The following is a 56,667-nucleotide window of genomic DNA, read 5'->3' as shown; positions in this document are numbered from 1 at the left end:
AAACTATTGGCTGTGGATGGTTCAGTCCATTTTGAAAGATCAACTGACCATGCGATTCAATTAGGAAAATTAACTACAGATGCAGAAGTAGAACTCATCTATGTTTTGGATTATTCAAAATCTAAAAGCGAAGTGTTGCATAGTGGAAGTGCAGAGGCACTAGAGCAAGCTAGGAGACTGAAGCTGAAAAAAATAGAAGAAAAATTTCAAACTGAAGAATTTCCCTATAAACTAACAATGAGACATGGTGAACCCGGGCCTACAATTGTTTCTTACACCAATGACAATCATTTTGATCTAGTCATTATAGGCAGCAGAGGATTAAATTCATTTCAAGAGATGGTTCTAGGAAGTGTCAGTCATAAAGTAGCCAAAAGAGTGGACTGCCCAGTTTTAATTGTGAAATAAGTGTGGGGCTGAAAGCAGGATTCAATTGCTAAAAAAAGAAATAAGCAGATATATCACTTCAAATGATAGACTTCTACTCATTTATTAAATTTAAGTGAGTAGAGTCTATTTTTTCAGCTTATTGTCGAACGTGTCCATTAGGGCTTTGATGATCCAACAATATAAAAAGGGGATTCAGAATGGATTCTTATTCATGTCCCTGCACAAATAATTCACTTTAATTTAAAAACTTTTATGACTGATTTAATTTGTTGGATATAGCAGTTGGAGTTGGATAAGAGGGACTGTACAACAATGGATCCACATTTACCTTCCGAATGGATCTACATTACAATCAAAAATTGTACTTGAACTATACTGTTAGATTTGGCTAAAGCTTTAGCCAAAAAATCCCCGCGACTATTTAAGATAAACACAAATTATTATCCTTAAAAAAACAAGCACTTGAATCATTATTCAAGCGAATGAAGTAAATGTAGATCAATTAGAAGTGTTTGTTTACGTGGGTTTATTGTAAGAATAGATCCACTTTTAGTTCCGTTTATCGGAAGGTAAATCAAGATCCACTGTAGGCAAACATCACGAATATGGATTCATAATATGCAGTTGAAAACTTACAGAGTTGGCTTATATATATAAAGTCAATTTTTCCCCGCGAATCATAAAAATTTAAAAGATGGACCTAGATATTTCATTAATAAGTTCTACCTCGTGAGGTCTTTTATCTACTAATAAAAGTTGTTTTTTCCTTTAACAACTTTCTTTTTTTGGTGCTAATTATACAACTTAAAAGAGCAGCAATACTACAAGCATATGGAAGAGTAGAATATCCCCAATTCGATATAACGTAACCCCCAAGCATTGATCCAAGGGTAATACCAACATAGAGTGCGGTATTGTTCCATGCCATTACAATTCCTCGTTCCAAAGGATACTCAATAGCTAATCGAGCTTGATAAGATGTGAATCCTGCATATCCAACTAAAGCCCATATAAACATAAAGAAATACAACCAATCACCGGATGAGAAAAATACGCCTAGGCAAAGGAGTATCAGGGTCAATACAATCAATGTATTTATAGAAATTTTTCTTTCCCCAAACTTATCAGTTAATTGTCCACTTGAAAGGCTCCCTAAAACCGCCCCAATACCGTAAAAGGTAACGGCTAATGCAATTTCTGCCGATGAAAACCCATTATTAAAATGTAGGGCTGTACCTAAATAAACATACAAGGTGTACATTGAAATGGCCCACATGGCAGTAACGCTTACGGAACCAAGTATTCTTATTAAATTTCCTTTTAATAAATTTGTTGTTGATTCATTACTAGGAACAAACTTCCATGCTTTAAAATTTACAAACATCAATATTACTCCTAGTATGGCCATTACAATAAATACGGAACGCCAACCGAGAAAATGTTCCAATAATGTACCGAGTGGTGTTCCAGCCCAAAGGGCTGTTAAGTGACCAGAAACAACGATTGAAAGCCATGTTCCCCTTCGACCTGGTGGTGCGATATCTCCGATGATAGCGTATATTAAAGGGGTAATTGAAGCTACTGAGAATCCAGCTAAAATACGGCTAACAATTAGCCACAAGAAGGATGGGGCACAGGCAGTTAGGATATTAGAAGCAGCAAACAGTAATAAACCCAATGTAATCAAAGATCTTCTGCCCTTTTTATCCGAGAGCCACCCAAAGAATGGAGCTGAAAAAGCATACGTAATCGCAAAGACCGTTACCATCCAGCCAGCCGTGGCTGAACTAATTTTATATGCTTGTGAAATAAATGGTAATAAAGGAGATACAACAAATAAGTCAGTCCCCATTAAGAATAAAGTAATCCATCCGACACTTAAACTTAATCTTCCTTGTCCCTTCATCACATTCCCCCTATAATGTCATATTTCATGTATATTCTCTAAGTGTATCCTCTATACAAATTTAGTTAACATAACCATGAGAATCACCAAAAGAGAAGAATCCATATATACAAAGGGTTCTAGATATATCAAAATTTATCGTTTATGCACGATATCAAGAATAACATTAAGAAATGTGGATTTTAGCAACTTCAAACTAAAAAAAGGCGAATTCCCTATACATTTTCAAAGGGAATTCACCTTTTTTCTTTGACTGCTACAAGTAAAGACATCCATAAGTGATCCTCTCTTTTTGCATACCAAACGTCCAAATGATGGCCTTAGACTATCGTACGCAGTAAACTGCCAATTCCCTCCCGCATTAATATTAATTAAAATAGGTGTGAAAAGAACATTTTCTCCTGTAGATAAATATTCAACAAAGTCCTTACATCTTTTGGAACTGACAGGTCGTTGATATCCTTTGCCGGATGGATCATTAAATGGTTTTACAAAAACCATAGTTATCTGTTAAGAGGGTAGCCACCTCTCTAGACTTAAAGAGAGGTGATTACATGTTAACTTACTCTCTACTCGTTCCCTATCGGAGGTAGAACTTATAAATGAAATATCTAGGCCCATCTTTAATTTTTATGATTCGCAGGGAAAAATTGACTTTATATATATAAGCCAACTCTGTAAGTTGTCAACTGCATATTATGAATCCATATTCGTGATGTTTGCCTACAATGGATCTTGATTTACCTTCCGATAAACGGAACTAAAAGTAGATCTATTCTTACAATAAACCCACGTAAACAAATACTTCTAATTGATCTACATTTACTTCATTGAACAAAACACTTGTCTATTAATTGCTTCAAAATCTTAGCTTTTGAAGCAATTAATAAGAGGCCTAGCCTAGAAGTGAATTTTGTTTGAAACACCTCAAAAGTCCATATTTTAAGATTAATAAGAAGAATCCATTTTGAAGAAAAGACTAATCAAAATGGACTCTTTTTCAGCAACTTTAAAATTAGTTTTTATAAAAAAGGATAATTAAAACATTACATATTTGATGTTTTTACCTCATTTAAATGAAGGTTAGATATTTTTTTTGTTCTGACTTTTAACGTTAATAACATAAGTGTAGCTAAAATAAATAGTAATGCAAAAAATGCAATGTTATATGTGTTTGTTATATCTTTTACAGCTCCCACAAACATAGGAGTGACTCCACTTATAATGTAACCACCAAATTGAATCATTGCAGTCCATTGACTTGCATCTCTTGGCGTAGAGGTAGCGTCTAAAGGCAGAATCATGGCTAATGGAAATAATCCTCCAGCACCAATTCCTATTAGAATCGCACTAGTAATAGGCGAGATATTTCCGGTTATTAACATGATGATACCAACAAAGGAAAATAAAGCACATAGGATAATCCAAGGTTTTCTATTCAAACTATTATTAATTAAAATAGGGATAATAAAGCTGAAAATCATCTGTGTGATTGAAAAAACAGTAGCTACTGTTGCTGCATATGTGGCACTAAAACCCATTTCTTGTACTTTTGGAGCTAACCATGTTGCAAGAGAGTAATACACACCAGATTGAAGTCCAAAAATGATCATAAGAAGCCAAACATACCGATTGCTCCAAGGCAACTGATTTTTTGTATTGATTGATTTTCCTTCTTTTTTCCCTTTTACACTAGACTTTTTGATAATTGGAATCCATACCCCTATACCTATTACAGCAAATAAGGCCCAAATAGATAAAGCAGCGTTCCAAGAATTATGAAAAAAGTACATAGCTGGTACAACCAATCCAGCGCTTAAAGAAGCTCCAATCCCCATTCCAGCTGAATATACGCCAATCATAGAAGATGAATATTTAGGAAAATGTTCTTTAATAAATCCAGAAATAAGTGGTCCTGCAATCGCAATACCAATTCCAGCTAATACTGCAGTCATTAACAAAAAGAAAGAAAAGGTCGAAAAGAAGCGCAATGCTGTTGACACACCTATTAACAATACCGATAATGCAATCGTCAATTCTATCCCCCATCGATTACTAAGCTTTCCAGCGACAGGAGCAAAAATACCCATACAAAAAACAGGAATAGCAGTCAGAAGACTAACCACGATACTAGACATCTGTAAGTCTATCTGAATATTTTTTAAAACCGGGGAAATTGATGTGATAGAAGCACGTAAGTTCATGGAGATAATAAACAAAGCAAAAATACTCCATATCATATAAATTTTTTTTGACTCTTTCATAAAAAAACACCTCTCATTGTAAATACTGAAAAACCTATGGTATACTATAATAAATTTTTTGCGCAAAAAGTTAACTATAATTAACACCTTTTTATACTATAGTATACTATCTTGGCGAAATCAATATGAAAGGAGTGAAAAAATGAAAGAGGAAAATATTAATTTATCTAGTCAGGTAGGAATTAATCTAAGAGAAATTCGCAGAGATAAAAACATTAGTCTTGAAGAGTTAGCGAATATAAGTGATGTTAGTAAATTAACGTTGGGGAAAATTGAAAGAGGGGAAGCCAATCCCACACTTAATATCCTTTGGAAAATATGTAGAGGATTAAACATCCCTCTAACATATTTATTAACTTTTGATGAAAACATAGAAGTTTACCGTTTTAAAGACAGTCACTATTTGATTGAGCAAAATAATAATTGGGTTGTTAATCCATTATTTAAAGCACATGGAACGACTGAATGGTACCGAGCACGCATCGCACCTTACAGCCGATACAGCGAGTTTCATTTAGCAGGTTCTGAAGAAATGGTCATGGTATTAAACGGTCAATTGGAGATGCAAGTAGGAGATAAGATACATCAGTTAAATCAGGGGGATGTTATTAAATTTAATGGAGAAGAGCTTCATACATATATAAACTATTCTCATGAGTCAGTATATTTAATGATTTCCTTAACCTATAAAAATCCATGAATAAAGGGGTCAGTCTCGCTGAGCATCTCTCATTGGAGATAAAAAAGCTAAGGACTCTTATACTTCCTTAGCTTTTTTATTATATAGAATTCAATGATAGCTATACCTAACAAAACGCCAGCGGTATGTCGCCACACCCAATAAAAGATTTAAACTGCTTGTAGATGGGATTGGCTAATAAGTCAAGCAAAGGAAAATAATTTCATTTAGATTCTGGTGTTCATAGGCATGATGCACATAGATTCTACCTTAAAGTTGGATTAGATATTACTTGTCACCATTTTCAAATGTCTCTTTAACAAATGGATGGTCAGCATCGATTAGGTGGAATTAAGTTATATTTAGAAAAAACAAATGCATTTATTAATGTGCCATTTTTAGCTTTTCATTATTTGGAAGATGAAGAAGAGATCAGTTTATTTGATACTATCAACACTAAAGCTAAAGGTATAGGGTCTTCTTTAAGCCGATATCTAAAAAAGGAGAGAAGAAGAATTATGGAGATAACGCCTGTAGTATTAATAGGAGATAGAGTAAAGATAGAACCTATGGAAGATTATCACGTACAGGAATTATTTGATGCGGGAAACAATTCAGATATATGGGCACACATGCCAATGAGGGTTCAATCGATTGAAGATATGAAGTCCCTTGTGAATGGAGCACTTCAAGCGAGAGAGCAAGGAAGCGAATTTCCTTTTGTTATCTTCGATAAGAATTCGGGGAAAATTGTGGGAAGCACTCGTTTTCTTAATATATCCATACCAAATCGTAACTTGGAAATTGGTTGGACATGGCTGTCTCCAACTGTTTGGCGAACTAGAATAAATACAGAATGTAAGTATCTTCTTTTGAAACACTGCTTTGAAACACTTGGGACAATTCGTGTTCAGTTGAAAACAGATAGCAGAAATGTGCGGTCTCAGCAGGCAATTGAACGGTTGGGTTTGGTAAAAGAAGGGGTGCTTCGGAATCATATGGTTATGCCTAACGGTTATTTAAGAGACTCTGTGTATTATAGTGTAATCGACCAAGAATGGGTGCTAGTGAAGGACAAATTGGAGAGTATGCTACAATAATCTCGTATTTTCGAAGTGTTGCTTATAAAACTAAAGGGTGCTTTGACTTAACAAAGGAGGTAGCTGCGGCACCTCCTTTTCTTATTGAACAAACGGAGCAACTAACTTTACTTGAACAATTATGACCCTAAAAAATATACATATAATAATAAAGGGTAATAACACAATTCTGTGGGGAATGAACATGTTATCGAAACGTGAAGAAGAAAGACGAAACCAATTAGAAGTAGTGGCTTTAGATGAATTAGTGCCTGAAGATCATCTTGTACGGAAAATAGATCAAGCGATCGATTTTGACTTCGTTTATAATCTTGTTAAAGATCATTATAGTTTCAAAAATGGTAGACCAAGTGTGGACCCCGTTGTTCTCATTAAAATGGTTTTGATCCAATATCTATTTGGCATTCGCTCCATGCGTCAAACCATTAAAGAAATTGAAACCAATGTTGCTTATCGTTGGTTTATTGGGTATGGGTTTTCCGAGAAAATTCCGCACTTTTCTACCTTCGGTAAAAACTACGGTCTGAAAGGCGCTTTATAAAGCACCTTCTATACTTATTCCCAAGTTTTTGCATGTTTCTGAACTAGTTCAATCATGCTAGTAATAGAGGGTGATAGCCATTTATCTTTGTGATATGTCAAGTAAGTCGATAGGGAATTTTGTTGGTTTGAAACTTTCTCTCCCTTAAATAGGCCATTTTTTAGTTCTTCTTTTACAGAAAAGAAGGGAACAAGAGATACCCCTAGTCCATTTTTAACACATTGTTTTATTGCTTCAATGCTTTGAAACTCTATACTATCTTTTATATAAAGTTCATTTGATATAATGTAATCATCGAAAACTGATTTATAACTACATCTTAAATCAGAATATAATGCAGTATTTAATGTGTCCCCTTTGCTGTGTGGACTAATGAAGACCATTATCTCCCGTACTAATTCTTCGATATACAACTCCTCCTGTGTCCAGTTCTTGTTTTCCAAAACCAAAGCTAAATCAATGTCACCACTTTGAAGGCTCTTGGTGACATCGTAATTTTCTAATGACTTAACGTAAAGACTCACTTTCGGATATTTCTGCTTAAATTCGAGGAGAATAAGAGGAATCCGGCAAATAGTTAAGGATTCTGATATTCCTATAGTTAGATCTCCTTGAGGTTCCTTATCAATAGTTAGTGATTGTTCGTATAGTTCAATTATTTGATTTGCATAAGGAAGATATTGCTCTCCGAAGTGAGTCAATATTATTCTCTTTCCTAATCGGTCGAAAAGGGGCCTGCCTAATTCTTTTTCTAATTCTTTAACATGTGTAGTTATAGAAGATTGCGCATAACCCAAATGTTCAGCCGCTTTATTAAAACCATTTTTGTTAACAATTGTCTTGAAAGTAATTAAATGTCGAAGTTCCAACTTAATAGCAAGCCTTTTAATACTTTTTGAGTAGCTCGAGTAATAGCAATTATGAATACAATCAAAACTTAAACTCGGGCTCTTTTAGTTTACATAATATATATTCTAGGAAGTTACAGCGCAAATGAATTTCTCTTGTCTCAAATCTAAGTATACTTATCTTATTGAGACAAAAAAGAAAAAATCAAAATCCCACGTTTATTCGCCAGATTTTGATTTATCAAGATATTTATGGTGACATCTGGATTAATAATGGCGCCACCGCCAATCCATACATAGTTCCAATGGTGACTGGTTTGCCGAATTCAATGCCTTTTGCACGTTCTATTAGGTCAAGCGGGTGTCCAGCCGATGCATCAAAATTTGCAAAAAAATGCTCGCCAACCTCTAATTCCTTTAAAATGGATGTTCTTTTTTCTGGCTGATTGGTTTGCTGGTATGCAAATGTCAATTTCTCGATCTGCGATCAGGGTTTGGTCACTAGAAACATAATGTTCTCCTTGGATCATTTTTTCCTTTTCACTTCTATTTATCCTGATTCATCATTTGAATGAATGCATCTGTGAATTGTGTCGTGGTTTCCCTTCCTCCTAAATCCTTCGTTTTTATGTTCATTTTCATCATCTCATCCAGAGTGCGTCTTATAAGAACAGCCGTCTTTTTCAGCCTGTCATCATGATATTTCACATATAACCAGTCAAAAAGCATGACTGTAGAAAGAATTAACCCCATGGGATTGGCGATATTTTGCCCAGCAATATCCGGTGCTGATCCATGTGCTGCCTGTGCCATCGCTTGGTTTTCGTTACAATTTAATGAAGGGGCGATCCCTAAACTTCCGACTAGTTCCCCTGTTAAATCCGATAAAATATCCCCAAACATATTCTCTGTCACAATGACATCAAAATCACCGGCACGTCTTACTAAGTGAGCTGCCATTGCATCGATATGTAGATCTTCTACTGTCACGTGCGGATATGCTTTTGCCACCTCTTGGCATGTTCGCAGAAATAAACCAGATCCTAATTTGATTACGTTTGCCTTGTGAACAATGGTCACCTTTCGCCTGCGCTCCATTGCACTTTGAAAAGCTGCATGAGCAATACGTGTAATCGCTTTTTTGGTAAACACACCTGTGGATATAGCGACCTCTGGCGTAATCATCCACTCTCCTACCCCATGATACATGTTCCGATCTGGATAAAAGCCTTCTGTGTTCTCTCGAAAAATCACGAGATCGACGTTTTGCACAAGGCCCTGTACCCCAGGTAATGATTGAGATGGACGAATGTTTGCAAATAAATCAAACGTATGACGGAGCTCTCCGCTTGGATTTCTCCTCTCTGTCAATATCTCTGGATATGAGGCAGAATCATGAGGACCTAAAATCCACCCATGGCACTTTTTTAATTCTTCTATAGTAGATGCTGGCACAGGATCTTGGTGAGAGTGGATGGCTTCAAAGCCAATTGGACATTCGACATATTCCACAAATGACTCCTGAAACTGTGATAGCGCTGCCTTTAAGATGCGCATATTTGCTTGTACAATTTCTGGCCCAATCCCGTCTCCTTTCAACACACCGATACGATATGACTTCATGCTTCCTCCCCCTTTATGTTTATTTTACCTTCTCGTCAGAAGAATTGGGAAGGCAAGATTTCTTTTGACTAGAATTGTTCATGTTCCTGCCTCAAGTTATTTACGAATCAGCCCATCTCATTTATAATCGAGTAGATTTGTTCAGTGACAGATACATCTTTAAATGTGAGGGATTAGATGGAATTAAAGTGGTATAAAGCGATAATAGTCATTTTCACGATGTCTGGAATTTCCATCTCTACATGGTTTTCACGGACACCGGAAGTCAGAGATTTATTACAAGCCAATACAGGAACGATGGGACTTATTTTACTTGGCTTATCCGTTGGTTCAATTGTCGGGCTTGTTCTTTCAAATGTATTTGTTCGAAAAAAAGGCGGCCGCGTGGCGATTGTGATCAGTGCTTTTTTGATGTTCCTTGGATTCACCACTCTTGCCATTGGTTCAACACTCTCTTCTATCTTTGTCGTCACTGCCGGTCTATTTCTTTTTGGAGCAGGCTCAGGTATGTGCAATGTGGCGATGAACCTAGAAGGGACAGAAATTGAATACAGTATCAAGAAAACCATTTTGCCTATATTGCACGCTTCCTTTAGCATTGGCACTTTAATTGGAGCAGGAGCTGGCATTCTTTTTATCCATCTAGGGGTCTCTGTGCTGAATCACCTACTTGTCATTGCCCTTCTTTTCTTTCTCAGCATCTTGATTTGCACACGGTTTATTCCGCACGGTACAGGAAAGGATCAGCATGAGAAGCAGTCAGATACAATAGATGATACTCGAACGCCATGGCTGAACAAACGAACAGTCTCTCTTGCGATGATCGCCTTATGTCTTGCGTTTGTCGAAGGGTCTGCCAATGATTGGATTCCACTTGCAATGGTGGATGGCTACCAGGTTTCACATTCCATGAGTACAGTCATCTATGCTTTATTTTTATGCGGGATGATTAGCGGCAGACTAATCAGCGGACGTTTGATCGATCGTTTCGGCAGGGTGTTATTGCTAAGAATTGCGATTTTATCAGCCGCCGCCGGACTATTTCTGGTCATTTTAAAGATTTCACTTGTTGTATGTATGATATCGATCTTTTTATGGGGACTTGGCGCTTCTTTAGGCTTCCCGCTAACCATTTCTGCAGCTGGTGATGATAGCCGGTACGCCGTGAAACGCGTCAGCATTGTGACCTTATCAGGTTATACAGCCTCTCTTTCTGGGCCGCCTATATTAGGGCTGCTTGCCAAACAAGTAGGATTGCTTCATGCCTTTATTTTTGTTTTATTCGCCATATGTATTGCAGGAATCTTTACAAAAGCTGTAGCAAAACCGCGTTCATTACAAGTTCACTAAAAGTGTCTGATCCTCGATCATGGCACTTTTTTTAAATTTAAAAAATAAAATTGAAACCTTTCATGAAGTGAAACAGTCCTATAAATGTCCTGATGTTTATCGCTTTTTTAAAGAGGGAAAGTAAAAAAATAAGACTTTTCAAATAACAGAAAACGTGATAAGATCATGAAAATAAACAGGAAGGGGTGAGAAAAATGAAAAAAAATATGCTGCTAAAATTAGCTGTCTTATTTATAGCACTCGCAAGTTTTCATTTGTTCTCAATGCCTCATTCCGTTCAGGTATACCATCATGCAAAGGTGGTTGCCGATCAAGAATCACATGAAATGAAAATCGCTCAGACAATGGGCGATGAAAAGAAACAAAAACATGTGAGCGCAGTATTTGCCGCATTTACAGTACTGCTGATGATTGGCAGTATGACAGCTGGATTTGCACGCATCACTCATACTGATCAATTTGACCGGAAAAAGAAGCATTTACTTGCAGTATTCTATCAATCTTCTTATTTCCGACTATCTCGTGTTTAACCCAACCATCTAAATCAAAACAAAAATTGGGAGGTTTTACACGATGTTATTTTTCTTAAGAGTATTCATTCTAGGTCTATTCTCTGTCACTTCACTTTCTCTTTTCGTCTACCAAGGAATTGAAGTAGTGCACGCCATTACAAGCATGTTTGGCAACCACGAGAGCTAAATGACCCGTATATAAAAGAAACCCCCTGTTTATCGCAGGGGGTTTTCGTTTGCTTATTTATTATCATCTGGCGCAGGTTGAGGTGTGACAAGGACATGTGTTACTTCTCCCTGCTCTTCCTCATCTACAATAAATGATCCATTGCTATAGCGGTCATTCGCTCTTAAAGTAGAGATATCAAGCGGAATCGTTGCACCCTTATCCGTATCAATCTCAAGTGTATCGTGCAGTGATGCAGCAATAACAGCCACAATACGGTGCGGGTTTTTCTTTAATTCTCTTAGCATCAGAACTCCGCGTTTGGCTCTAGATGTTTTATCAAATTCAGAGAGGTTCATTCGCTTCACAGCCCCTCTTTGAGTCGTCAGCACGAGGACATCGTTTTTCGGATCAATGATCTGGCCAGAGACTACTTCGTCCCCATCCTTCAAGTTGATTCCTTTGACACCAGCCGCTCTCGGACCAACAACACTTACTTCTTCTTCATCAAACCACAATCCATAGCCATTCTTCGTCGCAATAAACAATTCCTGCTGTCCTGTTGTCACATGAACATCCACGAGTTCATCGTCCCCTTTTAGGTTCAAGGCGACAAGCGGTTTCGAATAGCGCTGCGCTTTATATTGAAGAAGCTCTGTTTTCTTCACCATTCCACCTTTTGTAAAGAACAGAAGATACGACGTTTCATCAAATTCTTTAATTGGAATGGCTTTTTGAATTGATTCATCACGATCAATTGAAATGATATTCGTAATATGCTGCCCCATGTCTTTCCAGCGTATGTCTGGCAGCTGATGAACTGGACAATAAATATAGCTCCCTTTATTCGTGAACAATAGGAGGACATCCGTTGTATTCATTTCAAACTGATGAATCAGGCGGTCTGTATCCTTCATGCCAAAGTCCTTACCGTTAGATGCAGCATAGGAGCGCTGGCTTGTCCGTTTGATGTACCCATCCTTCGTCACCGTGACGTAAACATCCTCTGAGGCGATCATCACTTCAAGGTTAATCTTAATTTCTTCGATTTTTTCCTCAATGACAGATCGTCTCTCATCAGCATATGTCTTTTTGAGCTTTTTCAAACTGTTTGTAATGACCTTTAGCAGCTTTTTCTCGTTACCTAAAATGTCTTCAAGTTCTGTTATACGCACATCAAGCTCACTAGCTTCGTCTCTTAATTGCGTAATATCCGTATTCGTTAAACGATATAACTGGAGGGAAACAATCGCTTCTGATTGTGCTTCTGTAAAGTCATATTTCTCCATCAAGTTGTTTTTCGCATCTCGCTTATCATTAGAGGAGCGGATTGTGGCAATGACTTCATCTAAGATGGAAAGCGCCTTAATTAATCCGTCTACAATATGGTGGCGTTCCTTCGCTTTTCGAAGCTCATATGCTGAGCGGTTCGTCACCACTTCTTTTTGATGGGCAATATATGCATCAAGTATAGTTGTCAGCGTCATTAAGGTTGGTCTACGATTATGTATCGCCACCATATTAAAGTTATATGGAATTTGCAGATCTGAGTTTTTATATAAGAAATTCAAGACACCATTTGCATCTGCTTCTTTTTTCAGCTCTACCACGATTCGAAGCCCAGTTCGGTCAGTCTCATCTCGAACCTCTGAAATTCCTTCAACTTTTCTTTCAATTCGGAACTCGTCCATCTTTTTGACAAGATTGGCTTTATTCACTTCATAAGGAATTTCTGTGATCACGATTTGCTGGCGTCCGCCGCGGATGGTTTCAATTTCCGCTTTTCCGCGAATCATAATCTTTCCTTTTCCTGTTTCATAAGCCTTCTTAATGCCGTCGACCCCTTGAATGATACCGCCTGTTGGGAAATCTGGACCTTTGATGACTGTCATTAAATCCTCAACCGTACAATGCGGCTGTTCGATTCGTTTAATGACACCATCAATCACTTCTCCCAGATGATGCGGCGGGATATCGGTGGCATAACCTGCTGAAATCCCTGTTGATCCATTCACGAGAAGGTTTGGAAACATCGCTGGTAAAACAACTGGCTCCTTGCTTGTATCATCAAAGTTTGCGACAAATTCGACCGTTTCCTTGTCTAAGTCCTTTAATAGCTCTGAAGCAATGGCAGAAAGCCTTGCTTCCGTATAACGCATGGCAGCAGGCGGATCTCCATCGATACTCCCGTTATTCCCATGCATCTCAATGAGCACATTTCGTACTTTCCAATTCTGACTCATTCTCACCATCGCTTCATAAACAGATGAGTCACCGTGCGGATGATAGTTACCAATCACGTTACCGACTGTTTTCGCGGCTTTACGGAAGTTTTTATCTTGCGTGTTTCCTTCTGCGTACATCGCATATAAGATTCTTCGTTGTACAGGCTTTAGTCCATCTCGCGCATCTGGAAGCGCACGGTCTTGGATAATATATTTACTATAGCGACCAAACCGGTCTCCGATCACTTCTTCTAATGGTAAATCATGAAATCGTTCTTGTTGTGCCATGTTTAAACCTCCTCAGCTAGCGACAAGTTTTCATTTTCAAGAATGTTGCTTTCCTCATCAAGTCCAAAGGCGACATTCTTTTCAATCCATTTACGTCGTGGTTCTACTTTGTCACCCATCAATGTCGTGACGCGGCGTTCCACACGTGCAGCATCGTCGATTTTGACCCTGACAAGTGTTCTCGATTCTGGATTCATTGTCGTTTCCCATAGCTGGTCGGCGTTCATTTCACCTAAACCTTTATAGCGCTGAATCGTGTACCCTTTTCCAACTTTCTTCAGTACGTCATCCATTTCTTCATCAGACCATGCGTACTCAATGATTTCTTTTTTCCCTGAGCCCTTGCTGACTTTATATAAAGGCGGTAGTGCAATAAACACTTTGCCATGCTCAATCAGCGGCTTCATATAGCGGTAGAAGAACGTCAGTAGAAGCACTTGAATATGCGCTCCATCTGTATCAGCATCTGTCATGATCACGATTTTGTCATAATTGATGTCTTCTACATTAAAATCGACACCGACGCCTCCACCGATCGCATGAATAATGGTGTTGATTTCTTCATTTTTGAAAATATCAGCAAGCTTCGCTTTTTCTGTGTTGATGACCTTTCCACGAAGCGGCAGCACCGCTTGGAATTTACGGTCACGCCCTTGCTTTGCTGATCCGCCCGCTGAGTCGCCCTCTACTAGGTACAATTCGTTTCTTGCTGGGTTTCTAGATTGAGCAGGTGTTAATTTTCCGCTCAGTGTTGCTTCGGACTTTTTCCGTTTCTTGCCGCTCCTTGCTTCTTCACGTGCTCTTCTAGCAGCTTCTCTTGCCTGCTGCGCTTTAATCGCTTTTTTCACAAGAAGAGTGGCTGTTTCCCGGTTTTCTTCAAGGAAATAAGCCAGCTTTTCAGAAATAACAGCATCAACAGCCGAGCGAGCCTCACTTGTCCCAAGCTTTCCTTTTGTCTGGCCTTCAAATTGAAGCAGTTCTTCAGGAATTCTGACAGAAATAATGGCTGACAGTCCTTCGCGAATATCAGTGCCTTCTAAATTTTTGTCTTTTTCTTTTAAAAGGGCTACTTTGCGTGCATATTCATTAAAGGCTCTCGTCATCGCCGTTTTGGCACCAGACTCATGCGTACCGCCATCTTTCGTTCTGACGTTATTGACGAAAGAAAGAATATTCTCCGAGTAGCCGTCATTGAATTGAAAAGCAAAATCTACTTCGATGGATTGATGCTCTCCTTCAAATGAGACCACTTCACTCAGAACATCTTTTTCTTCATTTAAATAAGCAACGAAGGCTTCAATGCCCGTCTCATAATAAAAGGTTTCTTGTACATCATGTCGTTCATCAATCAGCTCTATTTTTAATCCTTTTAATAAAAAGGCAGATTCTCTTAAACGTTCTGATAAAGTATCGAAGTTATAGGTCGTGACACTGAACATAGTTGGATCAGGTTTAAAATGAATCAGTGTTCCTGTTTTTTTCGTTTTTCCGACTTTTTCAAGTGATGTGGCAGGCTTTCCGCCGTTTTCAAAGCGCTGATGATAAATAAAGCCGTCGCGTTCAATTGTGACAGTGAGCCATTCTGACAGCGCGTTTACTACAGATGCCCCAACTCCGTGAAGCCCACCACTTGTTTTATATCCGCCTTGACCAAATTTTCCGCCTGCGTGAAGGACCGTTAAAATGATCTCAGGTGTCGGTTTTCCAAGCTTATGCATACCAGTAGGCATCCCGCGTCCTTTATCTTGGACGGAAATGCTGTTATCTTTATGTATTTTGACAATGATATGATCTCCATGGCCAGCGAGCACTTCATCGACAGAGTTGTCTACAATCTCATAGACAAGGTGATGAAGACCGCGTGAATCCGTAGACCCAATATACATCCCTGGACGTTTACGGACCGCTTCAAGTCCCTCTAGCACCTGAATAGAATCATCGTTATAATCTACTTGCTGCTTTTTAACCAAATGCTTAATCCCCTTTCACTAACAAACATAACCGGCAAACCATCAAATGATCTCTCTAGATTTTAATGATGATCATGCTGCTCATTACTGTCCACTTTAATAAGCTGCATCATCACCATGCATGTGTGAATCAACAAAACATGCTCTTTTGCACGGCTATGAGAATGTTCTACATTCTGCAATCAGAACTAGAAGTCCATTATAAACAAGACTGTTTGATAAGCCAAATGCAATCATATGATGGTTTTCACAAAACAGAACAAACGTTCTACCTTCATCTTATCGCTCTTTTTCTTGATATGCAAGGTCACCGCTATGTCCCTGTCGCCTTATTTTATCGCTTTCTTCTAGAATCGCAAATATATTTCTGCAACAAAAAAGCAAAAATCCTTGAAAACCAAGGATTTTTGACGATTTAATGAGTTTTTGTCATTGCATGAGCCACCTTGATACATAAATCCATGATGGCGACCTTGCCATTTTCCTCAATCAGCCTTTTCGCTTCCTCGTGATAGATGCCTTGCTGCGCCCAAAAAACAGGTGCGTCCATTTCAAGAAATTCTTCTGCCACCTCGGGCAAAAACTCTGAACGTCTAAAGACATTGACGATATCAACAGGATCTTTGATGTCCTTTAAAGAAGCGACTGCTTTCACACCAAGTGCTTCATCAATCGTTGGGTTCACCGGAATGATCTCATATCCGGCATCTTGCATCGCTTTAGACACCATATAAGACGTTCGGTGCGGCTGATCTGATAATCCAACAACAGCAATTCGTTTACTGCTCTTTAATATACGGCCAATTTCTTGTTTCGTAGGATGATTCATCCAAACACCCCTTTTCCTCTATTTTAGCGAACTTCTGCTTAAAAACAAAGCTGAATCCATCTGCTTTTGATTTTTTCAAAAAAAGATCCCCATGTTTTTCATAAGATCATGTTAAAATGTAAGACAAGAGGGAGAATATAAAGGAGTTATGCAGATGTTAATTGCTTTGATGTTTATTTTGGCTTATCTTCTCGGCAGTATTCCATCCGGTCTCATTGTCGGGAAAGCTGCAAAGGGTATCGATATCCGTGAACATGGCAGCGGAAACCTAGGTGCAACGAATGCATTTCGTACACTTGGCGTAAAAGCAGGGTCTATCGTGATTTCAGCTGATATTTTAAAGGGAACCCTTGCTTCTGCTTTACCGTTTTTCATGCAACTGGACATTCATCCCTTATTAGCAGGAGTTGCTGCTGTTATCGGTCACAGCTTTCCTGTCTTTGCAAAATTTAAAGGGGGAAAAGCAGTCGCTACATCTGGCGGCGTGTTATTATTTTATGCCCCATTCTTATTTATCACGATGATCGCTGCTTTTTTCTTATTTTTATACATTAGTAAATATGTTTCACTATCATCTATGCTGACCGGTATCTATACATTCATTTACAGCATTTTCACCAAAGACGTATTCTTAATCATTGTTGTTGCCGTTCTAGCTGGTTTTGTGATCTACAGACACATCGCCAACCTCAAACGAATCCTCAACAAAACTGAACCGAAAATCAAATGGCTCTAGCCGTTTCATAAGTTTCATTATGTGGTAAAAGGAAAGAAAAGCTGTTTTTGCATCCTGCATTTAAAAAAACAGCATGACTTCAAAAAGGGGCGATCACATTGAAATTAACGATAAAAGAAGATGCACTCAATTGGTACAAGGATGAACTAGATTTAGAAAAAGGTGATCAAGTTCGCTTTTTTGTGAGATATGGCGGGTGCAGTAATGTACAAAAAGGCTTTTCTCTCGGCGTCGCAAAAGATGAACCTCAAAATGCCGGCGCAACCGCTGAAATAGAAGGTATTACTTTCTTTGTTGAAGAAAGTGATATTTGGTATTTTGACAACCATGATCTGCATATTGATTATAACGAGTCCGTGAAAGAACCAGAGTTTCATTATGAATAAACAAAAAAGATACCTCATCCCTCGGGTATCTTTTTTGTTTTATCCTTCAATATATAGCCCATACTCATGAATGTTTCCTAAAGACCGCTCCTTTTGCAGGATTCTTTTTTGTGGTTCACCAAGCAAGTCAAAGTGTGGAAACCCTGCGCGGTCATGAATCCATTCTTTTTTGAGTCCATGTTTTTCTCCCCACTCAATTAACTGCTTCATATCCTGACAGGCTGCTTTAGTGACGGTATTGGCATGCGGGAAACGGTCATCAAGCCAATAATGGGTTAAAAAGGCCAGTTCTCCTTGCTGGACAGCTGATTTCCACGCATTTAGATCGCTTCTTTTAATACCAAACGCCATGAATTAAACCTGCTTCTTCGACTGTTCGTATACTTTGTGCCAGGCAGGAAAAGCTTTTCTAAATTGAATAGGTCTAAAGGTTTCTTTGTCTACACAAATATGTGAGGTTGTCCCTGTAATCGCTGTTTGCCCATCAGGCTTTTGAATTTCGTAGCCATACACCGTTTTGAGTCCATTGTATTCTTCAATCCACGTATGAACTGTCGCTGTTTCACCGTACAGCAATGGTTTTTTATATTGCACCTGTAAATCTATAACGGGTGCAAGAGCGCCGTCTGCTTCTAGCTGCGCATAGGAAAATCCTAATTCTTTAATCAATGCTGTTCTGCCGACTTCCATCCAGATTAAATAATTGGCATGATACACGATGCCCATTTGGTCTGTTTCTGCATAACGGACTTCTATTTCTTTTTTAGATACATACACGTTTTCATCGCTCTCCTATCAAAACCTAAGGTCTCTGCCATTTTACCACAATCGAAATGGTTCTTCTAAAAGGAGGCAATAAAATAAACCAGGAATCCCTGGTTTATTCGGTATAGCCATTTTTTCTTGCTGCTTCTTCGTCCTTGATCTCAGAGCGCATGGCATCAATACTCATTTTTCTATTTTCATTTTTTTGCTTGATCATCTGTTTTTCTTGATCTGTCGAAAGGGCCATCGCTGCTTCAGATTCATCGATATTGTCAAGGGTGTTTTCGATCATATCTTGCAGCTTTTCAACATTATCAGAACGATCATCTGGATTGGATTGATATGACTTTCCATTCATCATGATTCCCTCCTTATTCGCCCTTCGTCTGTATGACATCAGGCTGTTCATTTGATTTATTATGCATCTTTTTTCCTTTATTACGTTTGTACGCTACAGGTTTTGTCCCTAAATGGTCTGGTGTAAACTGCGCTTGTTTATCATGCTCTCTGCCCATCATTCATCCCTCCCTCTTCTTTAGGATGAACGAAAAAGGATAATTCATAACTTATTTCTGTCTAAAACGCTCTTCCAACTTTTCTTCAAGCTGGTTTAAAAATTCCTCATTGCTTAATAATTCTTTTTTATTTTCAAGTACAAGCTCTTCAAATGTACGTCGTTTTCTTCTTCTCATTGTACTCACCTCCAGTGTTTGTATTTCATTTTCGCCAAAACATTTAGAAAATAAGCAAAAAAGCTGAATCATTATAGACCCAGCTCTTGCTCAATTTCTTTTTTTGTCAGCATTTGATGCTTTACAGACACGATTCGTCCTTTTTCATCTAATATGTATGTCGTGGGGTATGAAAGCACCTGATATCGTGCTTGAATGCCTTTTTGATCCAATAAAATAGGAAAGCTCAGCTTTAATTCATCTGCAAATGCTGCAACATGATCTACACTTTTTTCAGTGGTCGTCAAATTCACCGCAAGTACTTCGACCTGATCATATTCGCTTCTAATTGCGTTTAGATCCGGCATTTCTGTCCTGCATGGCTTACACCATGTCGCCCAAAAATTGACGAGCACCTTTTTCCCTTGATAATCAGATAACGAGGCCTTTTGACCATCTAGGGTTTTAAGTTCAAAATCAGGGGCTTGATCCCCTTTTTCAAGACCGATTGCGGGCTCTTTTGGTTCAAGTAAATTCCACACAAGTAAACCAATCAACACAAGTAAAACAGCGCTTGCCATTCCTTTTTTCCACATGATTGATCCTCCACTATTTTAAAAAAGAAGAGAAAGCTGTCTAGGCGCCTTCTCTTCTTTGCTGTATGAGTATTAGTTGCTTGCCAATTTTTCACGAAGTACCATTTGAAGGATACCGCCATGACGATAGTAGTCAATTTCGACTTCACTATCAAAACGAACAACCACTTCAAATATTTTCTCATTGCCATCTGTATCAATTGCTTTCACAGTGACAAGATCACGTGGACGAACTGTTTCATCAACATGAACTTCAAATGTTTCTGTTCCTGTTAGACCATGAGTTTCTGCACTTTCTCCGTCTTTAAACTGTAAAGGAAGTACGCCCATGAAGACAAGGTTACTTCTATGGATACGCTCAAAGCTTTCAGCTAGAACAAATTTAATTCCAAGAAGGTTTGTTCCTTTTGCAGCCCAGTCACGTGAAGAACCCATTCCGTAGTCTTTACCTGCTAAGATTGCAAGACCTGTTCCATCTTCTTTATAACGCATGCATGCATCATAAATGGATGTCACTTCACCAGTTGGCCAATAAGTTGTATATCCGCCTTCAGTTCCTGGTGCGATTTGGTTCTTAATACGGATGTTTGCAAAAGTACCTCTCATCATGACATGGTGGTTACCACGGCGAGATCCGTATGAGTTAAAGTCTCTAGGCGATACGCCTCTTTCTTGCAAGTATTTACCCGCAGGTGTGTCTTTACCAATCGCTCCAGCAGGAGAAATATGGTCAGTTGTCACAGAGTCACCGAACTTGGCAACGACGCGCAAGCCTTTAAGCGGTTCAACCTTACCAGGTTCAACTGATAGGTTTTCAAAGAATGGCGGGTTATCAATGTATGTGGAATTTTCATCCCATTTGTACAATGCATCATCCGTCGTTTTAATTTCATTCCAGCGGTCATTGTTGTCAAAAACAGTTTCATACTCTGAACGGAATAACTCAGGTGTGACAGTGCTTTTGACGACGCTGTTGATTTCGTCCATTGATGGCCAAATATCATCGAAATAAACGTTCTCACCATTTTTATCCACACCGATAGGGTCTTTTGTTAAATCAATATTCACCGTACCAGCAAGTGCATACGCCACAACTAATGGTGGAGATGCAAGGTAGTTTCCTTTCACAAGCGGGTGGATACGCCCTTCAAAGTTACGGTTACCTGATAAAACAGAAGTGATCAGCAGATCATTTTCAGAGACAGCATCCTCGATTTCTTGCGCAAGCGGTCCTGAGTTTCCGATACATGTTGTACAGCCATACCCAACGATGTTAAATCCGAGGTCTCTTAAGTATGGAAGAAGTCCTGAGTTCACGAGGTATCCTGTCACAACCTTAGAACCTGGTGCTAGTGACGTTTTCACGTAGTTTGGCACCTTCATACCAAGCTCACTTGCTTTCTTCGCAACAAGACCTGCTCCGATTAAGACGTATGGGTTCGATGTATTCGTACAGCTCGTAATCGCTGCAATCGCAATCGCACCTGTCTTCATCACAGCTTTTTCACCATTTGCTAGATCAAATTCAATTTGTTTATCCAGCTCTGATTTTTCTAAGCCAAATCCTTGGTTACCAGCTGGGCTTTCAATGTGCTGATGGAACGTCTCTTTCATTTCAGAAAGTGGAATCAAATCTTGTGGACGCTTTGGACCAGATAAGTTTGATTCAATTTGAGAAAGGTCAATTTCCACAACATCCGTAAAAATTGGCTCTTCTGCATCTGGCGTATAGAATAAGCCATTTGCGCGAGAATATTCTTCAACGATATTAATTTGCTCTTCATCACGTCCAGTAAGGCGAAGGTAAGCAAGAGCTTCCTCATCTACTGGGAAGAATCCGCAAGTAGCACCGTATTCAGGCGCCATATTCGCAATCGTTGCACGATCCGCTAACGGCAGCTGTGCAACTCCAGGTCCGAAGAATTCAACGAATTTGTTCACTACGCCTTTTTCACGCAGAACTTGTGTCACTTTTAATGCAAGGTCAGTTGCAGTCGTTCCGTTTGGAAGCTCTCCAACTAATTTAGCACCAATGACTTCTGGTACTGGGAAGTATGAAGGCTGACCGAGCATACCAGCTTCCGCTTCAATACCGCCAACGCCCCATCCAAGTACGCCGATACCGTTGATCATGGTTGTATGTGAGTCGGTACCAACCAATGTATCTGGGTAAGTGATGATCTCGCCATCTTCTTCAATCGCATGAACAACACTTGCAAGGTACTCTAAGTTTACTTGGTGAACAATCCCTGTTGCAGGCGGAACAGCTTGATAGTTATTAAACGCTTTCTTTGCCCAGCTAAGGAAGTTATAACGCTCTGCGTTACGTTCGAATTCTAAATCCATGTTAATGTTTAAAGCATCTTCAGTTCCAGCTTTATCAACTTGTACTGAGTGGTCAATGACAAGGTCAACTGGAATTTCAGGGTTGATTTTATCCGGGTCCCCGCCTACATCTGCCATTGCTTTTCTTAAAGAAGCAAGGTCAACGACGGCTGGTACACCCGTGAAGTCTTGTAAAATAACACGAGAAGGTTTAAATGGAACATCAATTTCTTTGACCTCGGCAGTTCCCCATTTTGCCAAGTTTTCAACGTGTTCCTTCTTGATCACTCTACCGTCTACTTGGCGAAGCACTGATTCTAAAAGTACCTTAATGGAATAAGGCAGCTTAGAAACATTTCCGATTCCTTGTTTCTCTAGTGCTTCTAACGAATAATAGTGATACGTTTTCCCATTTGTCGAAAACGTTTTTCTAGATTGAAAAGCGTCTTGTTTAGCGACTTGCTGCTGTTTCGACATGTCCAAAATCCCCCTTTTGATGATCAAGATCAATTTCAATTCTCAGAAAAATCGTCGTATTTCACCACAATTTTCTCACAATTTCATCTTAAAACAAATTCATACATAAGTAAATAACAATGCTTTTATTAAATTCAATAAGTTTATCTTATCATTAGGAAATGATTACTCTTCATAATCCAAGCAGAGCGGGTTCATACTACAATTGAGGTGATAGAACATGACAAAACGTAAAGCAAATCATGTGATTGACGGCATGAACGCAGCCAAAAGCCAAGGAAATGGTGCAGGCTATATTGAAAATGATCAACTCGTTTTAACAGAAGAACAAAGACAAAATAATAAAAAACGTAAAAAAAACCAATAAGAAAGGAGCAAACATTATGACGAATAAAAACACAGGAAAAGACATCCGTCAAAACTCGCCTAAGGAACATCAAAGCGGACAGCCGGAGCCATTATCAGGCAGTAAAAAAGTAAAAAACCGCAACCATTCAAGACAAAAGCACAATTCTCATCATGATATGTAAACATCCTCCTCTCATCCCGTGGCAAAGCGGGATGTTTTAGGTCTTTCACACATTTCAGTTCTCAACATATCATTTATTATGAGATGTGATGGAGGAGTGTTTATGGAGAATGAAAAACAATCGAATTCCTCTGATTTTCTAGAAATAGATGATTGGCTCAATGTCTTAATGGATGATCCATTTGCCTGGTATGATGAACACCTCCCAATTGATCTTTATGAAACAAGCCGCGATTATATTATTGAGATTGATGTCTCCACCCTGTCGATCACTGATGTAAAGCTGACCTTCGCTGGACATGAGCTGACTCTCTGTTACACGGTACAAAAGCCAAATGATGAAGGCGAACAGCCAATTGAAAAAAGTGTCATGCTCCCTTTTTATCTGAACGACAAAGATATTGAAACAGAATACGAAAACCGAATCATTTCGATAAGAATTAAAAAAAGTTCCGACTATCCAAGCGGGGCATTTTCCTTTCAAATCCCGCACTTCAAACATTAAGAGCCCACCTTCATTTGGTGGGCTCTCTTCCGTTCGTGTCAAGTCAATACCTTTTGCGAACCACCATGGCCAAATAGTAGAGTCGCTATATGATAATGTATTCTTTTTCTACTAGATGGTTTGGGTCTTTCTAGTAAATGGGCAGTTATGAATGAAAAAAGGCGTTCATAGAGATGAGAGACATACATTTTTGTTATTTTCTTCTATCATCTCTTCATGTAAAATAAGATAGAGAGACGAGGGGTATAAGGAGTGAGAACATGTTAAGCGGCTGGTTTTTGTGGTTCATTTTATTTTGGGGTACGGTGATGATCGGATTACTCGCAATCGGTGGCTTTTTTATGTTTCGCAAATTTTTAAAACGATTGCCGAAGGAAGATGGGAAATCAGAGCTTGATTGGCAGGATGAATATATTCAAAAGAGCCTCCACCTATGGCGGGAAGAAGACAAAAAGCTTTTAAATGAACTCGTATTACCTGTTCCAGAGCTGTTTAGAGATGTCGCCAAAGAAAAAATTGCGGGAAAGATTGGCGAGCTGGCTTTAAAAGAACAAGCTGCCAGCATTAATTTAGATTTAATCATTCGCGGCTATATTATCGCTACCCCAAAGCGGGATCATAAGTTTTTACTGAAGCGCCTTCAAGAAAAAGACATCGATCACACGCCATATGAATCGTTATTAAAATAACCTCCTTTATCAAAAGGAGGTTTAATTCATTTGAACCTGCTGCGGATCTAATTGCTTAGACAGCTTTCTAAACGACAAATACATAGCAACGCGCCAAGGTACGATCATGCCAAAGGCAAGAATCCAAAACATCCCGCTTAGAGAACCATAATCAATAGAAGAACTCAGGATGGTCTTCATCCCGATACGAAGAACAAGAAGTCCAATGAGAATAAACACAAATGCTTTTGATCGCTTTAAATAAATGTCATTCCCTCTAATTTCAAACTTCGATGTTTTGATTAAAAATATGGAGAAAAACATCCCCACTGTGATCGCCTCTAGAAATTCAGCCCCAGTTACTCGAAACATAGGAACAAAAAACATTAGTGCCCCAGTGCTCATGAAAATAGGAGGTAATATAATTTTTTTTGCGGTTGCAGGTTTTGCAGATGACTTAATGCGAATAAACATGACGGCTACCGCCATACATATCGCAATTATAGAAGAGATCAAGACCATCATATCAAATCATTCCTTTATTCTTTAAGGTCAGCCTATGTATAATATACTCCAATTGACGAAAAAAAACCATTCGCCGCGACTGTAGAAAACGATTTCAAAAGCCTGTAAATCCGCCGAACAATGAGGAGAACATGATGATAATCCATGTCAGAAGATCAAAGAACAGCAATATCCCTACCACAATCATAATGATCCCGCCAATTCTCATGATAAGCTGCTGGCGCTTTCTGATCCACGTCATTTTCGTGATGAAAAAGGATAGAACAAAAAACGGAACGGCAAATCCGAATACATACGCAATCATATATGTGACAGCCGACTCCGGATTGTTGCCAGCAAGTGTGATAACAGCAGATAAAATAGGTCCTGTACAAGGTGTCCATCCAGCGGCAAAGCCCATTCCGATGAGAATTGACCCAAAAAAACCAGCAGGACGATTTTTGAACTGCATTCTCTTTTCCCCCATAAGGAAAGAAGGCTGGAAGACACCAAGAATCATAAAACCAAAGAAAATAATGAGAATGGCTCCAACCTGGCGAATTGCTTGATGGTAATCATAAAAAAACTTCCCAACAAACGATGTCCCAAAGCCAATCGCAATAAATATAATAGAGAACCCAACTAAAAAGAATAAGGTATGAAGCAGACTTCTTCTTCTCAGCATCACCTTCTCAGATTTCACTTCATCTATACTAACGCCCGTAATATACGATAAAAAGGCTGGATAAAGCGGCAGACAGCATGGTGAGATAAAAGAAAGAAACCCTGCTCCAAAAGCTAAAAAGTAATTCAAATCTGTCAAAAGAACACCCCCTTCTTACAATATACAATAAGAGATGACAAAATCATTTCATTTTTTTTACATCCTCTCAATAAAGATGGTCTATTCTCTTAAAACCTTATATAATTTAATTTGACATCAAGATAACGAATCCTTTAAATTTGAAAATAAACCTTAAAATGGATATAATAAAATCGATTCTTTTTATCAAGATTTGCATGAAAGGAACATGACTTTGGTAAAAACATCATTATTAACTCAAATCGAAGAAAAAAGAGAAGAGCTGATGAAAGTTGTCTTGCATAATGGGATGACATCAACAGTGACCATCGAACATAGCCAGCAGCTAGATCATCTTCTCTTACAATATCAACGACACTTACACTCAAACTCAGCCAACTAATCATATCTCATGATATCTATCATGCTGCACGATTTTTAGAACAGTTGATATGTGTGACCATAAACGAAACAAAAACCTCTGATGACAGGGGTTTTTTGTTTTTTAAGGAGGCTGACGCCAAAATAAAAACCACCTTCCCTGCTTTATTCATGCAAGTACAGTGGTTTTAAAGCGTCTGATGAAGGTGAATTCAATAAAGAAAGGACAACGCTTGTCCATTCTTTATAACCATGTTCCATCTATGATCATAATATCGTACGTATTATTTCGCTTGGTTGTTCATGGCTTTCATCATTTGATTGATTTTCTTCTGGGACGGTTTCATGCCCATTTGCATCATCATCATTCGAAGCATTTGTTCATTAATTGGTGGATTCTTTTTCAAGTAGCTCATCATATACTTACGAGCAATAAAGAATCCGAGTGCAACTCCTGCAAGCAGTGCAACAACGCCTACAAGGATGACAACCCATAAATCCATAATTCTTCCTCCTTCATGTTGTCTCGTATAAAGTGTACTAAACAAAAGGCTATTATACAACATTTCACGTTCAATTTTATTTTTTTAAACAAAATTCCTCACTTTTACCGGATTGAGCCACCCATGCTTCTTTGAACCAAAGTCCATCGCAAGAAAGCAAGGACTAATTTTTCTCAGCACTTCAAAAAACACCGCTTCTGCCTCGTAACTGCCGGTGGCAGACATTTGGATATAACGGTCTTTTATGATAAATGCAGCCGTTCCTTTTCCATCAGGTAAGGAAGCGCTGTATATCGAGCCAATTTGTGTATAGTGAATGTTCGTTAAGTTGTTCATTAATCGCTGGTGCATATGAAAAGCAGGGATTCGTTTCGTCACGTAATCCACTTGTTTCACAAGCATCACCAATTCATCTTCCGTGCGGTTCGTCCAGTGTAACGACTCAAACAAATGAAACAAAATCGATTCTCTGCCAAAATAATGATGTGCAAATTCATCCTCAATCCAATAAATATAATAATGGCGTTCCATGTCTATCCCTTCCTTTCACATTTCGTCAATCTCGTATATTGCTTGTATTATACAAAAATGCGAAAGAAAGAATTGTCTATATATGAAGCAAGAAGAAACTAGTTTTGTCAAAAAAACAAGAAAAAAGAAAAAAGTTTGCAGAGCGGATGAAAATGCTCTGCAAACAGATGGAAAAAAAGCATGATGCTTGGAGATTGATTATTTGTTCAGCTTTGCTTTCACACGGCTGACCACATTGCTGACAGTAAATCCGTATTTCTCAATAATGGTTTCACCTGGTGCAGAAGCACCAAATTTATCAATGGCAATCACGTCACCATCAAGACCAGTGTAACGCTCCCAGCCAAGTGAAGCTCCCATTTCAATCGCAATACGAGCCCGCACTGCTGTAGGAAGGACTGATTCTTTGTATTCATCTGACTGCTGATCGAAACGATCCCATGCAGGAAGACTGACAACAGACGCGCGGATCCCTTCTTTTTCAAGTGCTTTTTGCGCTTCAATCGCTAAACCGACTTCAGATCCAGAAGCGAGTAGAAGTGCTTCGGGCTGTGCATCAGCAGCTTCAACGACGACGTATCCACCTTTTTCTACTCCCTCATACGCCTTCTCTGGTGCTTGGTCAATCGTTGGAAGGTTTTGACGAGTCAGAACTAGTGCTGTCGGTTTATCCGTTGAAGATACCGCAAGTTTCCACGCTGCAGCTGTTTCGTTTCCATCCGCTGGGCGAATAACAGAAAGATTAGGCATCGCACGTAATGAAGCAAGCTGTTCAACCGGCTCATGTGTCGGACCATCTTCACCAACAGCGATACTGTCATGAGTAAAAACATATGTGACTGGAAGTCCCATTAAGGCAGCAAGACGAATAGCTGGTCTTAAGTAATCTGAGAAAACAAAGAACGTTCCGCCGAATACACGAAGGCCGCCGTGAAGTGCCATACCGTTTAACGCGGCACCCATTGCAAATTCTCTGACACCGAACCAAATATTCTTGCCGGCATAATTATCTTTACCAAAATCGTCTGTGTTTTTAATCGTTGTTTTGTTTGAACCTGCAAGGTCAGCAGACCCACCAATAAAGAAAGGTACTTGCTTCGCAATGCCATTTAATACTTCGCCTGAAGAAGCGCGGGAGGCAAGACTTGAACCTGCTTCATAAACAGGAACCTCTTGATCCCAATTCTCAGGAAGCTTTCCTTCAATCGCAAGCTTCAGTTGAGCTGCAAGCTCAGGGTATTCTTTTTCATATTGTTCAAATAGTTCATTCCAAGCTGCTTCTTTTTTCTGACCAGCGTCTTTTACAGCTTCTTTGAAATGATCGTACACTTCAGAAGGTACATGGAAATCTTCTTCAAACGTCCAAGAGTAAGCTTCCTTCGTCAGCTTGGCTTCATCGCTGCCAAGCGGTGCGCCATGCACACCAGACGTTCCTGCACGGTTAGGCGATCCGAAACCAATCGTTGTTTTCACTTCAATCAGTGTAGGTCTGTCTGTGCTTTGTTTAGCCTTTTCGATAGCAGCCGTCACTTCTTCAATGTTGTTGCCGTCTTTCACATAGAGAACTTCCCAGTTCATCGCTTCAAAACGATTCTTCACATTTTCAGAGAATGAACGATCTAGGTCGCCATCTAATGAAATATCATTTGAATCATAAAGAACAATTAAACGGCCTAAGCCTAAATGACCAGCAAGTGAAGCAGCTTCAGAGGAAATTCCCTCCATTAAGTCCCCATCTCCGCAAATGCTGTATGTATAGTGATCTACAACATCAAAGTTGTCTTTGTTATACGTTTCCGCAAGATGTCTTTCTGCAAGTGCCATACCAACTGCCATGGCAATCCCCTGCCCTAAAGGACCTGTTGTGGCATCTACGCCCTCTGTGTGTCCAAATTCAGGATGTCCAGGTGTTTTGCTACCCCATTGGCGGAATTGTTTTAGATCATCGATGCTCAGGTTGTATCCGCTTAAATGAAGCATGCTATATAGAAGCATAGAACCATGCCCCGCAGATAAAACAAAACGGTCTCTGTTAAACCAATTAGGGTTTTGCGGACTTACGTTTAAGTGATTCGTCCATAAAGCGTATGCCATTGGTGCAGCACCCATTGGCATTCCAGGGTGACCGGAATTCGCTTTTTCAATTGCGTCTATGGAGAGAGTACGTATTGTTGCAATAGATTTCAATTCAATCGTTTCCATATAAATCCCCTTCCGTATCTTGTGTACACCATTATCATAAATCTACTGTCCTTTTTTCACAACTATTTCACGCTGAAAAAGAGTGATTTTGTCACATTTAGTTTATCGATCACCTAAAAAGTTATGCAAATATGAAAAAAGATGAGAATATACTTCCCATCTTTTCAAAATTTAAGAAATCACAGACTTAGTGAAGGTTTTGATCTCTTTCTCTTTTTAATTTTTCTGGTGTGACATCGTTTCCTTCAGGATCAACGATTTTCACGGTTTTAAGTGTATTTTTCATAGAAGAACGAAAAGCTTTTAAATACTCTTCTCTCAATAGCTTTTGTTCTGTTTTTTCAGCGTCTGATAAACCGGTCTCTTTCGACTTTTTTGAAAGCTCATTGATTCTTGCAAGCTGCTTTTTAGAAATCATGACAAACTCCTTTAAAACATTTTCTCTACATACTACTAAATATCAATCATTTTGACAACAAATCAAGCTTTAGGTGGTCAGACCTTTTTCATATTCTTGATACCTTCTATGGACCGTTGCTTTTGAAATGTCAAAACCTAGCGCCTGAAGAGTTGCTGCAATTTCTGCGAATGTCATGTTGTTTTTTCTTAATCGAACAATTTCTGAAATCGGCACTTCAATACGCTCACGGCCAGGCGCATGATCCTGCTGTTTTAAATTCAGTTCGGGCTGATACCCGCGCTCAACAGCTCTTCTCATTCCCCGCTTGATTTTCAGGTTATGAATTTTTCGTTGATACTCTTCAACTACTCCTACGATCTCAATAACCATTTCATCTGCTTCTGAAAGCTCAAGCTCGCCTCTATGAAACGTACTGTACACCTTTACGTTCTCTTTAAAAAGACAATGAAGAAGCGCAATTTTTGCTTGTCCTCTTCCGAGACGCGTTTCATCCTGGATAAGAACGGCATCAATTGACTCTTCTTTTAGTGTAGCTAGCATATCAAACACACCATCACGATCTAGATCATATCCGCTTGCTTTTTCTTTGATGACTTTCACCACATTCATCTTGTGCATAGCAGCTAAAGCCAGCAGTTCTTCTTCTTGTCTCTTCAGCGAGGTTTCCTGCTCTTCTTTGACAGTGCTTACTCTCGCATAGATGATTGCATTCATGACTTCAATCGACCTTTCTATTGTACTGTTGCAAGTTGATATACGACTGGATGCTCTTTTTTGACTGGTATGACAAGAATGTCACCAGGCTGAATTTCCGTTGAAGCAAGATCATTGTGTTCTGTGACCCAGTCAATAAACGCATTTTTGTCGATTGATTTGCTGTCGTTTACTTGATCAGCTAACCCCCAAAGAGTATCACCTGATTGAACCTCTATTTTAACATACTGATTTGGATCATTATGGCTTGTGACTGCAATAAGTGAGAGAAATATGCCAACGATGAATGAGAATACCCCAATAAAAATAATAGATTCTTTTAACCTCATAATGTCATCTCTCCTAACAGAATATGTGTTCGCTCTTTCTGTCACTCATTATAAATACGAACAAACGTTTCTGTCAAACGTTTTTTTCGAACCTATGTTTGTACTGTTAGGAAAAACATGCTATAATTTCTTTAAAATTGACGTTTTGAGGTGCAAAAGATGACGAAGCTATCAAAAAGACAACTCGATATCCTGACATTCATCAAAGAAGAAGTAAAAAGTAAGGGCTATCCCCCATCCGTTCGTGAAATTGGAGAAGCTGTCGGTCTAGCATCCAGTTCAACGGTTCATGGACATTTAGCTAGACTAGAAACAAAGGGCTTAATTAGAAGAGACCCGACAAAACCTAGAGCGATCGAAGTACTAGATGAAGAGGAAATGAATATTCCTAAGAGTGCTGTAATGAACGTACCAGTCATCGGAAAAGTAACAGCAGGCCTGCCTATTACGGCTGTTGAGAATGTAGAAGAATACTTCCCTCTTCCAGAGACTTTTGCAGCACCAGATGAACAAGTATTTATGCTTGAAATTATGGGAGAAAGTATGATTGATGCAGGAATTTTGGACAAGGACTATGTCATTGTGCGTCAGCAAAGCACCGCTAACAATGGAGATATTGTCGTCGCCATGACAGAGGAAGATGAAGCGACAGTGAAACGTTTCTATAAAGAAGATACACACTTTAGATTACAGCCAGAGAACCCATCTATGGAACCGATTATTTTACAGAATGTAAGTATACTAGGTAAAGTGATTGGCGTATTTAGAAATATTCACTAAAAAAAGCCGGTATTTCATCAGCTGCTGATGAGAACCGGCTTTTTCTTTTATGAACAAGAATATGCTAGAATACGCGAGCTTGGGAAGGAACCAAATGTAAAGTTTGGCCAAATAAAGCCAGTTGTTCTTCCGAAAGGCTGTGAGGATAGGACATACATTAAAAACACTTGACCGTTTCTCATGAACACAATCGTCCATCTTCTATTACATCCCGCTGCAAATTGAACAGATTGCTGGCCTCCACCTGTTTGCCCTGAAATAAGTGACTGCATGCTTTGAGGCTGTGATAATGCTTGCTGATACTGCGAAATGATATGCTGCGGCGGAGCTGGCGGAGCTGATCCGCTTGATCCGGGTCCAGTGCCTCCTCCTCCGATTGGAAACCCTGGAAATCCTCCAACTTGAGGAATAGGGAGTGATGGCCATCCTTGCATCTGCCTGTCATATGAGTAACCATTCCACATACCTTCATACGGATAATACATATTCAACACCACTTTCTTAGACATTCATCACGATAGTATATGTCATAAATGAAAAAGCGTGTTGAACGTCCAAACAAAAATTTTTCCAAAAAACGTTTTGTTCTTCTTTAGAACGGTTAAATAGTAGATATAAAGAAAAAATAAAAAAATGAAAACTTTTTGTCTCCCTCAAACGTTATATATATAGAAAGAAAAGAAATAAAAAACATTTAGATTTAATACTTGTAATATCACTGTAATTGTTGTAACATTTGTAACATAAGAAGTTTTCATTGAGAAAAGGAGGCAATCGCCTTGAAAAAATTATTCGTTTTATTAACTGCTATTATGCTTATGATCTCATTACAATCTACAACATTGGCCGCTTCTAAAAAACCAGCCGCTTTGACAAATAAAGAAGCGTTACATATTGCCCTTGACGCACGAGAACACTTTTGGAGTGCGATGTCAGGCTACAAAATTAATGAACATTCCGATTACAAATTAAAATCATTTAGCTATAAAGACATGACATACAACTATCTTTCTAAAACATTTGATACAAAGAAAAAACTAAACAGCTACCTATCTCAAGTGTTCACAAAAGATGCCATCAATCAAGGTTTAAAAGACTACCAGTTCATTGTTCATAAAGGAAAAATGGCTGTTCCAGTCGGTGACGGAGACAACATGCTTAATTGGGATAAAGCCACACCTAAACTTGTCTCTAAAAAACAAACGGTCCGCACATATGAATTCACCGTCCCAACACTTGATGGACGCAAAGTAAAACGAACTGTTACGTACGAAAAAGTACAAAAAGATTGGAAAGTCACAAAAATTGACGCTGTCATCTAAATCAAAAACCAGGCCATTCAATCGGCCTGGTTTTTATATTGGAGAAAATTCAGTCATGCGATCCAGCGCGTGAGCAAGTGATGATGCCGTGCGAAATTCATTAAAAGGAAGCCCAAGCTGCACGGCTGTTTGGGCAATTTCTGGTCTGATTCCTGAAATGGTCGTCTCTACTCCAATTAACCGAAGTGATGTGACAAGATCAAAGATTTGATGAGCCACCATTGTATCAATAATGACAACGCCCGATAAATCAATACATAAATGCTGTACGCCTTTTTGCGAGCACTGTTTCAGCGTATTTTCTAAAATCATCTTTGCTCTCGCTGTATCAATGTCACCTACTAACGGCAATAACGCAATATGATTTTTTAAGACAATGACAGGTGAGCTCAGCTCGTAAATCATGTCTCTTTGTGCCACGAGTTTCTTCGTTGTATTTTTCACATATTGCTGGATGAACACATGAATTGAAATATTAAACGCCTCTGAAATTAAATCATACCAATAAAAGATGCGGTCAATATCAATTTCATCTTGACGCTGCTTAATAAATTCTTTTAAGTAATGAAGGACCACTCTTTGATTGGACATGTATTCTCTCACAACATAATCTAATGGTGTGTTTAAATGCTTCGGGTCACTGGCTAAGTCTTCAGACCACTTTATAAACTCAGTATGTAAATACGTCTTGTCTTCAATAAGAGCACGTATAAAATGCTGGTAATAATCTTGATTTTGCCGTTTCAGCTCTGCTATGATGCTGGAATCTGTTGAACGATATATTGATTCTGGATCATTATCCTCAATTGATTCATACCAAGTTTCAGTCAGTTTCTCTGCATGTTGCATGAAAAAATCGTATAATGCACGGTTCTTATCCATAAGCATATGTCCCTTCACATTTTCTTCTTGTCAGTCTTTGTACCTTATAGATCCATTGTACCACTGAATCTTTTGTCCCTGCTAGCTCCAATACGCTCTGATCATCAACAAAAAAGGCACCTACTCACAGGTGCCTCTCTTCCAGTTTTATTTCACAATAAATAAAATTCTTTTCCCATCAGGATAACTGCTAATCTGGTGTCCAACCCATGAGCCTGCTCCCCTATTATCAGATGGGCTGACATATTGAACACTCGCACCTTTTCCTCCCTCAAGACAAACCGCCATCGGCCACTCATCCCGGTCAAAGCCAGGTTTAGTCGGAATTCCTTTTAATGATTCTTGCCTGCGGGCATCTGCTCCATTTCGGTCTATCGTACACACATCTGAATGCCCTTTTCGAATGGCTTCTTGAATATGGCTGCCTGTTTCAGGGTACCGTTCCTTTGGAAATTGAATGACATGATCATATCGATCCGCACCTTTTGCCGCATGTTTCTCCCCAAATCCACCTAACAACGTGCCCATCCATATCACAAAGCATAGGGCGACACCAGTGATCCAGCCTCTTCTCATTTTCAAAAGTGTGAGACCTCCTCATTTTTCTCAAGCAGAATCTTGACTTAAAGGAAATGTGTCATTTTAATGTATGAGCGGTTCACGAATGACATGTGAAAAAAATGATGAGGCTGAGAACTCAATGAATCTCTCAAGCGTAGACAGATAGAAACCAGTGATTCTATCCATATAAAAAAGCTTGTCCCCTATGAAGGAAACAAGCTTTGTGCTCTAGCTTTTATTGCGCTTTTGCATAGTTGATAAATTCAACAAAGGCAGCTGTCGCTTTTGGACCGCCATTAATCGTTCCGTTTGAATACCCTGCGTTATGAACCCCAACGATTTGCTGATTTTGATCTAGCATCGCTGAACCTGAATTTCCGCTAAATGTATCAATCGTATAGTATGCGAGATTTGTATCTTCTCTTGTCACAGAACCTGACATCTCCCACTGCGACACCTTGCCAGTCGATCTCATTTTATCACCTGGATATCCAGAAATTTTAATCGTTGTCCCCGTTAAGTTTGTCACCTGACGGATAGAGCGGTAACCGACCGTATTGCCAATGTTCGTATCTGTTTTGATCACGGCAAAATCATATTGGCTCGCGCCTGTATTGATATATCCGCTTGGTACATAGAACTCCGTCATGTTTGCTGAGCCATTCACCGCAGTACTATCGTTCATGCCTGGATACACCGATCCTTTTGCACTATAACTTCTCGATGCTGTATTGTACACGCAGTGCCCGTTTGTCAAAATTTTGTTAGGGGCAATGAGTGTCCCCGTGCAGCTTGAGCCGCCAAATGTAATATAAGCAATTGAATTATATGGTGCCACTCTTGTGTTTGTTACTTTTGTTCTACCATCGTCTCCAATGACGACTTTTGTTTGAAAGTCTTTTAAATATTTTGATAGTGGTTTTACTTTTTCGCCAACAGTAGAAGAAAGATCATCCACTTTGTCAAAGGATGAGGGGGATTTCGTATCATTGTGGAAATCACTTGAAGAGATCACCTTTCCATCAGAAGTCACCATGTCATAATCAGACGTTAGTACTGAATCCGATGTGGCATGGGCAAAACTAGGCACACTTAAAGCACCAAAAACGAGTAGAGAAGGGAGTAACATTTTCACCTTTTTCATCATATTCCTCCTTTATGTCCTATATCAAAAATCATACGATTGTTTCATATTGGAGTAAATGAGAGAATATTCTTATTTTTTACAAAATATTTCATTTTTAAATTAGGTGTTTTGTATCTTTCCAACCTTCATTCTATTGATCTCTCTCTGAAATAGAAAAAACCGCCTAATTGGCGGTCTTCCTAATTTTTCAGCTCCACACATCTTTTACATATCTATTGTCATTTGCAAGGGTTGTCAGCCAATTTTCAGCTGTTTCCTTCGAGCAATGTTTCTCGTTTTGATAGAGGTCGATAAGCGTAGCCTCTACGTCTGGTGCCATAATTTTTCCGTCCCCGCACACGTAAAGATACCCACCTTGGTCAAGTAACTTGATCAGCATGTCGCCGTCTTCTTTCAACAAATGCTGGACATATACTTTTTGCTCTTTGTGACGAGAATAAGCCCGGTGGATGTGAACAACTCCTTTTTGCGCTGCAAGCTGCATTTCCTCAAAATACAGATCATCTTCAAGAGGGTGACGGCAGCCAAAATACAGGTGAGCTTCGCCTAGTGGTTTTCCTTCCTTCTGCCACACTTCTCTTGCCTGAACAAACCCTCTAAATGGAGCGATTCCTGTACCCGGTCCGATCATGATCATCGGTACTTCAGATGAAGGTGGCAGCTGGAATCCTGCCTGCGCTTCGTGGAGGAAGCAGGCGACTTCTTCTCCTGCCTGCAGACCGCATAAATAGTTTGATGCGACTCCGGCATATTCTCCGCGGCCGCTCCACGCTTTACCTTTCACAACCGCCACTGTGATACTGACTCTTTTTTCTTCGACCTTTGGTGAGCTAGAAATTGAGTAATAGCGCGGCTTCAAACCTGGTAAAAGTGCTAAAAAGTGCACAAACGGCAGCTCACACGCTTCATATTGATCTAATAAGTCCAGCATGGTTACTCGTTTCTTTAAAACGGCTTCTTGATATGCTTCACCAGCCATTTGCTCAAGCTCCACGCGGTGAGGCGGACAAACTGTATATGCTGCGAGCTCTCTTAGCTGCGTACGTGTTGCAGGCTCTTGAAGCTCAACATGTGACGCAAGTAATTCTCTCATTTGAATCGGCTGATCTAAAGGTAAATGACTTGCTTCTTTCTGAGAAGAAAGCTTGATGTGCTGCTTAGGATCAAGATTGAAGCGATTGATCACCCGCTGCACGAGTGCATCACTATTTTTCGGAACAATTCCGATATGATCCCCTTCTTTGTATTGTTTCCCTTCAGGCAATTGCAGTTCAATATGTCTTGTTTGCCGCTCACTTTTTTCAGATTGTAATTCCTCATTTTTCAGTACAACAGCTGAAAAAGCACCATACGTTTTCGCCACAGGACGTTCTACTAGCTCATTTGTATAAACAACTGATAATTTTGGATTTTCCTTACCTTTCTCTTGGAAGGTGAGCTTAAATTCTTTTGCAAGCTGCTTGAAGACCGTTTTCTGGAATGTTTCTTTATCCTCATCCATATCTCCGCCTGCATCGCCTTCTCCTAAATCAGCTACACGCTTTGCACTTTTTCTTTCAAGTGCTTCATCAATGAGACGCGGAATACGCTGGTACGTACTCGCCCAATTTCGATCTCCGCATCCAAAAACAGCAAATGTCACGTTTGATAAATCCTGCTCTTCATCCTGCGTGACCCAATCCACAAATTTTTTCGCATGGTCAGGCGGATGTCCATTGTATGAAGCGGTCACGATTAAGACTGCACCTTTATCTGGTAATTGGCGTGTATAGTCATCAAGCGGAGCAGTGGTCACGTCAAACCCTTTTGCTTTCCCGTCTTCAGCAAATTCGTTTGCGATTTGCTGCGCCGTGCCAAGATTTGATCCATATAGAACAAGCAGTGGTGTACCGTGACTGGCCACTTTTGACTCATCAGATTTTGTGCTTTTTTTCGCCTCTTCTTTCGGTGGTGCCATAAAGAGTTTCTGCTTCCGTGGCCGCACTTTGATTTTAAAATCGTTTGGCTTAATCGTCAGAGATTCTTTTAAATCAAGTTCATATGATGTGTGATCAATCAATTCCAGATTATGCAGAACCATCGCTAGCACCATTGTGGCTTCATGAAGGGCGAATTGCATGCCGATACATGCACGCTGCCCATTCCCAAAAGGCTTGTAGGCATGCTGCGGGATCTTTTCAGGGTGCAGAAACCGCTCTGGTTTAAATTCTTCCGCATCCTCTCCCCATACCGCTTGATCACGATGTAACTTAGGGAGCAGCACGGAGACACTTTGATTCTTTTCAATCGAATATTTCCCTCCGATGACGGTGTCCTCTTTCGCATAAAGAGAGAACGTAGGCGCTGTTGGCCATAGGCGAAGTGATTCATTTAAAACCATACGAGTGTAATTTAGTTTTTGTACCTGCTTAAATGTTGGCAGTCCGCCTTGCAGCACATCATCTGCTTCTTGGACGGCTTTCTTTAATTTTTCTGGATTCTTTAATAAGAAATAAATCGCAAAGGATAGCAGCCCGCTTGTTGTTTCGTGCCCAGCTATTAAGAAGGTAATGATTTGATAGCGGATATTTTCATCTGACAGGCGCTCTCCTGTTTCAGGGTCCTTTGCATGCAGCATGAGGGACAGTAAATCATCGCCCGTTTTATCTTGTTTTTTTCGTTCTTGAATAATGTCATCTACTAATTGCTTCATAAAATCGACATTTTGGTCAAATTTTTTTCTTCTTTTGATCATTAGCTTATCTGCAACCGGCAACCGGCTCGCCTGATCCATCGCTTCGTTTAAACCATTCAGCATACTTTCGATGAATGGATGCTGATTTTCTTTATAAAAGCTGTTAAATCGAAAATCAAAACCGCAAAGTCCGATCGTATCTAAAGTAAGCTTTGTCATATCCTCTGCTACTTCAATTTCTTCATCACGGCCTGTTCTTTGCCATTTTTGTACAAGCTGTGTGGCAATATCGAGCATCATCTCATGATAGCCCTTCATGGCCTGCTGGCTAAACGCCGGCATCAAGATGTGGTGAGCCTTTCTCCAGTTCGGTTCTTCTGTCCAGCTCGTAAATAACCCATCTCCTGCAAATGCTCTTACTTTATTGAGACTGCTCCCAATGTATTTATCAAAACGGCTCTCATCACATATTTCTTGGACAAGTTCATGGCTGGAAACAAAAATACTTGTTGCTTTTGAAAATTCAAACTGAAAGATCGGTCCTAATTCATCTGCAAGACGCCAAAAGGTTTGAGAAAGCTCCCCCTTTTTGATATGGGGAATATTTTTAAAAGGTCCGTATGTTTTTGGTTTTGGAATGATTGATGTTTGTTGCATGTGCCCACTCCCTTTATATCATTAAGAAGCAACGCTAATGGCGCGCCATAAACATTGCTCAATGTCCTCTAGAAATTCAATCGTTGGCTCTATTTCTTCTGCAAGAATTTGTTTATGCAGCTGTACAAAGGCACCAAATACAATCGATAAAATGGTTCTACCTGAGAGATTTGGATGAATCCCATCCTTTTTCCCTTCTTCAAAGATAAGGAATAGCTCATGTAACAAAAGCTGCATTTTCTCTTTGCTCGTCTCGTCTAAGTAATGGGATCGTTTATCAATTTCTAAGAAATATAGCCCGCTTGGATTCTCCTTTGTAAATAAAACCAAGCAATAAAATACATGCTTAAAGTACGCCCGAATACTTGCCTTTGGATCTGGACTGTTTGTGTTCATTTTTTCGATAAATGCAGAAAGGCTGCGCTGGTACAAAATATTAACGAGGGCCTCTTTACTGTCGAAATAACGGTAAATGGTTCCTGCTCCGACGTTTGCTCTTTTTGATATCATCGGCATCGTGGTCCCATCAAAGCCCCGTTCAATAAATAAATCTAGTGAAGCCTTCATAATCTGTTCTTGTTTATCAGTCACTGCTGGCACTTCATCCCCTCCTCATTTCAGGAATGAATGTTCATTCCGCATGCGGTATATTATATTAATATTTTAATTTCTTCTATATATACTTAAACACACTTATTTTTCTCCGTCATCACATTTTCTGAAAATAATAATAATTGAGAAATGATGCCTAGTCAGACAGCATCCAAAGGACTTAGAAATCTTGGCAGATATGTGTCATGCGGGTGACCTCTGCACTACACGTTCATTCTTGATCAATCGGAGACTGAATATGGCCGTCATATGTATCAATATGTTTGCTTTCCAAGAAGACGTGCTCCACCAAATAAAATCGCAAAAGCAAACATCGTTCGAAGAATCACTTCAATATGATCAGGCATATATGGGTCTACCTTTCAATTGCATCAAAAAAAGCCTTTTCCTTAGAAAAGACTCATGTTTAGACTATGCATTTATTTCATCATTATTCAATTGGGCAGCATCGCTTTGCTCAAATTGTGTTCGCAGCTCAATAATTGAGCTATTCCTGACATCATTGGCATCTTGCTCAAGAAGCCACGTATAAAATCTAGCTTGCTCCGCTGTTTGCAATGCCTGCATATATTTTTGTGTGGAACGTTTCTCGGCGACACGCTGCTTAATAGCACGCATCTGCTTCCAGAATTGATAATAAGGAAGCTTGAGCTTGGTCATAAAGCCTCTGTCATCCTCAATGACATATCCCTCTTCTTTAATAGAGTCGTCATGAGATACTGCCTGATACCATTTATAAAAAGACGTCCAATTATGGAACACAGCCACTTCCTGCTTGCAGGACATTCCAAGCTGTTCGCTTAACCTTTTCACTTCAGTGAATGGTGCTTTTTCATAGCTTAGCTGACGCTTCACAATATCAAGCAAAATGAGTTGATCTTGATCATATGTGATAATATGTGGGTCTTTCTCTGGTAAAATGACTTCAAACACAAGAGATACATTGTTGTCACGTACGTATGATTTGATGTAGTCGACCTGCACATCGTCAAAGGTTGCATAAAATAGCTCTTCGACCCAGGAAGCATGCGGATTTTGCTTCACATGTGATGTATACGATTTGGACGTAAACACCAATTCATTTTCCATTTCGTTATACCCAACCGTTCCTAAATATCCATTTGCTTTATCATAGACGGTAACAGGGAATTGAAGATGGTTCACTAGATGATGCATTTTTGTCTCCGGACGCTCGTCAATATTAAAAAATTTGTTGTAGCTTCTTGAAACAATCTGCTTTGACACCATATTGACAAACAAACCTCTTGCCTTCAAATTCACATCATCCCACTGCCGTTCACTAAAAGCTTTTTTCGTAAAATTAAAAGATGAAATATGGTGCGGAAGCTTTAATTCCTGTACATATTCATGCTGATCTAAGTGAGCTAAAAAGTCATCCAGTGAGATATCTGGTTGAAGAGCAGCCGATGGTTTTTTCTCAGAAGCTCTATAGACTGGGTTGTCAATTTCATGAGTCTCAATCCCGTCAGCTGTGATTTTCAAGACCCTCAGCTGCCCCCCGAATTCAACCTGGCCTTCTAGATTATAAGATCTTTCCGATGCTTGAATAGGCAGCCTGTATAAATTGCGATGCCCGTGAATTTGAATGACATCTAATCCAGCGGTGTTTTGAACAAACAAGTGGTCAATGTCATCTGAATATTCACCTACACCGTGAATGAGCTGCTGTGTTGAGACATGCAGAAGCTCTTCTGGCATATGAGCAAGCCCCCCGTGGGTAACAAGAAATGTCTTGCCATGGTACGTAAAATAAGTAAGCTGATGAAATGTTCTGACAAACTTCCGTACTTCTTTTAAATCAAAGTCTGCTGCTTCGATTTCAGGTGCAGTATGCCGGTTAAACATATTGCTTCTTACTTTTTCACCATGTGCAAACCGGTATAAATGCTGATCATGATTGCCCTCAATCACGATGACATTCCGGCATTCTCTATGTGCGAGCATCCATTCTAATACTTCCTTGTTTTCTATTCCTCTATCAAGCAAATCACCTGCAAAGATATAAAGTTCGTTTTCTTTAATATCTCCTTGTAAATAGGTGGTCAGAGCGGTATGACAGCCGTGAATATCTCCAAAGACATGAATGGCCTCATATTGATCGAAGGATCGAGGCTGATAGGTCATCACTTGCGGATATTCCTCAGGCTGCAAAACAGTCACCCACGATGGGACCTTTTCTGTTTTTAACCGCTCGTTCATTTGATATAAAACAGACTCCCGCACAACTTTGTGAGGTTCCCGTGAGCGATTTTGCAGAAGGGCTGTTTCAAGCGGCACCTGCGTGAAATCGACGACATACACCCTGTAACGATACGTAGTAGCTAACGACTTATATTGAGAAATCGACTTGCTTGTGACATGTGTCGCATCAATCACAGTAAAATCTCCACGTTCCATTCGGGCTGTGAGTAAATCAAATAATAAAGACCACACTTTATGATCATGCTTGCTCGTAATTTCCGGTTTCCCATTGACAGATAACTGCGGCGGCTGGGTCAAAAGACGGATCTGATCAGCTGATAAAGTATATGGCTCTAAGCCTTGCTCTTTGATCCAAGTTGATTTACCTACGCCTGGGAGACCTCGTAAAAGGACTAAAGTTCTCATATTGGTTCTCCTTTAATGAGTGATATTTTACCTATTATAGATAAATTATGGATAAATCTCAATCTTTTATTGATTATGGTAATATATAGATAGAAAGGGAGGTTTTACGTATGTCTAATGGAGAGAATATGGCATTCAATCTTGGAGATTTTTTATTTCAAGTGTTCTCTCTTCTATTCATTGCTGTTATCGTGACTATGATTGTCACCTCTTTTCGAATGATCAGAAGAAGACGAATGGAATTGAAGAAGGTTGAGGAAAGATTGAACAAAGTGATTGAAAAAAATGATTTAAAAGAGTAAAAAATCCGGGATTTAACCGGATTTTTTTGGTTTCATCACAATTCCTTGACGCTGCTGCATCAAAAAGAAAAAGACGCCTAAAAGGACAAGAAGACCTCCAAGCATTTGAAACAGCGTGACTTTCTCTCCAAGTAGCCATACAGCAAGAATCGTGGCCCCAACAGGTTCGCCAAGTATACTCATTGAAATCGTTGTGGCATTGACATAAGTTAAAAGCCAATTATTAATGACATGAGACATGGTGGGAATGATGGCAAGCAATAAAAAAATCCCCCACTCTTTACCCGGATAGCCTGTAAAAGGAGTTTGCTGCATTAGGTTGAATAGAATTAAAAAAAGACCAGCAAAACCAAACACACAAAAACTATAAATCCAATGAGATATTTTCCTTACAGCCTGTTGACCTATTAATAAATAACAAACAACCGCGATCACACTTAAAAAGGATAAAATGTCTCCTAGGATGGCTTCCTGGCTATGACCTATGTCTCCCCATCCAATCATGAGTGCACCAGCAATCGCTGCACACATCGTCAAGAGTACGGGCAGCGTGGTTCGTTCACGGAAAATGAGAAAGCCGCCTAATAAGGAGACCATCGGCTGAAGGGCGATAATAATAGTAGAGCTTGCCACAGTCGTCAGCTTCAGTGAGCCAAACCACAACACAAAATGGAGTCCTAAAAAGAAGCCTGACATACATAAGAAAAACCAGTCTCTGCGCTTTATTGAAAGAAATTCTTTTTTACGTGGCAGGATAAACGGCAGCATAAAAGCCGCGGCAAAGATCATTCGATACATGCTTAAAATAGCAGCAGGTGCATTTGACCATTTCACAATGATAGCAGAAAACGAAATGGCAATAATTGAAATCACAAGCGGTAGTGCAATTGATTTCTTTTGAGCAGTTGACTTCATTTCCATAAGCAGCTTCCTTTACATCAGCAGTAGATGAGAAGTTCATCTTGTATGTCGTCATCTTACTATGTCCAATCCGCTAGAGGCAAGATGATTTTAAAACTTGTGTGAGCTTTTTTGCATGAAAAAAAGGCTTTCATCTCGAAAGCCCTACTCATCATCTATCAATAGATAAACGGCCCGAACTGGACCATGAACACCTACCACTAAATTCATCTCAATATCCGCAGAGTTACTCGGACCTGATATGAAATGAATAGCACCTTTCGCCTGCTCCCCCTCTTCTACCGAGCGATTAAGAGCCGAAACAGCCTGAATCATCCGCGGAACCACTGTGCTTTTTTCGATACACACGATATACATCATCGGTAAAAAATGCAGCGCTCTGCCTTGGCCCTGATGGGATGAAAGGACGACTGTACCTGATTCTGCAAGGGTGTAATCACTGAATACAACCGAATATGTCGCTTGTTCTGCCAGCCTGATATTTTCTTCCCTTGATGCCTCAGCATTCCATCTGGTGACTGCGAATCCTTCGTGCTGCAAGCTGTCAAACATCGGATGAAATCCATATTGTTCAAAACGATGATCGACAGGCGTCATCACAGAACCCTCTCCATACTCTGTCATCAATAATCTTAATACAGAGGGCGCTTCCTCTGGTGTTGTTTCGACCACTCTTGTGTGAATTCGTTGACATTGCTTCTTCAGTTGCTCGACTAGTTCTTCTTTAGACAAAAGTCCGTTTGTTTCCCACTGGACTTGATGCTTCCAAGCTGGACGCTGAATAGATGCAGACGGGGAGGAATCTTTACCTAATTGCTTACGGATATGAGCTAAAAACGACTCTCGGTGAGAAATGGTTCCCTTCATCACTGCTCCTCCTTCTGTCTCTTTTTAAACCAATCTCTGAATCTTTCTTTACTTGGAGCTGGCAGGTCACGAATATCTGTCCAATTCTTTAAAGGACCTATTCCTTTTGAAATCTGTCCGTTTGAAGCCATACGATTCATCAATACAGGGGCTGCTTTTGTTCCGAATTGATACATTCCGGGAGTCGATGCGCCCATTCCGAACATTTTCATCGCCATCATTTCAGCTTTAGACGCTCTCCCCTCTTTTTCAACGATGACTTGTCGATGTTTTATTAATAACTCGTGAAGCGGGATCTTTACTGGACAAGCATCTGTGCAGGCTGCGCAAAGGCTTGATGCAAAGGGGAGCTCTTGGTAGTCATCATAGCCGCCAAGAAGCGGCGAAAGAACAGCGCCAATTGGCCCCGGATAAATCGATCCGTATGAATGTCCGCCCACATGCCGGTAAACTGGGCACACATTAATACAGGCTGCGCACCGGATACATTGGAGAACAGGCTGAAAGGCAGTACCTAATATATTGGACCGCCCATTGTCTACAATGACCAAGTGAAATTCTTCTGGTCCATCCACTTCTTCTTCTCCTTTTGGCCCGACGACAGAAATATAACTTGTTAATTTCTGACCAACTGCACTTCTGCACAAAAGACCAACAAGGACATCCAGTTCCTCCATCGTTGGAACAATCCGTTCCATGCCCATAACGGCGATATGTGTCTTCGGGATAGCCGTGACAAGATCCGCATTCCCTTCATTTGTCACAAGGCAAATGGAACCTGTATTGGCGACAGCAAAATTACAGCCAGTGACACCAATGTCAGCTTCGAGGAACTTTTCACGTAATATGGCTCTCACAAAACTCGTCATATCTTCAGGTGTCTCTGACATCTCATATCCGAGCTTTTCGTGAAAGACTTCTCGTATTTGTTCTTTCGTCATATGAAGAGCAGGTGCCACAATATGTGAAGGAGGTTCATGATCATCTACTTGCAGAATATACTCGCCAAGATCGCTTTCCACCACCTCACAGCCGATCTCTTCAAGCGCTTGATTCATTTCAATTTCTTCTGTGACCATTGATTTTGATTTAACGATCTTTTTGGCCGCTTTTTTCTGTGCCACATTTTGTATATACGCCGATGCCTCTTCCTTTGTTTTTGCAAAAAAGACATGTCCTCCACGTGCACTAACGCTTTCACTTAATTGGTATAAGTAGTCATCAAGATGCGTCAGCGTATGCTGCCGGATTTCCTCGCCAAGTTCTCGCCACTTTTCCCAGTTGCCAAGCTCTTCGCTCGCAGATAGCCGCCTTTCATACAGGCGTTCCTGCGCTGAGGATACAGCACCTCTCATGACAGTATCTTCTAACCCTTCCCCGATTCGTTCTTTAAAGCCCTTCTCTCCAATTTTCATACTCATGTGCCGTTCCCCCTCTTAAAGTCAGCGGCTATTTAATACTTCTGCGATATGCATCACTTGAATGGGCTTATCAAGACGATTCAGCCTCCCGCCAATATTCAGCAGACAGCCGCAGTCAGCACCAATAATGTATTCAGCGCCTGTCTCCTCTATGCTTTGGACTTTCTCATCGACCATTTGCTCAGAAATAGATGTCATTTTTACTGAAAAGGTTCCTCCAAATCCACAGCAATTTTCTGCGCACGGCAATGGTGTCATCGTCAAATCTTTGACATTTGACAACAGTGTGAAAGGTGCTTCCTTAATTCGCAGCAGTCTCGTCATATGACAGGATGTGTGATAGGCTGCGTTTCCTTTCAGGCTCGCCCCTACATCTGTGACGTGTAATATATCAACAATAAACTCGGTTAATTCATATGTTTTCTCAGCAAGTGCCTCAGCTTTTGCTGACCACACTGGGTCTTCTTTTAAAAGATGAGGATATTCTAAAAACATCGCCTTACAAGAACCTGACGGCGTCACGACATATTCAGCTGATTCAAAGGCTTTGATCATGTTTTTTGCTGCTTTGATGGTTTCTTTTGTATAGCCGCTGTTAAAGGCTGGCTGTCCACAGCACACTTGTGCCTCTGGAAATTCCACTTCTACACCGAGCCTTTCTAGTACTTTCACTGTCGCCTTTCCTACATTTGGCTGCATGGTGTCAATTAAACAGGTAACGAATAAATGGACTTTCATCGGCGAACTTCCCTTCTTTGCTGCAATTTGATTCATCATTTTGGTCATCTGATGACGAAATAACAGGCCTTATTTTCATTTTAATCCCAAATTTCTGAAATTTCAACGAAGTGATTTGTCTAAATTTGGACATATGGCATGTGTAGCTTGAATGAAAAAAACGCCCTTTTGATAGGGCGCTTGAGAAGATTTATTTTGAAATCAATTCACGAATTCTTTCTTCAATAGGTGTTAAGGGCCGGCCTAATAATGTTTCGAAATCACGGCTTTCAACAGCTAAGGCACCATCGCGTATGCCGCTTTGAATGGCTTTGACGAACGGAACAGCTTCTTTTGGTACACCATTTGAAGCTAAAAACCCTCCAAATGTGTCGACATCAATTTGCTCGACTTTGATCTCTTTTCCGCTTACCTCACTGACAATGTGTGCAAGTTCAGTATGCGTCCGAAGAGGTCCTGACAGCTCATATATCTCCTGGTCATGTACAGGAAGTGTTAACGCATTTGCGGCCGCTTCTGCGTAGTCATTTCTTGTTGCCCAGCCAACCTTGCCATCACCAATTGGACTTAAAAATGGTGCGCCGCTAACGGCTGCTAGAATCGTATCTTTTTCGTTTTCTACATACCAATTGTTTCTTAAAAACACATGAGGAATGCCAGAGGCCACAATCGCTTCTTCTGTTTTTGCATGGTCATGTGCAAGGACAAGCTGACTCTCTCTTGCACTCACAACGCTTGTATAAGCAATAAAGGATACACCAGCTGCTTTCGCCGCTTGGATGGCAGCCGTATGCTGCTGCACGCGGTCTCCTTCTGCAGTTGAAATGATCAAAAGACGGTCAATGCCTTGAAAGGCTGCCTTAAGGATGTCTGGCTGAGTAAAGTCTCCGTGGCGTACATCCACCCCAGCTTCCTTCAAATGTGCTGCTTTTTGCGGGTTTCGAACACTGACCGCAATTTGTTCAGCCGGTACCTTTGTAAGCAAATGCTGGACGACGAGCGATCCAAGTTGTCCTGTTGCGCCTGTTACTAATAACTTCATTTGTTTGACCTCCTCATTTTGTGATTCGACGGTGATGTTTTTACAGCTTTACGTATCCGTTTATTCGTTATAACCATATCGATTACAACAACTGGTGTAAAAAAAGCTCAAGTTCAGCCTGAGCTTCTTTTATTCTGACTCTGTCAACAATTGCTGGATGGTCACTTGTTTGAGGTGATTTTCAAGCGCTGCCTGAGCTTCTTTTAGTTCACTCCTCAGTCTTGTATCCATTGCTTGACCAATCGGACATGCGATGACTGGCTGATGGAAGTTAAATAATTCTTCATCCTCGCTTACATCGACAGCACGGTACACATCTAACAGCGTGATTTCCTCTGCCGGTCTTTTTAAATAAGCCCCGCCTACTCCACGGCGAATCTCAATAAGACCCGCCCGTTTGAGCATTGCCATCATTTTTCGAACAATGGCTGGATTTGAATTCACACTTTCCGCAATAAAATCCCCTGTACACTCTTTTGGAACACCTGCAATAAATGACAAAATATGAACAGCAATTGGATACCTGCTGCTAATTTGTTTCACAATCTTTCACCACCGTTGTAATCAATATAGTTACAATGAGTGATTTTGTCAATCAATAAACGGATTTTTCTTTCGATCCCAGTCCTCATATGTCATGATATCGTAGTCTTCTGCTGTATCAAGTTCAAGCGGGGCAATGCATTCAAGCAAATTCTCATCTGGGTCAAGAAAATAGATCGCTGCATGAAATTGCGGCGGATTATCCAGAACTAAAGGCTGTTCCTCTTCTGAAAAGCCAAACATTGGGTGAATACTGATGCCTTTTTCAACCAGCCAAGCCTTGATCTGTTCGATACTGGACGTTGTAATTTGAAAGGCAACGTGCCGAGTTGATGGATGGTATGGATAGGCGTTCATATCTACTTTCCACAAGCCAAGCCAGCTCTTTCCTTTCTCAATCCATAAAAAAGCAACTCGTTCATTTTCGTGAGCAAGTGTCAATTCCAATTTTTCATAAAACGCAATAGATGCCTTCAAATCACTCACAGGTAAATGGGCTTCATACAAACCTTTTATCATCATCAAAACCACTCCTTTTCTCCCTTCTATTCTGCTGGATTTGATGAGATTCCGCCTCAGCAAAACGATGTATTTTATCCCCTTCATTGGTTTGAGAAGAATGATATGTTTGATCCATTGCAGATGGGGGAAGGTGTTCAAATAAAAGAAAGGAGCGTTTCATATGCCTTGGACGATGAATGATTATCCGGCTTCATTTCAATCGTTAGATAACGTCATTCGAAAAAAAGCGCTTGAGATTGCCAACAAAATGATACAGGAAGGCTATGACGAAAATAGAGCCATCCCAATTGCGATCAGTCAAGCGAAAGAGTGGAAAAAGAATGCAACGAAGAATGAGATAGAGAATTTCTCAGCTCATGGTTCAGTCACGCCTTCTAAAAACAGCAGCTCCGCAAGACCAGAGCTCATGGATCATGCGCAGCATGTCGTCAAACATGAAGAAGGCTGGGCGGTTCAGACAGAGAAAGCGAAACGAGCAAGTGAGGTCAAAGAAACGAAACAAGAAGCAATTGACCGGGCAAAGGAGATTGCATCTAATAAAGGGACTTCTGTTGTTATTCACAGAAAAGACGGGGAAATTCAGGACGTGTTAAAACCGCAATAAGACCGCCCGTAAGCGGTCTCAGCGTGTAGGCAAACCCTCGCATTCGTTGTCAGGTCTGCGCTCCGGTGCTCGTCCTTCCTAGACTTCAAAGGTTTTCTATCACGCTGAAAAGAAGAAAGTGAAGACCGCTCGAAAGCGGTCTTTTCTTATGCATTCTTTTCTTTTTTCGCTGGTGCTTTTCTTTTTTTAGGAGCCGCTTTTTTCGCTTTGGCTGGTTTTGATCGGTCGATTGAAGCCTGTAGAGCTGCCATTAAATCAGTCACATTGGATGCAGGATCTTTTTTGCCTGTCGTTTCTGGCTGAACCGTATGTTCTCCAGATATTTTATCGCCAATTAAGTTCATCAGCTGTTCTCTGTATTCATCCTGATATGCCGCTGGATCGAAAGTTGTGGTTAATTGCTCGATTAAAAGGAGCGCTGTATCTAACTCCTTTTTCACAATGTTCTCCTCTTGGGGGATATTCGGTACATCAGATACTTGTCTAATTTCGTCAGGGAAATGAATGGTTTCCATCAGCAAAATATGTTCATAGCATCTAACGATCGCTAATTGCTCCTTTGAGCGGATCATAATTTTTGCCACGCCAATTTTCCCAGATTCCTCTAAAGCTTTTCTTAATAATGAATAAGCCTTCGCACCGCCCGTATCTGGTGATAAAAAGTAACTTCTTTCATAATAGATTGGATCAACCTCTTCTATTTTCACAAAATCAATGATTTCAACCGCTTTTTCTTCATTTTCTTTTCGCAGTTTTTCAAGCTCTTCCTCGTCTAATTCAATGAATTTATTTTTCGCATACTCGTACGCTTTGACGATTTGTTCTGGTGCCACCTCTTCCCCGCAGTTGGCACAAACCTTTTTATAGTTAATGGGCGTGTGACACTCTTTATGCAGCTGTCTTAATTTAATATCTTTGTTCTCTGTAGCAGTAAACAGCTTAACTGGAATATTGACTAGTCCAAAGCTAATGCCGCCTTTCCAAACTGTATGCATCGCGTCGCCTCCGTTCTTTTCTCCTTACTATGTAATGTTTTCGTTAGACTTATGTATGCGAATGAAAATTTCATCCCACTCTAAGAACACATCATATGAGGAAGTGACATGACAATGAAACCTATGCGATTAACGGCGGCACATGATATTCCTACCGGTTCAGACTGGGTGTATGAATTAAAATATGATGGCTTTCGGACCATCCTGATATGGGAGGAAAACGAGATTCATTTAGAAAGTAGAGCCGGAAAACGATTAAACGAACAGTTTCCTGAGGTTATTGAACAGTGCGAACAATTAAGGGACCAGTTTGCTCCTTTTTTACCACTTACGTTTGATGGGGAATTGGTCTTTTTACTGGATGAACAGCAAAGCGATTTTGCGAGGGTTCAGCAAAGAGGCAGGCTGAAAAACAAAGAGGCTATAAAGCTGCAGGCTGAGTGGTTTCCATGTCATTTGATTGCATTTGATCTATTAAGATGTACAGGGAGATCCCTTGTTGATTTACCGTTGATGGATAGGAAAAAACAGTTACAGCAAGTTTTCCAAGAAGCAAAACTTCCGCCAACTGTTCAGCTGGAGCACCCTTCCCTTCTTCAACTTATTCATACAGACACAAATCATGAATATATGAAAAAGTTGATGACGACGTATTTAGCAGAAGGACTCGTTGCGAAAAAAAAGACGAGTAAATGGCACGACAATACCCGGTCAAAAGAATGGCTGAAAGTCAAAAACTGGCGCTATGTCTCTGTCATTGTGACTCGTTTTGATAAAGAAAATGGCTATTTCCAAGGCTGTATTTATCAAGATCATCATCTCACCGAGGTTGTCCAATTCAAGCATGGGTTTTCTAAAGAAGAAGAACAAACGCTGCGTACACTCTTTCAAACAAAAGGCCAGCTAAAAGGAGCATCAGGATATGAAATCCCTCCTTCTATCGTCGCCAGCATTGCTTGTATATCCTTTGATGGATCCGCCTTAAGAGAGCCGCGTTTTTCTTCCTTTTTACTAGATACTGACCCAGCAGCATGTACGTTTCAGCAAATGCTCAAACAGCTGTATCCGCTCCCTGCCGTGATTGAGGTCACTCATCCTGAAAAACCGATTGTGTCGGCTCTTCATCTGAACAAGGCAGATTACTTACTTTATTTGAGACAAGCGGCTCCCTATCTCTTGCCCTTTTTACGTGAAAGACGACTTACTTTAATTCGGTTCCCTCATGGCGCTGGGGATGAATTCTTTTATCAAAAGTCGACACCTGATTATGCACCAGATTTTGTGTTGACCGATCAAGTTGATGATATTGCTTACACGGTCTGTAATGACCCGCAGACGCTTCTTTGGCTCGGTAACCAGCTTGCGATGGAATTTCATATTCCTTTTGAAACAAGGGATACGGACCGGCCGACCGAAATCGTCTTTGATTTAGACCCGCCATCTGTTAACGAGTTTCATCTAGCCATAGAAGCTGCCAAGCGAATCAAAGCGCTTTTAGACGGGCTCTTTCTTACAGCCTTTATTAAAACAAGCGGCGGTAAAGGACTGCAAGTGTATATTCCATTAAAGAAAAATGCCTTCACATACGAAGAAACGAGATCATTCACCGCGTTTATATGCCAATTTTTATGTGAACAAGCTCCTGAGCTATTTACTTTAGAACGCCTTAAGAAAAAACGCGGCAATCGCTTGTATTTAGACTATATTCAGCACGATGCTGGAAAAACAATCATCGCGCCCTATTCACCAAGAGGAAATGAGCTTGGACTTGTAGCGACACCGCTTGAATGGGACGAACTCCATCAAGATGGACTTCATCCTTCTTTGTTTACCATGCCAGTTGTTATAGAGCGTCTAAAGGAGAAAGGCGATCCATTCCGCCGCATGAGGCATCTTGTAAATGATGACACTTTCAGACAAGTCTTACATCGGCTTGAAGACATCATACCGGCACATAAGATGGACATACGCGGTCATTAAGCGTTACACTTATTCATTAGAGAGTAAGAAAGGGATGACCATTTTGACCGCACATTCATTTCGAAATATAGCACTAATCTTCTTGTGCCTTTCCGCAGGAATTGTGGATGTGATTGGCTATTTGAGCCTAGGGCATGTGTTTACAGCCAATATGACAGGTAATATTGTGCTGCTTGGCATTGCAGCAGGAAGCTCCTTGCAGCTAACAGCCCTTCATTCCATCACTGCACTGAGTGGATTCGTTCTAGGGGTTTTACTTGCTGTTGTGATAGGCGGAAAGCATGAGAAAACATTTTGGCCAAAAGCCGTTACACGTATCTTTATCATAGAAGTCATGATACTACTTCTATTTGCTCTCATGACCATATTCCCTTATACACAAGGTGCTTATTTTATGCTGATTATCCTTTTAAGTATGGCCATGGGTCTCCAGACAGCGGCCGCCCGCAAATTAAATGTGGCTGGCATTTCCACAACGGTTCTAACGAGTACACTCGCTAACCTATTTGAAGATTTGGCTCAGCGCATTTCACACCGGGAAAAAAGAAAAGCTCCTATTCAGCATGTCAGTTTCATGCGAATAGGCTCTATTGTCTTTTACTGCCTAGGTGCCGCTTTAGCGGCATACACAGATGCGTACGATCCGTTTATCATCATTTGGCTGCCTATCTCAATCCTTGGGGTGATTGTGATCACTGCTGCATTGAAGCATTTTCACCAATTGAAATAGCCAATCGTTAGATGGCTATTTCAACGTTCACTCATAACTTCTCACATAAAAACCAGGAGGACGCCCCATAATGAACGTGGAGCCATACGGATATCCAGAAAATGTCCCGAATCCCCCGTATCCAGGGAAGCCGCCTAAACCAGAAAACACACCAGGGCTCACATAATATCCGCCAAAGCCGATATGAGAACCAACCGATCCGATATGTGCTCCCCCACCGCTAAAACCGCCTCCATGAAAACCTCCATAAACTCGTGGATACATACAATCACCTGCTTTCGTCTAACAACTCATCACATCATATGCATGACAAATGGAGCGGTGTTCCGACTTTTTCTTTTACTTCTATGTACAATAGACCAATTTGATAAAATGTGAATGAAAAGTCCTGCAAAAAATTAAATTAAGCAAAGAAAGGTGACCTTTTTAACTTGTTGCGCTGCCCTATGTTTATTTAGAATAATGGGGCAGGTAACAAATTTGCACACCCCCTTTGTTGCGAATTCTTCTTATTAAACGTTCTTGTAGCGTTTAATAAGAAGAGCCTATTAACAACATACAAAAAACCCTTGCTGACGATGATCAACAAGGGCGAGAGATAAATGGTGGATTAACCACCAATGATTTTTTCTGCTACTTCGAAAGAACCCGCAACGTTTTGAGTCAGAACTGACGCAGCGATCGCTAAACCTACAACGAATAATACTTTTAAACCTGTTTTCATCTTAAATCAACCCCATTCTTTTCATATGTAAATCCGCTTCTAAACTTTTGTTCAAGTAAAAAACAGACTGCTCATAAAGTGCTTGCTTTTCACAATACTTAGCAGCAAAATGTGAAAGCTCTTTTACTTCATGATATTCATTCTTCTCTTCTAACTTTCTTAATTTCTCATCAATTTGCTGAAATCTTTGTGGTGCATTCGTTAAGTAAAGGTCATGGACGATGCCTATTTTCAGCTGAAACACTTCATGAGAAGCATCTTTTATTCTGGCATACGCAGCCTCTATATATTGGCTTGCACGCTGCTTTTCACCAATCACACAGAGTTCCCGGCTGATCAGATACGTAGAATGGAAAAAGAAATCCGACTCATAATATTCTTGATGGGACAGTGCTTTTTCAAGATGACGTATTGATTCTTTCGGTTTGTTCCAAAATGAATATAAAATGGCTACATTGTGATGGAGCTGAGCCAGCATAAAGTCATCCTGCTCGCTTGTCAAAACCTCTTCCGCCAGACGATAATTTTCAAGCGCCTCTTCATACCGGCCGATCTCTGTTTGATTCGCCGCAATGAGAGAGTATGAAAGTGCCGTTCTTCTTTCATAATGCTTGTGCCGTTTATAGACGTGAAGTGCTCTGCGGATATAGCTTAATGAGAGCATGATATGACTAAGCCGGTAGTAAAGCCAGGCCACCTTAAAATCGAAATCAGCACGTTCGATCTCACTTGGAATTTTATCTAAGAGCTTTTCAGCACTTTGATACATTTGCAATGCAACCTCGTAATTTCCTTGATGCTGCTCATACACACCCTCATAAAAATCAAAATAGTAGGCAAGTCGGTTAGACAAGTCATCCTCTTTTTTTCCGTGATGAGCTTCTATACTTCTCGTTGAAACACTGCCCTTTTGCCCTCTTAAATTGTACATGAGAATGTGATGCCTCTTCTCAAGAAGAGAATAGTACATAAGGATGTCCGCATCGTCAATTTCCTCTACCGCTTGTTTCGCTTTAGCAAATAACCGTTCTGCCTCATCTGCATGATCTTTTTTGATTTCCATGTTCCAGTCATTTAATAATGATGCCAATTCCGCAACAGGAATCTTGCTCATTCTACACCCCCAATCACTTTCAGCTGCATCACATGATTTCACTAAATATGGAACTTCTATTAGCAATTGCTAATTAGTCCATTTGAGATCATTTTAATATGAATCACTTGAATCTTCAATAACCGTTTCCATTGAAAATGCGTTTCTTTCTTCTAGTCAATGATGTTTGCGTAAATATTTCACCTTTTTTCGGTTTTAAAGTACCCAATCATCTCGTGATGAAATGAAAAAAGCCCTTTTTTGGGGCTTTTTGTCCTTGAACGCTTGTGAGTAACGCCTTCATTTTTGTTTGATAGTTTATCTCTTTCAGTTTACTCATCAACAGGTTTGTCACCTTCTATCAGCCCAATTCAATGCTGTATACAAATCCATATGGTCTTTTATCATATGTGCCTTTGACTATTTTGTGCGATTCGCGTAAAGATCTGCGGCAGAAAGAGAACCCATGGAACTAATCGCAAAATTTACCGAACGAAAAGTCTCTTTTAAAAGCTATTCAATTAATCTATCGCATAATACGATATTACGTCATGCTCCGCAAAAAACGACGCCAGTTATACGCAAATAAAAAAACAAATCAATACACCTTTTAAAGTGTTAAAAGGTTTATTCATACATTGTGAAAATTATCACCTTATATAAATAGGTAAATTTAAGGTATTTTTACAAAATTCGACACAAAATGCTTTTTCTCTTTGATACTATTGAATTAACCTATTTACAAATAATAGGTTAATTCAAATTAAGGAGTTGTTTTGTTTGAAAAAATCAACATTAAAAAAAGCTGTATTATCTATCGCCTTTTCTGCAACAATGTTATTTTCTATGAATACTGCAAGTGCTGCTCCGTTAGAGTGGGTCAGAGATGCTTATCCTGATCAGTGGGATTACGTATTAATTAAACAAAATGGGGTAAGTTACACTCAAGTTTGGACAAGTAGTAACAGTTATTTCCTTGTAAAATGCGAAGTATTATCTAACGGAAAATGCTTTGTTTCAAAATAAAAATATTTACAAAACGACTTCCAATTTTGGGGTCGTTTTTTACTTCAAAGTCAAACTCCTCTAAACGGGTGCTTTAAATTAAACCTCATTGAGAGCATAATCCAGATCTAGGAAAGTCTTTGCTTTTAAACGTGTATACAATCTTTCACTCATACCGATTTCATTATATACCTTGTAATAGTTAATTTTGGAGCATATTTTGGTTTAATCTCCCTAATCTCTTTATACATAGGTTTTTCTTTACAATAACCCTATTAGCATTTTACTATATATAATAAGATCAATAACTTCCGCGCCTCAGCAGCTCTAGAAGGCTAGAGCACTGTAAAACGAATTATAGCTGGCGAGCCGCAAGGTAAGGGTTCAGAAGCATCGAAAAGCACACTAGCTGCGACAGGTGAAATTCCGTAGAGCGGCGTGTTGCCCCTAACCTATGCTTACGAAAGGAGTGCGGGTTCGAATCCCGTCTGAGACGTATGAGGTCGATGGAATTGGAGGATAAAACATCATGCATGTGTTTGAAGAATATGTAAGCAATATCGGTAATCCAAAGCTGAAGCAGCGCACACAAGACATTTTACAATGGATTTTAGACACATTCCCTCAATTAGAGCCAAGAATTGCTTGGAATCAGCCCATGTTCACAGACCACGGCACATTTATTATTGGGTTTAGCGTAGCAAAACATCACATTTCTGTCGCACCAGAAGGTAAAGGAATCGATCACTTTTCAGCTGACATTGTACAAGCGGGTTACGATCATGGAAAAAAGATGTTTCGCATGAAGGAAAGCTTGCCAGTTGATTATCCTCTCCTAAAAAAAATCATCGAATTTAATATCGAAGACAAAGCGGATTGTTCAACGTTTTGGCGAAAATAAAAAGCACCCCGATCTGAGCCATTAACAGATCGGGGTATTTTGCTGCAACATGTTATTTTGTTCTCTTCCTTACAACTTTCTGCTCAAGCCACTCATAACATGACAAAATGGTATTAACGCTCCTTTGGCATATCGGCAAATATACAACAGCGACCGCTGTTAAACACGCTATGACAGCACCTGCTAAGACATCAAATGGATAATGGACACCTACCCAAATCCTTGAAAAACCAACGGCGCACGCAATGATCAGCCAATAAACATGGCGTTTGTGAAAAAG

Annotated in this window: 61 protein-coding genes and 2 pseudogenes (2 of these 63 cut by a window edge); 22 read left to right on the top strand and 41 right to left on the bottom strand. The window is 40.0% G+C overall.

The features are described from left to right. A protein-coding gene (locus tag ACP7A0_RS02610) for a universal stress protein (protein WP_426004143.1) crosses the window boundary here: on the top strand, window positions 1-408 show its 3' portion. The gene continues 51 nt to the left of window position 1, outside the view; 408 of the gene's 459 nt are visible here — the last part of the coding sequence; the start codon falls outside the window, past its left edge; its stop codon occupies window positions 406-408. 721 nt (window positions 409-1,129) lie between these two features. On the opposite strand, the gene ACP7A0_RS02605 is transcribed toward ACP7A0_RS02610, so the two are convergent. Together ACP7A0_RS02605 and ACP7A0_RS02600 are read right to left on the bottom strand one after the other, a co-directional pair. Further along, a complete protein-coding gene (locus ACP7A0_RS02605) occupies window positions 1,130-2,296 on the bottom strand; it encodes an MFS transporter (protein ID WP_375567593.1) in 1,167 nt (388 codons plus the stop codon). A gap of 1,046 nt (window positions 2,297-3,342) precedes the next feature. Next, the gene (locus ACP7A0_RS02600; RefSeq protein WP_278022902.1) at window positions 3,343-4,560 is read right to left on the bottom strand and encodes a CynX/NimT family MFS transporter; all 1,218 of its coding nucleotides are present in this window, start codon (window positions 4,558-4,560) and stop codon (window positions 3,343-3,345) included. A 142-nt stretch (window positions 4,561-4,702) separates the two neighbouring features. On the opposite strand from ACP7A0_RS02600, the gene ACP7A0_RS02595 reads away from it, so the two are divergent. The 3 genes and pseudogenes from ACP7A0_RS02595 to ACP7A0_RS02585 form a co-directional block, all read left to right on the top strand. Beyond that, window positions 4,703-5,260 carry a helix-turn-helix domain-containing protein gene (locus tag ACP7A0_RS02595; RefSeq protein ID WP_278022903.1) on the top strand — a complete coding sequence of 186 codons (558 nt, stop codon included), beginning with the start codon at window positions 4,703-4,705 and terminating at the stop codon, window positions 5,258-5,260. Window positions 5,261-5,757: 497 nt separating this feature from the next. Beyond that, window positions 5,758-6,339: a GNAT family N-acetyltransferase gene (locus tag ACP7A0_RS02590; protein WP_426004481.1), complete on the top strand. Its 582-nt coding sequence runs from the start codon at window positions 5,758-5,760 to the stop codon at window positions 6,337-6,339. Window positions 6,340-6,523: 184 nt separating this feature from the next. Further along, window positions 6,524-6,859 (top strand): annotated as a pseudogene (locus tag ACP7A0_RS02585) (transposase); the annotation flags it as partial. A gap of 35 nt (window positions 6,860-6,894) precedes the next feature. Here the strand turns inward: ACP7A0_RS02585 and ACP7A0_RS02580 are convergent. The 3 genes and pseudogenes from ACP7A0_RS02580 to ACP7A0_RS02570 all read right to left on the bottom strand — a co-directional run bounded on the left by ACP7A0_RS02580 (window position 6,895) and on the right by ACP7A0_RS02570 (window position 9,351). Further along, a complete protein-coding gene (locus tag ACP7A0_RS02580) occupies window positions 6,895-7,749 on the bottom strand; it encodes a LysR family transcriptional regulator (RefSeq protein WP_426004140.1) in 855 nt (284 codons plus the stop codon). A 230-nt stretch (window positions 7,750-7,979) separates the two neighbouring features. Further along, a pseudogene (locus ACP7A0_RS02575) lies at window positions 7,980-8,258 on the bottom strand (maltose acetyltransferase domain-containing protein); the annotation flags it as partial. Window positions 8,259-8,274: 16 nt separating this feature from the next. After that, a complete protein-coding gene (locus tag ACP7A0_RS02570) occupies window positions 8,275-9,351 on the bottom strand; it encodes an isocitrate/isopropylmalate dehydrogenase family protein (protein WP_426004138.1) in 1,077 nt (358 codons plus the stop codon). 177 nt (window positions 9,352-9,528) lie between these two features. Here ACP7A0_RS02570 and ACP7A0_RS02565 point away from each other — a divergent pair, with 177 nt between their 5' ends. The 3 genes from ACP7A0_RS02565 (at window position 9,529) to ACP7A0_RS02555 (ending at window position 11,400) form a co-directional block, all read left to right on the top strand. Continuing rightward, complete coding sequence (locus tag ACP7A0_RS02565) at window positions 9,529-10,701, top strand: MFS transporter (RefSeq protein WP_426004136.1); 1,173 nt, start codon at window positions 9,529-9,531, stop codon at window positions 10,699-10,701. Between the two features lie 194 nt (window positions 10,702-10,895). Next, window positions 10,896-11,231, top strand: a complete 336-nt coding sequence (locus ACP7A0_RS02560) for a hypothetical protein (protein WP_034660789.1) — start codon at window positions 10,896-10,898, stop codon at window positions 11,229-11,231. 43 nt (window positions 11,232-11,274) lie between these two features. After that, window positions 11,275-11,400: a hypothetical protein gene (locus ACP7A0_RS02555; protein WP_008343787.1), complete on the top strand. Its 126-nt coding sequence runs from the start codon at window positions 11,275-11,277 to the stop codon at window positions 11,398-11,400. 53 nt (window positions 11,401-11,453) lie between these two features. Here ACP7A0_RS02555 and parC read toward each other — a convergent pair whose 3' ends face one another. The 3 genes from parC to ACP7A0_RS02540 all read right to left on the bottom strand — a co-directional run bounded on the left by parC (window position 11,454) and on the right by ACP7A0_RS02540 (window position 16,691). Further along, a complete protein-coding gene (parC, locus tag ACP7A0_RS02550; protein WP_060596430.1) occupies window positions 11,454-13,892 on the bottom strand; it encodes a DNA topoisomerase IV subunit A in 2,439 nt (812 codons plus the stop codon). Between the two features lie 2 nt (window positions 13,893-13,894). After that, window positions 13,895-15,862, bottom strand: a complete 1,968-nt coding sequence (parE, locus tag ACP7A0_RS02545) for a DNA topoisomerase IV subunit B (protein WP_060596429.1) — start codon at window positions 15,860-15,862, stop codon at window positions 13,895-13,897. 415 nt (window positions 15,863-16,277) lie between these two features. Then, window positions 16,278-16,691, bottom strand: coding sequence for a CoA-binding protein (locus ACP7A0_RS02540; RefSeq protein WP_034660785.1), 414 nt, complete (start codon window positions 16,689-16,691; stop codon window positions 16,278-16,280). 154 nt (window positions 16,692-16,845) lie between these two features. On the opposite strand from ACP7A0_RS02540, the gene plsY reads away from it, so the two are divergent. Then, on the top strand, window positions 16,846-17,427 hold the full coding sequence (gene plsY / locus ACP7A0_RS02535; protein WP_060596428.1) for a glycerol-3-phosphate 1-O-acyltransferase PlsY: 582 nt from the start codon (window positions 16,846-16,848) through the stop codon (window positions 17,425-17,427). Window positions 17,428-17,525: 98 nt separating this feature from the next. Then, a complete protein-coding gene (locus ACP7A0_RS02530; RefSeq protein WP_003210876.1) occupies window positions 17,526-17,813 on the top strand; it encodes a HesB/YadR/YfhF family protein in 288 nt (95 codons plus the stop codon). 39 nt (window positions 17,814-17,852) lie between these two features. On the opposite strand, the gene ACP7A0_RS02525 is transcribed toward ACP7A0_RS02530, so the two are convergent. From ACP7A0_RS02525 to acnA, 7 genes are all read right to left on the bottom strand, one after another. Next, entirely contained in the window at window positions 17,853-18,164 is a 312-nt protein-coding gene (locus tag ACP7A0_RS02525) for a hypothetical protein (protein WP_426004132.1), read from the bottom strand. 3 nt (window positions 18,165-18,167) lie between these two features. Further along, complete coding sequence (locus ACP7A0_RS02520; RefSeq protein ID WP_034660781.1) at window positions 18,168-18,590, bottom strand: acyl-CoA thioesterase; 423 nt, start codon at window positions 18,588-18,590, stop codon at window positions 18,168-18,170. A gap of 103 nt (window positions 18,591-18,693) precedes the next feature. Continuing rightward, window positions 18,694-18,936, bottom strand: coding sequence for a small acid-soluble spore protein Tlp (gene tlp, locus ACP7A0_RS02515; RefSeq protein WP_003211760.1), 243 nt, complete (start codon window positions 18,934-18,936; stop codon window positions 18,694-18,696). A 13-nt stretch (window positions 18,937-18,949) separates the two neighbouring features. Continuing rightward, on the bottom strand, window positions 18,950-19,093 hold the full coding sequence (locus ACP7A0_RS02510; RefSeq protein ID WP_008357830.1) for an acid-soluble spore protein N: 144 nt from the start codon (window positions 19,091-19,093) through the stop codon (window positions 18,950-18,952). 51 nt (window positions 19,094-19,144) lie between these two features. Then, a complete protein-coding gene (locus tag ACP7A0_RS02505) occupies window positions 19,145-19,270 on the bottom strand; it encodes an FbpB family small basic protein (RefSeq protein WP_003211002.1) in 126 nt (41 codons plus the stop codon). Between the two features lie 71 nt (window positions 19,271-19,341). After that, on the bottom strand, window positions 19,342-19,845 hold the full coding sequence (locus tag ACP7A0_RS02500; protein WP_426004128.1) for a TlpA family protein disulfide reductase: 504 nt from the start codon (window positions 19,843-19,845) through the stop codon (window positions 19,342-19,344). 72 nt (window positions 19,846-19,917) lie between these two features. Then, a complete protein-coding gene (gene acnA / locus ACP7A0_RS02495) occupies window positions 19,918-22,647 on the bottom strand; it encodes an aconitate hydratase AcnA (RefSeq protein WP_034660778.1) in 2,730 nt (909 codons plus the stop codon). Window positions 22,648-22,867: 220 nt separating this feature from the next. Here acnA and sspO point away from each other — a divergent pair, with 220 nt between their 5' ends. The 4 genes from sspO (at window position 22,868) to ACP7A0_RS02475 (ending at window position 24,370) form a co-directional block, all read left to right on the top strand. After that, on the top strand, window positions 22,868-23,014 hold the full coding sequence (sspO, locus tag ACP7A0_RS02490; protein WP_003210995.1) for a small acid-soluble spore protein O: 147 nt from the start codon (window positions 22,868-22,870) through the stop codon (window positions 23,012-23,014). Between the two features lie 16 nt (window positions 23,015-23,030). Next, window positions 23,031-23,177: a small acid-soluble spore protein P gene (locus ACP7A0_RS02485; RefSeq protein ID WP_066030853.1), complete on the top strand. Its 147-nt coding sequence runs from the start codon at window positions 23,031-23,033 to the stop codon at window positions 23,175-23,177. Window positions 23,178-23,279: 102 nt separating this feature from the next. Continuing rightward, window positions 23,280-23,681, top strand: a complete 402-nt coding sequence (locus ACP7A0_RS02480; protein WP_106042006.1) for an Hsp20/alpha crystallin family protein — start codon at window positions 23,280-23,282, stop codon at window positions 23,679-23,681. A gap of 260 nt (window positions 23,682-23,941) precedes the next feature. Further along, window positions 23,942-24,370, top strand: coding sequence for a DUF2621 domain-containing protein (locus ACP7A0_RS02475; protein ID WP_034660775.1), 429 nt, complete (start codon window positions 23,942-23,944; stop codon window positions 24,368-24,370). A gap of 21 nt (window positions 24,371-24,391) precedes the next feature. Here ACP7A0_RS02475 and ACP7A0_RS02470 read toward each other — a convergent pair whose 3' ends face one another. Next, window positions 24,392-24,874 (bottom strand): CcdC family protein, encoded by a 483-nt coding sequence (locus ACP7A0_RS02470; protein WP_034660774.1) that lies wholly within the window; start codon window positions 24,872-24,874, stop codon window positions 24,392-24,394. A gap of 94 nt (window positions 24,875-24,968) precedes the next feature. Continuing rightward, window positions 24,969-25,676, bottom strand: a complete 708-nt coding sequence (locus tag ACP7A0_RS02465; protein WP_060596423.1) for a cytochrome c biogenesis CcdA family protein — start codon at window positions 25,674-25,676, stop codon at window positions 24,969-24,971. 208 nt (window positions 25,677-25,884) lie between these two features. Here ACP7A0_RS02465 and ACP7A0_RS02460 point away from each other — a divergent pair, with 208 nt between their 5' ends. Next, window positions 25,885-26,058: an aspartyl-phosphate phosphatase Spo0E family protein gene (locus ACP7A0_RS02460; RefSeq protein WP_369810454.1), complete on the top strand. Its 174-nt coding sequence runs from the start codon at window positions 25,885-25,887 to the stop codon at window positions 26,056-26,058. Window positions 26,059-26,320: 262 nt separating this feature from the next. Here the strand turns inward: ACP7A0_RS02460 and ACP7A0_RS02455 are convergent, their stop codons facing one another. The 6 genes from ACP7A0_RS02455 to yneA form a co-directional block, all read right to left on the bottom strand. After that, window positions 26,321-26,539: a YneF family protein gene (locus tag ACP7A0_RS02455; RefSeq protein WP_003212379.1), complete on the bottom strand. Its 219-nt coding sequence runs from the start codon at window positions 26,537-26,539 to the stop codon at window positions 26,321-26,323. Window positions 26,540-26,623: 84 nt separating this feature from the next. Then, window positions 26,624-27,070: a sporulation inhibitor of replication protein SirA gene (gene sirA / locus ACP7A0_RS02450; RefSeq protein ID WP_012010100.1), complete on the bottom strand. Its 447-nt coding sequence runs from the start codon at window positions 27,068-27,070 to the stop codon at window positions 26,624-26,626. Window positions 27,071-27,268: 198 nt separating this feature from the next. After that, entirely contained in the window at window positions 27,269-29,272 is a 2,004-nt protein-coding gene (gene tkt / locus ACP7A0_RS02445) for a transketolase (protein WP_060596422.1), read from the bottom strand. A gap of 187 nt (window positions 29,273-29,459) precedes the next feature. Next, window positions 29,460-29,690 (bottom strand): DUF896 domain-containing protein, encoded by a 231-nt coding sequence (locus tag ACP7A0_RS02440; protein WP_034660771.1) that lies wholly within the window; start codon window positions 29,688-29,690, stop codon window positions 29,460-29,462. A gap of 69 nt (window positions 29,691-29,759) precedes the next feature. Continuing rightward, window positions 29,760-30,407 carry a YneB family resolvase-like protein gene (locus ACP7A0_RS02435; protein WP_003211322.1) on the bottom strand — a complete coding sequence of 216 codons (648 nt, stop codon included), beginning with the start codon at window positions 30,405-30,407 and terminating at the stop codon, window positions 29,760-29,762. 17 nt (window positions 30,408-30,424) lie between these two features. After that, a complete protein-coding gene (gene yneA / locus ACP7A0_RS02430; protein WP_034660770.1) occupies window positions 30,425-30,736 on the bottom strand; it encodes a cell division suppressor protein YneA in 312 nt (103 codons plus the stop codon). A gap of 159 nt (window positions 30,737-30,895) precedes the next feature. Here yneA and lexA point away from each other — a divergent pair, with 159 nt between their 5' ends. Continuing rightward, window positions 30,896-31,516 (top strand): transcriptional repressor LexA, encoded by a 621-nt coding sequence (lexA, locus tag ACP7A0_RS02425; protein ID WP_003212311.1) that lies wholly within the window; start codon window positions 30,896-30,898, stop codon window positions 31,514-31,516. Window positions 31,517-31,563: 47 nt separating this feature from the next. Here the strand turns inward: lexA and ACP7A0_RS02420 are convergent, their stop codons facing one another. Next, window positions 31,564-32,001, bottom strand: coding sequence for a hypothetical protein (locus ACP7A0_RS02420; protein WP_034660769.1), 438 nt, complete (start codon window positions 31,999-32,001; stop codon window positions 31,564-31,566). Between the two features lie 294 nt (window positions 32,002-32,295). On the opposite strand from ACP7A0_RS02420, the gene ACP7A0_RS02415 reads away from it, so the two are divergent. Next, window positions 32,296-32,838 (top strand): IseA DL-endopeptidase inhibitor family protein, encoded by a 543-nt coding sequence (locus ACP7A0_RS02415; RefSeq protein ID WP_034660768.1) that lies wholly within the window; start codon window positions 32,296-32,298, stop codon window positions 32,836-32,838. A 33-nt stretch (window positions 32,839-32,871) separates the two neighbouring features. On the opposite strand, the gene ACP7A0_RS02410 is transcribed toward ACP7A0_RS02415, so the two are convergent. The 6 genes from ACP7A0_RS02410 to ACP7A0_RS02385 all read right to left on the bottom strand — a co-directional run bounded on the left by ACP7A0_RS02410 (window position 32,872) and on the right by ACP7A0_RS02385 (window position 41,999). After that, entirely contained in the window at window positions 32,872-33,720 is an 849-nt protein-coding gene (locus tag ACP7A0_RS02410) for an STAS domain-containing protein (protein WP_066030856.1), read from the bottom strand. A gap of 147 nt (window positions 33,721-33,867) precedes the next feature. Next, window positions 33,868-34,248: a NucA/NucB deoxyribonuclease domain-containing protein gene (locus ACP7A0_RS02405; RefSeq protein ID WP_060596689.1), complete on the bottom strand. Its 381-nt coding sequence runs from the start codon at window positions 34,246-34,248 to the stop codon at window positions 33,868-33,870. 268 nt (window positions 34,249-34,516) lie between these two features. Continuing rightward, the gene (locus tag ACP7A0_RS02400) at window positions 34,517-35,425 is read right to left on the bottom strand and encodes a trypsin-like serine peptidase (RefSeq protein ID WP_066030857.1); all 909 of its coding nucleotides are present in this window, start codon (window positions 35,423-35,425) and stop codon (window positions 34,517-34,519) included. 190 nt (window positions 35,426-35,615) lie between these two features. Continuing rightward, window positions 35,616-38,759 (bottom strand): bifunctional cytochrome P450/NADPH--P450 reductase, encoded by a 3,144-nt coding sequence (locus tag ACP7A0_RS02395; RefSeq protein WP_106030938.1) that lies wholly within the window; start codon window positions 38,757-38,759, stop codon window positions 35,616-35,618. Between the two features lie 21 nt (window positions 38,760-38,780). Next, window positions 38,781-39,326: a TetR/AcrR family transcriptional regulator gene (locus ACP7A0_RS02390; protein ID WP_249114887.1), complete on the bottom strand. Its 546-nt coding sequence runs from the start codon at window positions 39,324-39,326 to the stop codon at window positions 38,781-38,783. Window positions 39,327-39,782: 456 nt separating this feature from the next. Then, the gene (locus ACP7A0_RS02385; RefSeq protein WP_106030937.1) at window positions 39,783-41,999 is read right to left on the bottom strand and encodes an RNA ligase; all 2,217 of its coding nucleotides are present in this window, start codon (window positions 41,997-41,999) and stop codon (window positions 39,783-39,785) included. Between the two features lie 110 nt (window positions 42,000-42,109). Here ACP7A0_RS02385 and ACP7A0_RS02380 point away from each other — a divergent pair, with 110 nt between their 5' ends. Further along, window positions 42,110-42,301, top strand: a complete 192-nt coding sequence (locus ACP7A0_RS02380) for a hypothetical protein (RefSeq protein ID WP_060596417.1) — start codon at window positions 42,110-42,112, stop codon at window positions 42,299-42,301. 12 nt (window positions 42,302-42,313) lie between these two features. Here ACP7A0_RS02380 and ACP7A0_RS02375 read toward each other — a convergent pair whose 3' ends face one another. From ACP7A0_RS02375 to ACP7A0_RS02345, 7 genes are all read right to left on the bottom strand, one after another. Continuing rightward, window positions 42,314-43,222: a DMT family transporter gene (locus ACP7A0_RS02375; protein ID WP_426004118.1), complete on the bottom strand. Its 909-nt coding sequence runs from the start codon at window positions 43,220-43,222 to the stop codon at window positions 42,314-42,316. Between the two features lie 144 nt (window positions 43,223-43,366). Further along, window positions 43,367-44,089 (bottom strand): LutC/YkgG family protein, encoded by a 723-nt coding sequence (locus ACP7A0_RS02370; protein ID WP_106030935.1) that lies wholly within the window; start codon window positions 44,087-44,089, stop codon window positions 43,367-43,369. Beyond that, window positions 44,089-45,510 (bottom strand): LutB/LldF family L-lactate oxidation iron-sulfur protein, encoded by a 1,422-nt coding sequence (locus ACP7A0_RS02365; RefSeq protein WP_095285208.1) that lies wholly within the window; start codon window positions 45,508-45,510, stop codon window positions 44,089-44,091. The genes ACP7A0_RS02370 and ACP7A0_RS02365 overlap by 1 nt, the downstream gene beginning before the upstream one ends. A 21-nt stretch (window positions 45,511-45,531) precedes the next feature. Next, window positions 45,532-46,248: a (Fe-S)-binding protein gene (locus tag ACP7A0_RS02360; protein WP_426004478.1), complete on the bottom strand. Its 717-nt coding sequence runs from the start codon at window positions 46,246-46,248 to the stop codon at window positions 45,532-45,534. 190 nt (window positions 46,249-46,438) lie between these two features. Continuing rightward, window positions 46,439-47,290, bottom strand: a complete 852-nt coding sequence (locus ACP7A0_RS02355; protein WP_426004115.1) for an SDR family oxidoreductase — start codon at window positions 47,288-47,290, stop codon at window positions 46,439-46,441. Between the two features lie 129 nt (window positions 47,291-47,419). Beyond that, window positions 47,420-47,833 carry an Rrf2 family transcriptional regulator gene (locus ACP7A0_RS02350; RefSeq protein WP_106038673.1) on the bottom strand — a complete coding sequence of 138 codons (414 nt, stop codon included), beginning with the start codon at window positions 47,831-47,833 and terminating at the stop codon, window positions 47,420-47,422. A gap of 48 nt (window positions 47,834-47,881) precedes the next feature. Beyond that, entirely contained in the window at window positions 47,882-48,355 is a 474-nt protein-coding gene (locus ACP7A0_RS02345; RefSeq protein WP_060596412.1) for a VOC family protein, read from the bottom strand. Window positions 48,356-48,515: 160 nt separating this feature from the next. On the opposite strand from ACP7A0_RS02345, the gene ACP7A0_RS02340 reads away from it, so the two are divergent. Beyond that, window positions 48,516-48,959 (top strand): DUF2188 domain-containing protein, encoded by a 444-nt coding sequence (locus tag ACP7A0_RS02340; protein WP_060596411.1) that lies wholly within the window; start codon window positions 48,516-48,518, stop codon window positions 48,957-48,959. Window positions 48,960-49,105: 146 nt separating this feature from the next. Here the strand turns inward: ACP7A0_RS02340 and ACP7A0_RS02335 are convergent, their stop codons facing one another. Beyond that, complete coding sequence (locus tag ACP7A0_RS02335) at window positions 49,106-49,954, bottom strand: Ku protein (protein WP_106030931.1); 849 nt, start codon at window positions 49,952-49,954, stop codon at window positions 49,106-49,108. A 114-nt stretch (window positions 49,955-50,068) separates the two neighbouring features. On the opposite strand from ACP7A0_RS02335, the gene ACP7A0_RS02330 reads away from it, so the two are divergent. Both ACP7A0_RS02330 and ACP7A0_RS02325 read left to right on the top strand, forming a co-directional pair. After that, the gene (locus ACP7A0_RS02330) at window positions 50,069-51,934 is read left to right on the top strand and encodes a DNA ligase D (protein WP_426004476.1); all 1,866 of its coding nucleotides are present in this window, start codon (window positions 50,069-50,071) and stop codon (window positions 51,932-51,934) included. Between the two features lie 34 nt (window positions 51,935-51,968). Beyond that, on the top strand, window positions 51,969-52,664 hold the full coding sequence (locus tag ACP7A0_RS02325; protein WP_106030930.1) for a YoaK family protein: 696 nt from the start codon (window positions 51,969-51,971) through the stop codon (window positions 52,662-52,664). A gap of 27 nt (window positions 52,665-52,691) precedes the next feature. Here the strand turns inward: ACP7A0_RS02325 and ACP7A0_RS02320 are convergent, their stop codons facing one another. Together ACP7A0_RS02320 and ACP7A0_RS02315 are read right to left on the bottom strand one after the other, a co-directional pair. Beyond that, window positions 52,692-52,928 (bottom strand): hypothetical protein, encoded by a 237-nt coding sequence (locus tag ACP7A0_RS02320; protein ID WP_060596409.1) that lies wholly within the window; start codon window positions 52,926-52,928, stop codon window positions 52,692-52,694. Window positions 52,929-53,389: 461 nt separating this feature from the next. Beyond that, a complete protein-coding gene (locus tag ACP7A0_RS02315; RefSeq protein ID WP_426004111.1) occupies window positions 53,390-54,502 on the bottom strand; it encodes a tetratricopeptide repeat protein in 1,113 nt (370 codons plus the stop codon). 759 nt (window positions 54,503-55,261) lie between these two features. Here ACP7A0_RS02315 and ACP7A0_RS02310 point away from each other — a divergent pair. Then, window positions 55,262-55,507, top strand: coding sequence for a hypothetical protein (locus ACP7A0_RS02310; protein WP_034660753.1), 246 nt, complete (start codon window positions 55,262-55,264; stop codon window positions 55,505-55,507). A gap of 508 nt (window positions 55,508-56,015) precedes the next feature. Further along, window positions 56,016-56,387 (top strand): iron chaperone, encoded by a 372-nt coding sequence (locus tag ACP7A0_RS02305; RefSeq protein WP_034660752.1) that lies wholly within the window; start codon window positions 56,016-56,018, stop codon window positions 56,385-56,387. A 52-nt stretch (window positions 56,388-56,439) separates the two neighbouring features. Here ACP7A0_RS02305 and ACP7A0_RS02300 read toward each other — a convergent pair whose 3' ends face one another. Beyond that, window positions 56,440-56,667: the end of an undecaprenyl-diphosphatase gene (locus tag ACP7A0_RS02300; RefSeq protein WP_066030866.1), read on the bottom strand. Its footprint extends 354 nt past the window's final position; 228 of the gene's 582 nt are visible here — the last part of the coding sequence; its start codon lies off the right edge, out of view; the stop codon is at window positions 56,440-56,442.

It is taken from the genome of Bacillus sp. DWP3-1 (assembly GCF_049896565.1).
Lineage (GTDB): Bacteria > Bacillota > Bacilli > Bacillales > Bacillaceae > Bacillus.
This window is presented reverse-complemented; position numbering and strand designations above follow the sequence as displayed.

Bases quoted from the DNA above. Each gene is read 5' to 3' on its own strand.
- ACP7A0_RS02370 (WP_106030935.1), bottom strand. From the start codon at position 44,089: ATGAAGGGAACCATTTCTCACCGAGAGTCGTTTTTAGCTCATATCCGT.
- ACP7A0_RS02335 (WP_106030931.1), bottom strand. From the start codon at position 49,954: ATGCATACAGTTTGGAAAGGCGGCATTAGCTTTGGACTAGTCAATATT.
- ACP7A0_RS02435 (WP_003211322.1), bottom strand. From the start codon at position 30,407: ATGAATGCAATCATCTATGCGAGAGTAAGCACTGTCAAAGAAGAGCAG.
- ACP7A0_RS02440 (WP_034660771.1), bottom strand. From the start codon at position 29,690: ATGATTTCTAAAAAGCAGCTTGCAAGAATCAATGAGCTTTCAAAAAAG.
- parC (WP_060596430.1), bottom strand. From the start codon at position 13,892: ATGGCACAACAAGAACGATTTCATGATTTACCATTAGAAGAAGTGATC.
- plsY (WP_060596428.1), top strand. From the start codon at position 16,846: ATGTTAATTGCTTTGATGTTTATTTTGGCTTATCTTCTCGGCAGTATT.
- ACP7A0_RS02340 (WP_060596411.1), top strand. From the start codon at position 48,516: ATGCCTTGGACGATGAATGATTATCCGGCTTCATTTCAATCGTTAGAT.
- ACP7A0_RS02480 (WP_106042006.1), top strand. From the start codon at position 23,280: ATGGAGAATGAAAAACAATCGAATTCCTCTGATTTTCTAGAAATAGAT.
- ACP7A0_RS02565 (WP_426004136.1), top strand. From the start codon at position 9,529: ATGGAATTAAAGTGGTATAAAGCGATAATAGTCATTTTCACGATGTCT.
- ACP7A0_RS02485 (WP_066030853.1), top strand. From the start codon at position 23,031: ATGACGAATAAAAACACAGGAAAAGACATCCGTCAAAACTCGCCTAAG.
- ACP7A0_RS02420 (WP_034660769.1), bottom strand. From the start codon at position 32,001: ATGTATTATCCGTATGAAGGTATGTGGAATGGTTACTCATATGACAGG.
- sspO (WP_003210995.1), top strand. From the start codon at position 22,868: ATGACAAAACGTAAAGCAAATCATGTGATTGACGGCATGAACGCAGCC.
- ACP7A0_RS02540 (WP_034660785.1), bottom strand. From the start codon at position 16,691: ATGAATCATCCTACGAAACAAGAAATTGGCCGTATATTAAAGAGCAGT.
- ACP7A0_RS02320 (WP_060596409.1), bottom strand. From the start codon at position 52,928: ATGTATCCACGAGTTTATGGAGGTTTTCATGGAGGCGGTTTTAGCGGT.
- ACP7A0_RS02525 (WP_426004132.1), bottom strand. From the start codon at position 18,164: ATGGCGTTTGGTATTAAAAGAAGCGATCTAAATGCGTGGAAATCAGCT.
- yneA (WP_034660770.1), bottom strand. From the start codon at position 30,736: ATGAGGTTAAAAGAATCTATTATTTTTATTGGGGTATTCTCATTCATC.
- ACP7A0_RS02360 (WP_426004478.1), bottom strand. From the start codon at position 46,248: ATGAAAGTCCATTTATTCGTTACCTGTTTAATTGACACCATGCAGCCA.
- ACP7A0_RS02470 (WP_034660774.1), bottom strand. From the start codon at position 24,874: ATGATGGTCTTGATCTCTTCTATAATTGCGATATGTATGGCGGTAGCC.
- ACP7A0_RS02460 (WP_369810454.1), top strand. From the start codon at position 25,885: ATGACTTTGGTAAAAACATCATTATTAACTCAAATCGAAGAAAAAAGA.
- ACP7A0_RS02595 (WP_278022903.1), top strand. From the start codon at position 4,703: ATGAAAGAGGAAAATATTAATTTATCTAGTCAGGTAGGAATTAATCTA.
- ACP7A0_RS02555 (WP_008343787.1), top strand. From the start codon at position 11,275: ATGTTATTTTTCTTAAGAGTATTCATTCTAGGTCTATTCTCTGTCACT.
- ACP7A0_RS02330 (WP_426004476.1), top strand. From the start codon at position 50,069: ATGAAACCTATGCGATTAACGGCGGCACATGATATTCCTACCGGTTCA.
- ACP7A0_RS02475 (WP_034660775.1), top strand. From the start codon at position 23,942: ATGTTAAGCGGCTGGTTTTTGTGGTTCATTTTATTTTGGGGTACGGTG.
- ACP7A0_RS02590 (WP_426004481.1), top strand. From the start codon at position 5,758: ATGGAGATAACGCCTGTAGTATTAATAGGAGATAGAGTAAAGATAGAA.
- ACP7A0_RS02455 (WP_003212379.1), bottom strand. From the start codon at position 26,539: ATGGATTTATGGGTTGTCATCCTTGTAGGCGTTGTTGCACTGCTTGCA.
- tlp (WP_003211760.1), bottom strand. From the start codon at position 18,936: ATGAATGGAAAGTCATATCAATCCAATCCAGATGATCGTTCTGATAAT.
- ACP7A0_RS02505 (WP_003211002.1), bottom strand. From the start codon at position 19,270: ATGAGAAGAAGAAAACGACGTACATTTGAAGAGCTTGTACTTGAAAAT.
- acnA (WP_034660778.1), bottom strand. From the start codon at position 22,647: ATGTCGAAACAGCAGCAAGTCGCTAAACAAGACGCTTTTCAATCTAGA.
- ACP7A0_RS02305 (WP_034660752.1), top strand. From the start codon at position 56,016: ATGCATGTGTTTGAAGAATATGTAAGCAATATCGGTAATCCAAAGCTG.
- ACP7A0_RS02375 (WP_426004118.1), bottom strand. From the start codon at position 43,222: ATGGAAATGAAGTCAACTGCTCAAAAGAAATCAATTGCACTACCGCTT.
- ACP7A0_RS02560 (WP_034660789.1), top strand. From the start codon at position 10,896: ATGAAAAAAAATATGCTGCTAAAATTAGCTGTCTTATTTATAGCACTC.
- ACP7A0_RS02345 (WP_060596412.1), bottom strand. From the start codon at position 48,355: ATGATGATAAAAGGTTTGTATGAAGCCCATTTACCTGTGAGTGATTTG.
- ACP7A0_RS02410 (WP_066030856.1), bottom strand. From the start codon at position 33,720: ATGGATAAGAACCGTGCATTATACGATTTTTTCATGCAACATGCAGAG.
- ACP7A0_RS02570 (WP_426004138.1), bottom strand. From the start codon at position 9,351: ATGAAGTCATATCGTATCGGTGTGTTGAAAGGAGACGGGATTGGGCCA.
- ACP7A0_RS02390 (WP_249114887.1), bottom strand. From the start codon at position 39,326: ATGAAGGCTTCACTAGATTTATTTATTGAACGGGGCTTTGATGGGACC.
- ACP7A0_RS02500 (WP_426004128.1), bottom strand. From the start codon at position 19,845: ATGTGGAAAAAAGGAATGGCAAGCGCTGTTTTACTTGTGTTGATTGGT.
- ACP7A0_RS02385 (WP_106030937.1), bottom strand. From the start codon at position 41,999: ATGAGAACTTTAGTCCTTTTACGAGGTCTCCCAGGCGTAGGTAAATCA.
- tkt (WP_060596422.1), bottom strand. From the start codon at position 29,272: ATGGAAACGATTGAATTGAAATCTATTGCAACAATACGTACTCTCTCC.
- lexA (WP_003212311.1), top strand. From the start codon at position 30,896: ATGACGAAGCTATCAAAAAGACAACTCGATATCCTGACATTCATCAAA.
- ACP7A0_RS02510 (WP_008357830.1), bottom strand. From the start codon at position 19,093: ATGGGCAGAGAGCATGATAAACAAGCGCAGTTTACACCAGACCATTTA.
- ACP7A0_RS02395 (WP_106030938.1), bottom strand. From the start codon at position 38,759: ATGCAACAAACATCAATCATTCCAAAACCAAAAACATACGGACCTTTT.
- ACP7A0_RS02365 (WP_095285208.1), bottom strand. From the start codon at position 45,510: ATGAGTATGAAAATTGGAGAGAAGGGCTTTAAAGAACGAATCGGGGAA.
- ACP7A0_RS02355 (WP_426004115.1), bottom strand. From the start codon at position 47,290: ATGAAGTTATTAGTAACAGGCGCAACAGGACAACTTGGATCGCTCGTC.
- ACP7A0_RS02605 (WP_375567593.1), bottom strand. From the start codon at position 2,296: ATGAAGGGACAAGGAAGATTAAGTTTAAGTGTCGGATGGATTACTTTA.
- ACP7A0_RS02380 (WP_060596417.1), top strand. From the start codon at position 42,110: ATGTCTAATGGAGAGAATATGGCATTCAATCTTGGAGATTTTTTATTT.
- ACP7A0_RS02315 (WP_426004111.1), bottom strand. From the start codon at position 54,502: ATGAGCAAGATTCCTGTTGCGGAATTGGCATCATTATTAAATGACTGG.
- ACP7A0_RS02600 (WP_278022902.1), bottom strand. From the start codon at position 4,560: ATGAAAGAGTCAAAAAAAATTTATATGATATGGAGTATTTTTGCTTTG.
- ACP7A0_RS02325 (WP_106030930.1), top strand. From the start codon at position 51,969: ATGACCATTTTGACCGCACATTCATTTCGAAATATAGCACTAATCTTC.
- sirA (WP_012010100.1), bottom strand. From the start codon at position 27,070: ATGGAACGCCATTATTATATTTATTGGATTGAGGATGAATTTGCACAT.
- ACP7A0_RS02405 (WP_060596689.1), bottom strand. From the start codon at position 34,248: ATGGGCACGTTGTTAGGTGGATTTGGGGAGAAACATGCGGCAAAAGGT.
- ACP7A0_RS02400 (WP_066030857.1), bottom strand. From the start codon at position 35,425: ATGAAAAAGGTGAAAATGTTACTCCCTTCTCTACTCGTTTTTGGTGCT.